We start from the raw sequence: 57,671 nt of genomic DNA, 5'->3' as shown, positions 1-57,671 counted from the left end.
AGCGGAACCGGCCGCTTTGAGTGCCGCAGCCGCAGCCGCGCCTACCGCCGGGTCGTACTCGATGCTGGTGAGGTTGGCGTCCCCGAGCCGGTGCGCGCCGAGGGCGGTCGAGTAGCCGGTGCCCGTGCCGATCTCCAACACTCGGTGCCCGGCCTCGGTGTCGAGCTGGTGCCACATGCGCAGCACCAGCGACGGCAGGGTGGACGACGATGACGGGGAGCCGGCCACGGCAGACTCGGTCACGTCGTCGGGCCGGATACGGCCGTCGAGTTGCGTGATCAGCGTTTGGTCGGAGTAGACCCCCTCCAGCCACCCGGGACCGCCCTCGCGAACAACGCGGTAGCCGGTCGGCACACTGCCCGCCACCGGAGCGAAGTAGGACCCCACGAACAACTCGCGGGGAACCCTTCTGACAGCGCTGATCCACTCGGGCTCCGTAAGGATGCCGGCCTCGGCGAGTCCGTCCGCCAGAGCGTTGCGGAGCCGAGCTGATGTGCTCACGTGTTGGGGCCTTTCTCCAACTGGTCGGCGATGGCGTGGGCGATCGCCGCGGTGGTCTCCGCCGGCTGCCATGCCCATTGGCCGTTCGGGTTGCACTCCAGGAAGTACCAGAGGAAGTCGGGACCATCCCCACGCGTGCGGGGAGCACTGGCTGGCCCAGCGCCGCCGCGCCGACGCACCGGGACCATCCCCGCGCGTGCGGGGAGCACCTGCCTGTGGCAGCCATCAACCGTACGGGTCAAGGACCATCCCCGTGCGTGCGGGGAGCACGCTAGATGACCAGGGCGTTTACCGCATGAGAGTGCCGGATTCCACCACTTTCGCCGAACCCGACGTACAGGATGAATCACCCACACCCACCCTCCGCACCTTCTACTCCGCCCGTAAGCCAACCGGCCCCGTCAGCCCATGCCTTGCCGCCAGGCCAAGCAGCAGCAGCGCTTTGGTCACGGCGAGCGTCCAGCAGATGAGGCGCGCGCTCCAGAGCCGCCATGACCGCGACGGCGGCGCGGGATCGTACCCCCGTACCCCCGTATCCCCGACGGACGGCCGGCCCTCCCCCGCCGCGGCCATTGTCACAGGCGCTTACTTTGATGCGCGCGAGACCGAGGCTGGCCGCAACCGGGCAGGCAGCGATCGTCGCGCCGGCCGGAGAGGAGCGCTCGGTCGTGGTGCCGCATTCATCCAGCCGGAGGAGCAGGGGTACTTCCACGGGCGAGCCCCGCCCTGCGGTCGGTCGCAGGGCGGGGCTCGCCCCAGGTGGCCAGGCCCGCGTCGGGGCCGGGATCACGCGGTCGCGGGGCCGGAGGTCAGCCGACCTTGAAGTACAGCGTGGTGGGGTAGAGGCTGACGCCCTCGTCCCGGTCGATCGCGGCGACCTGTAGCCGGCATTGGTTGTCGAAGCCGGTGGGCTGCCAGGAGAACGTGCCGGTCCTACCCTGGAGCGTCTGCTTCCCGGAAAGGCCGCAGCTGCCGACGAACTCCCACTGGTATCCGGTGATATCGCGGTCCTTGTCGGCCTCGGCGGGCTTCACGTCCACGACGATCTCGCCGGCGATCGGGCTGCCCTCCTTGACTATGGTGAGCTGCGGCGGGCTCGCGTGCGTCGGCCGGGCCGGTGCCGTCCGGTCGACCGGGATTGCCTCGGAGGGCGCGCCCTCCCGGCCCTGGAGGTCCAGCGCTATGACGTAGTAGTAGGAGCGGCCGGCCGGCGCGGTCGGGTCGACGGCACCCCCGGCTCCCCGCTGGACCAGGGCGACGACGGTCCAACCGCCGATCGGATCAGTGCTCCGGTAGAGGCGGTAGCCGCTGACGGCCTTCTCGCTGGTGCCCGTCGGAGGCTTGAAGTACACGGCGTTGCCGTCGTCGAAGGCCGCGCCCCCGGTGGTCACGGGCACCAGCACGGCGGCAGGGGCAGGCCGGGTGACGAGCGCGGTGACGGTCGGAGAGGCGTTCCCGTACACGTCCACGGCCTGCACGCGGTACACGTACTCGATACCGGACCCGGCGTCCGCGTCGTTGTAGGACGTGCCGAAGACGATGGTCGGAGGGCTGTCCTTATGTTCGCCGGCAGGCCCGTGGAACATCTCGTAGTGATCGGTTTCGGGAGAGCTGGACGGCTGCCAGAACAGGGAGTTGCCCGCGGTGCTGCCGACCCATGTGAGGTTGGTGACCGGCGCGGGCGGGGTGATGCGGGGTGCGCCCGTGGTACCCGCGGCCGACGGCTGGGACTCGTTGCCTGCCGCGTCGCGAGCGATAATTCTGTAGTACCACTGCTGCTTGACGTCGGCACTGTCGTCCAGGTACGAGATTGGGCCCCACAGGCCGTGGACGGCCTTGTAGCTGCCGTCCGGCGTGTCCGAACGCAGTATGCGGTAGTACTGCGCGTCGCTCACTGCCGCCCAGCTGACCTGCACGCCTCCACGGACCACGGTGGCGCTGACCGATGCCGGCGGGGCCGGGGGCGTCCGGTCCACGGTGACGACGCTCTTGGCGGTGCTGCCCGGCGACTCGTTGCCCGCCTTGTCCTACGCGCGGACCTGGTAGAAGTACGTCTCGCCGGTGGGCGACAGGGTGCCGCTGTACGACGTGGATGCCGTGGTGGCGAGGGGCTTGGCGGGGAAGGAGCCGTTCTGGCCGCGCCGGTAGACGCGGTACCCGGCGAGATCCATCTCCTTGTTCTTCGCCCAGGTGAGCTTCGTCTTGCCCGTGGCCTTGTCGTACGTCGCGGCGAGGCCGGTGGGGGCGAGGGGCTTGACCTTGTCGACGCTGCTCGACGTGCGCGGGGTGTAGGTGAACTTGGCCTTCGCCGTCCCGGTCCGGTTCACGTAGTCGATCCGCAGGGTGTGCTTGCCCTTGGGGACGGTGACGTTGACGGTCTTCTTCTGGGTCGCGGAGGTCTTCTTCCAGAGGTCGATCTTGCGGCTGCCGTCGAGGTAGACGCGGATGCCGCCGCGCGCCTCGGCGGCGAGAGCGAAGGGCCCGCCGGAGCCGAAGTCGCGGGTGACGGTCCAGCGGACACCGAAGTTGTCCTTGGGCAGGCCGCGGGCCGGCGCGCCGGTCCAGGTCTGGTTGACGGAGCCGGCGCAGTCCTTCTTCTTGGGCGCGCCCGATAACGCGGTGTTGGCGAAGAACTGGCGCGTGAAGAGCGGGGAGGCGCAGGCCGTCGCGGCATAGGCGGAGGCAGAGGCGGAGGCGGTGAGCAGGCCGCCCACCGTCGCGAGTACGGCGGCGGAGGCCACCACGGTGTTCCTTGCTGGTTTCATGCGGTCCTTCATGCCGGTTTTGATCAATTCATATGATTACCGTATTGATTTCTTACCAACACTGACAAGACGTGAGTTCGGCGCCGGCCTCGTCGGGGGTGACCAGCCCCGGGGGGCGTCCGGTCGGCCGGACGCGGACCGGACTCATCGGGCGAGCACTTGGTCGAGGTAATCCTGTACGGGCGGAAAGAGCCCGTAGGGGACGTACTCCGCGATCTCGGCGTGCGCGCACCAGGCCAGCTCCGCCAGTTCCTCGTCATCAGCGACATGTGCGGTCCCCGACACGACATCGCAGGCTGTGTACGACATCATGCGATGCGTCTTCGGGTGAATACGCTGTCCCAGAAGCCTGACCGCCGCGACAGTGAGTCCTGTCTCCTCAAGCGTTTCGCGAACAGCCGCGTCCTCCGGTGACTCCCCCGGCTCGATCGCCCCGGCCGGGAACTGCCAGGAGAGTTGCCCCTCCGCAACACGCCGTCGCACCATCAGGACACGGCCATTGTGGGCGATGATCGCGGCCGAGATGCCAGGGGGCTCGTCAGCGGGCTGGTCGGTCATGATGGGTCCTCCAATGCTGCGATCACCGGTGGTGAGATCGTGTCCGCGCTGGGGACGCGTGGCGCCACCGCGTCGCACGAGCCTACGCAGGCCGTACAAACCTCACATATCCGTACACTGAGGGGCCCATTCCTGACCGGTCGCGGGCGCGGCGATGAGTTTTCCCGGCCCGGGGAGTCTCACGACCGTTGTCGTCCCATCACAGGAGGAACGCGTGCCTCAGCTACTACGAGTCCAGAACTTCACCGTCTCAAGTGACGGAATCGGTGCCGGTGAGGACCAGAGCCTTGAGAGACCGTTCGGTCATGTCGATCCCGAGAGGCTGTTCGCTTGGGCCGGCGCCACGGCGAGCTGGCCCATGCGCACCGATCCCGGGGGGAGCCGGGGCCTGGACGACTACCTCACGCGGGACTTCGCACACAACATCGGCGCCGAGATCATGGGCCGCAACAAGTTCGGACCCCAGCGCGGGCCCTGGCACGACTACGAGTGGCAGGGCTGGTGGGGTGACGAACCTCCGTTCCACACGCCGGTGTTCGTCCTGACCCACCACAAGCGTCCTTCGATCACGCTTTCCGACACCACGTTCCACTTCGTCGACGGCGACCCTGCCACGGTCCTGGAGCAGGCCCGGGAGGCGGCGCAGGGCAAGGACGTCCGCCTCGGCGGCGGGGTGACCACGGTCCGCGAATTTCTCGACGCCGACCTCGTCGACACTCTGCATGTGGCGGTCTCGCCGGTGAAGCTCGGGTCCGGGCTACGGCTCTGGGACTCCCCCGACGAGCTGCGCGACCGGTTCCACCTGGATGTCGTGCCCAGCCCGAGCGGGGTGACGCACCACCTGTTCTGGCGCAAGTAACCCGCCCCCGGGCCTGTCCCGGTCGGCCGGGAGCAGAGGCGTAGGCGGCCTGCTCGGCGGACCGGGCCGGGACCATCCCCGTGGGCGCGGGGAGCGCCATACTGAGGATCGCCCTAATTCGTAGTGAAGGGGTTCCGGAAGCCGTAGCTGGGCTTCCGGGCTGTCTGGCGAGGAACGTCTGTACGGACCGGCGACGACCGCAACCGCTTCGCCGACGCCCGCGGTCTGAAGGCCTTGCCGGATCCGCACCGATCACCCGCGCCTGCGGCAAGAAACACTACGCCGGAAGCCGCATGGTCAAGAACAACCGACTCCACCACGTCGGCTACCTCTGGGCCTTCTCCTCACTGCGCTCATCACCCGGCGCGCAGGCCCGCTACCACCACCGGCGGGACATCGGCGACCGGCACGCGCAAGCGCAGCGGCACCTGTTCAATCGCCTGCTCAGGCAGCTGTTCCACTGCCTTCAGAGGCGAGTCCTCTTCGAGAAAGAACGTACCTCTGCCCCGGCTCAGGGAGCGGTCGTGGTCGCCCAGGTCCGGAACAGTGTGAGGGCCTCGGTGAGGTTTCCGGGGCCGTACGCGGCGTGGAAGGTCTTCTCGGCGATCCAGGTGTGAACCCAGTCCTGCGTGCTGCGGTTGACCTCCTGGAGGGTGTACTCGTTTCCTTCCAGGTCCGTCTCCTCCAGATCGATCTCGACGGTCCAGCCGGGGTTGTCGAGCGTGGCGATCTTCACACCCCGCTCGTGCTCCCAGTCTCCGTCGCATTGCTGCGTGTACCAGTTCTGCAGCCAGTCGAGAAGGGGCTCCCAATCGCTCATGGCAGGAGATGCTAGGCAAGTCGCGTGCCGGGTTCGAGCGTGACTGGTCCGTCCTGCGGGGGAGAAGCGATGGCGGAACCGGTACGAGTACGCAGACTGGCCGACCTGGAGGGGCAACGACTGCAGTCGTGCGCCGGGGCAGCAGCGGTACGGTGCGCTACCGCTGGGCGATGACGCTGCTGGCGTCGGCCGGCGGGAACCGGGTGCCGGTCCTCGCCCGGCTCGTAGCGGCCGGCGAGGACACCCCGTGGGGCGTCAACCGCCGCCACAAGGGCACCGCGCAATCCCTGGCCGCGCTGAAGTCGATCCGTGCTGACCGTCCCGACGGCGCCCCCATCTACGTGATCATGGACAACCTGCCCGCCCACAAGGGCGCCAACGGGTCTGGGCAAAGACGCACGGGTGGAGCTGTGCTTCACTCCGGCCAATGCCTCCCGGGCGAACTCGATCGAGGCCCACTTCGGGGCCTTACGACAGTTCACCCTGGCCAACTCCCACCACCCCAACCACACCGTCCAGACCCGCTCACTGCAGGCATACCTGCGCTGGCGCAACACACCAACACCCGCCACCCCGAAGTCCTCACAGCCCAGCGACGAGAACGCGCCCGAATACACAGCGAGAAGAGCATGCGCTGGGGAGGACGCCCCCTAGCCTTCGCAGCATGACCCGCAACCCGGTGAACCAATGAGGTCAGGGCACTAGTTGGGGGACTTCGTCGACCAGCGGCCCGGTGGCTCCGTGTCAGGCCTTGGCATCAGCCATGCCGCTGGTTACGACGATCGCGGCCACGTCGCCGGTCTTGGTGCGGCCCAGCCAGACGACACCGCCGAACTCTGCGGTGAACGTGACCAGATCAGCTTGTTGCGACTCGTCGGATACCCGCTCGCACCAGTCGGGCAGCTTTTCGGAGTCGCGCGGCACCGGCATGCCGTCCACATACGCGCGAAACGGCGCGGTCAAAGCCGTCCACGCGCCGGCGTCGGCGAAGCAGCCCACATTGGCGTCGGCTATAAAGCCGATCTGCGCGCCCGGCTGAAGCCGGTCGATATCTTCGTCGACGCCCAGGCCCATCTCCCACCCGATCACGGGGTCGTCCGTGATGCACAAGCGGGTCGCGGCGCACGCAACGCCGTCGAAGTGCTCCCCGAAGAATTCGTACGGCCCCGCCGTCCACGCGATCTCCACCCGGTAGGTGCCCGGGGGAATTCGCACGGCCAGCTCCCGTGGGGGCCTCGTCGGCAGTCCTCGCTCGTACTCCCAGGTTTCGTCGTCATGCCACGGCGCGTCCACGACAAGACGGCCGCTGGGTATGCGAATGGTGGTCAACTCTTCAATCCCCGTGACCACGACGGGCGTTGTCGGATCGTCGTACACCGTCCCCAGGTGCTCTCCGGGCGTAAACGCCGTCTCGAGGTACCAGGTGGCCTCCGGCCCAGCCGCCAGCCGAGCGTCCCCGATCCACTCCATGTCTCATCCCTCCGTCGCCACCCGGCCGGGCGGTCCACCGAGACGGTACGTGGGCCCAGTGACATCGGCAGCTCGCATATCGACCCACGGAACGCGACCACGACCAGGTCAGCTCGCCCTGGTGCCGCCACTGCGTCGGATGCCGCCTGGCAGGTCGCGGAGGTAGGCAGCCAGACCGCAGGTCAGCGCGGGTTGGCCCGGAGAATCAAGCCGCGCGAGGCTACCCGAGCAGAGGGTGGGGAGATCAAATGTCCCCGTCACTACTTGACGTCTTCGGATCCCGAGGTGTCTCTCGTCTCGTTCGGGGGACCATCCCCGCGGGCGCGGGGAGCACGTGTTCCTGAACATCCCCGGGAAGGGGGCGCTGGGACCTGAGCTTGATCCGCTTTGACGGACATTCGAGATCAAGCTCACAACCCACCACCTGGGCTGGGACATCACGCCATGCCACCCCCTTGCGCAGCACGTAGACGATGCCGGTCAGCGCCACCCGGTTGGACATCCGCAACCACCCAGGATGACGATGCCTGTGCGCCGCCCCAGGCGGCAGTAACGGCGCTATACGCACCCACAGTTCATTAAGTACAAGATCAGCTGACACCCCGCAGAGCCTGCCGACGAAGATCATCCAACGCGAACCGACACACCGATGCCATTTTGCAACGATCAGTAAGTGACCTGGGCGTTTCCGGGTGAGGGTGGTCGACTCCATCACTCCACCGATACCGATGAACAGGATGAATTACCTATTCTCCGCACCTCCGCGCCTCGCTGGGGCCGGCCAGTCGGCAGCCTATGGCTTGTCGGTCGGGGCAGGCGTGGCGCGGGGTCAGGTTGGTGTCCGCGCGCGGGGGCGCGGCGACGGCCAAGGTCCGGACGCCGGGGCGGAGAGTGGGCCGGAGCATCGGGGGCAGACCGCCGGGCGGTTGATCCGGACGCGTCGGGCTCCGGCCCGGACCCGGCACGGACACCGCGCAAGCCGCGCGACCTGTGCCCCCGAGCCGTCCCGACCGCGGTGACGCCGAGTGACCGTTCCGGATGCGGCCGTCCGCAGGCTCCCGCAGGATGGCAGAGGCACGCGTCCTCGGGAAACGTCTTGACCTCGGCCTTTCGGAGGGCGACCCACCATGGCGGCACCGGAGCAGCGCAGCAGCCGACGTGGGGTACGGGCCGGGGGACCAGGCGGCAGCGATCCTCGGGCTCGTATCCGGTGGACGGGATGGTCCTCGCGCCGTGCTCGATGAAGTCGGTCGCGGGCATATGGCTCGGCTCAGGCGCCGACGCCCTTCCAGCAGGGAGAGTCAACTATGGACGTCACGATCGTCGGCGCGGGCAACATGGCCCGCGGCATCGCCACCCGCGCCCTCGCGGGCGGCCACCGGGTCCGTCTCGTGGACAACAACCGGGCCAAGGCGGACGCCCTCGCCACCGACCTCGGCGAGGGCGCGAGCGGCGCGGACTTCGACGCGCTGGACGGCGCGGACGTCGTCGTACTCGCCCTGCCGTTCGAGGCGGCGAAGGCCGTGGCCCGTGAGCACGCGCAGGCCCTCGCGGACAAGGTCGTCGTGGACATCTGCAACCCCGTCGACTTCTCCACCTTCGACTCGCTCGTCACCCCGCCCGGCGTGGCCGCCGTCACTCTGGTCGCGGCCGAGGCGCCGCGGGCCCGCTTCGTCAAGGCGTTCAACACGACCTTCGCGAGCACGCTGGTGGAGGGCGAGGTGGCCGGGCAGCCCCTGGACGTGTTCCTCGCGGCGGACGACGACGCGGCGAAGGCGACCGTCACCGAACTCGTCAGGAGCGGCGGCCTGCACCCCGTCGACGCCGGACCGCTGCGCCGCGCCGTGGAGTTGGAGGCCTTCCAATTCCTGCACATGACGCTTCAGGACCGGCTCGGCCTGAAGTGGTCCAGCGCGATCAAGATCCTCCCCCAGTCCTGAGGCGTCCCCGGCCCCGCGCGTACGGGGAGCACGTACGACCGACCAGCGCGCCCTACGACCGACCGGCGCCGCGTACGACCGACAGGCGCGGCGTACAACCGACCAACGCCGCGTGCGGCCACCGGTCATTACGGGAGCCGACGGGCGCCCACGGCGTCCCGGTCGTTCTCGCTGAGCGTGTCACTCACCCGCTTGTTGCGTACCAACTCGCAGATCCTGTCGTACAGGTTCAGCGTGCTGCGCAGAGCAGCGGCGTACTCCTGTGCGAGAGCGCCGAGTTGCGCGCCGGACGCGGAGTCGACCTGACTGCGCAGCATCTTGCACGCGTTGAGCGCGTCGTTGTACCCGGCGAGAAGGCGCGAGGCGTCCTTCTTGCGCGTGGTGTTCAACAGGCGCTTTACGGTGCCACGGCCGTCGACGTCCTTCTCCAGTTGCTCGACGGCGTTCTTGAGCGGTGTGCGCTGCTGCTCGAACTTGTCGTTGGCCTGCCCCATCCGGGCCTTCATGACCTGCGGGTACCTGCTCGAACCGGCTTGTGGCACCTTCGCGTTGTACGGCACCTCGAAGTTGGAGGCGATGTCCAGCACCTCGTGAAGGGTGTGGGCCGCGAGATCCGCGGTGTGGTCGTAGTCGATGCGCCAGAAGCTGAAGATCCCGAGGGCCACGGCGTTCAGCTCTTCGGGCGTGGCGCCGGCCGTTCGTCCCAGGTGCAGCAGCCGCGCGGTCGTGTGCGACGCGCCGGCCCATACGGGAATGCGGTTGCTCCTGGCCATTTTCGTCGACGGCGCCTTCTCGTCGCGCACGGTCGTCTTGGAGCCGCGGTCCGTACTGCTCGCCTTGCGCGTACCGTCCGGGTTCATTTCCTGGGTGTTCTGGACATACGGGCTCCCGGGGCCGCCGTCCGGGGTGTCCGGGAAGACGCCGTTGCCCGCCGTCTCGGGGTCCTTGCGGCCGACGTTGCGGATCTTGAAGTAGTCGTAGACGTCGTGCAGGACGATCATCTTGTCCCTGACGCCGTAGTCCTCCGGGGTGTCGAGGACCTTCAGGAAGTCTCCCCCGAACCCGGTCGGGTGCTGTCCGTGCGGCTTGTCGAAGTGCCGCTGGTAGGGCCCGAAGTTCTCCGGGCCGCCCATCGCCGTACCCCTGCCCCTGGAGAGTTCGCGCATCATCCGGTCCAGGTCGATGCCGCCCCGGTTCGGGTCCGCGAACGTCGCGCCCCCGTCGCCGAGTCGGCCGATCCAGCCGCGTACCTTGCGGAGTACGGAGTCGAGGTCGGCCGCGAACTGCGGATCGCCCTGGAGCTGCTGCGCGTAGAGCTTCTCTTCCCGCCGGCCCTGCTTGTGCAGTACCCAGCCGACCAGCGCGCGGGCGAGGTCCAGGTGGTCGAGGTAGGAGCGGTTCTGCGCCTTGCGCCCGAACGTGGCGCTGCTCTTCGGCCCCGGCTGCCCCACCTCCAGGTCGGCGACCCATTTCCTGGCCTGCTTCGCGACCTCGTCCTTGTTGTCCTCGTACTCCTGGGACAGGGTCGTGTCACCGGACGTGCGGACGGCCTCCGCCACCTTCTCCACCAGTTCGTCGGCCGAACCCGTCGGCAGGCCCCTGGTCCTGGCGGGGTCGTCGGTGTACATCGTGGTGTTGACCTTGACCAAGCGCTGTACGGGGGCGGGTCCGTCCTGCACCGCCGTGGCGGCGCGGGAGGGGGTCGCCGGGGACGTGGCCGCCGTGGACGGGGCCCTCTGCACGCCTGCGAGCGCCCGGGTGGCGTTCGCCTCCGCCGCGCGTTCGAACCTGTCCGACGGGTCGCTGACCTTGAGGTCCCGCACCTCGTGGCTGCCCGCCACCGGTCCGGAACGCTGCTGGATGACGTGGGTGAGTTCGTGCGCCAGCGTGTGCGGGCCGCGGCCGCCGCGACCGAGCACGACGTGCTCGCCGGACGTGTAGGCGAGCGCCCCGATCCCGCGCGCCGAGCGGTGTGCCGCCGTGTCGTCGTGCACCCGTACGGCGCCGAAGTCCGCGCCCAGGCGGTCCTCCATCACCGTGCGCACGCCGTCCTCCAGCGGACGCCCCGGGCGGCGCAGGACGTCGTGGACGGCGCCGGCCACCGCGCCCTCCCGGTTGGCCACGCTCTCCTCCACGTCCGCAGACGCGGACGCGTCACGGGAACGGTCACGGTCACGTTCGCGCTGCACCATCCGTACGAACGCCGCGTTGCCCACGGTGCGTTGCAACTCCTGTGCGGCGGACGCCCGGCGGCCGGCCGACGGGCGCGGACCCGTCCGGCCGCGGTCGGCCCGTTCGCTTCCGCGCTTCTGCCAGTCGTGCATGTCTGGTCCTGTCCTTCCGCCCCGTCGGCGAGTCGCTCCCCCGCCGAGGCTGTGTCCCGCGGGCGGTGTCCAGCAAGGGGCGGAGGGGCAGAGTCGGGGCAGCGCGTCCGGGCAGTCGGCCGATGCCGGGTGCCCCGGTGGTCCAGAAGGTCGGGACAGTCCCGGTGGTCCCGCCCGGAGTGGCGCACGCGCGTGAGCCGGTGAACGCCCTTACGTATATGGGGAGTTGACCGCGTACCAAGTTTCGTTACGCCGCGCTACGAACGTCCCCCGCGACCGTGACGCGCGGCGCCCGCACCCCCGACCTGACGTGCGGTCACTTGCGGCCGCGAGGTTTGGGTATGCTGTGCGCGACACGTTCCGTAATCAACGGACCCGCAAGAGTGACCCCGGCGACGCGCCAACGCCCCGGGGTCCGGCACAAGGACTAGCACTCCCCATGCGCATTCATCGTAACCGCCAGACGCACGGCTTCACCGTCCTTCCCAACGCTCTGCTCCAGGACCGGCGGCTCTCGTACACCGCTCGCGGCTTGCTCACCGACCTCCTCTCACGGCCCGACGGCTGGTCCGAGGACGGTCGCAGCATGGCCGACAGGAGCCCGCAGGGGCGCCACGCCGTTGCCAAAGCCCTGCGTGAGCTGGCCTCTTTCGGTTACTACCGCGTCGACGTGATCCGGCTCGCCGACGGCACGTTCGTCAGCGAGAGCCACGTCTACGACACTCCGCAGACGGCTCCGGATCTCACCCGTCCGGGTTCCGGTAATTCGGCGAGCGGTGGACGTGGCGTCAAACCCGTAAAGAACCTGGGGAAAGTACCCACCCTCCCCGCGCAGCGCTCGCCAGCGACGGCGGGGACGTCCGGAGTGCCCGAGGTGTGTCGGCCGTCGGGAGTGTCGCGGGTCTTGGCGGCCCTGGGCGCTTTGACGGCGTTGGGGGCGCCGGTAGGGGCCGAACCGCCGCTGGCCGGGCCCCCGCCGGACGAGCCGCCGCCAGATGGGCCGCCGCCGGACGGGCCTCCCTCGGGCGGTGGGCTCGGTGAAGCGGTGGCCGTGCTGTTCCGGGTGCTACGGCCCGAGCCTCGCCTACGAGTCGGTACGGGCGAGGCGTTGGCCCTCGCGCCGCTGGTGAGTGGGTGGTTGGAGCGGGGGTACGGCCAACGCGACCTGGCCGAGGCGCTGCTCAGCGGGTTGCCGGCGCGCGTCCACAGCGCGCCCGCGCTTCTACGGGACCGCCTGACGCGAAAGTTGCCCCCGGCGCCTCCGCCCGACGGCTCGGCGATGCCACGTTGGAACGAGTGCGGTACGTGCGCCCGTCCGATCCCGGGCGAGGGTGTCTGCCGCGCGTGCGCGGGCCTGGTCGAGGACGTCGGCGACACGGTGGCGGCGGCGCGGGCGAGCGTCGCGGCCCGGGGCAGAGCGAAAGTCCGCGCGGCCCTCCGCCCCCAGGGGCCGCCTCCGGCGCTGGCGGGAGTCTGACCCCGCGGGTACGTCCGCCCGACCCCCGCGCCCGCGGGCCCATCCCCGCGATCGCGGGGAGCACTCTCGGTGGCGGCCATCGGCGGGGGGCTGGGCTGGGGGGACCATCCCCGCACGTGCGGGGAGCACACTAGATGACCAGGGCTTTCACCTGTTGAAGGTGCCAGAATTCATCACTTTCACGGAAGCCGACATGTAGAATAAATCGCCCATCCTCGCGTCGCCGCTCCTGCGCAGAGCCCAACTGGCGGCCGTCAGCCTACGGCGCGCGCCAGGGCGAGCGGCACTGAGTTCACGGAAAACGCCTCCCCTAGGCGCGCGGGGAGTGACGCCGTCGCTTGTCCGCGAAGCGTGAAGCCGACCGTACGAGTTGGGGGGAGACGGCCGACGGACGGGCTGCTCCTGGGCGTCGTTGACAATCCTCCCGTCGTCCCCCTCATAAACCCTCCGGCCTGCGCTGGAGCGTCCGCCAGCGCGGAGCGTCGTCGTCCGGGGCGTCCGGGGAGGCAAAGTGGAACGGCACTCCGAGGTGGTCGGCCAAGGCCCGGCCCGCCTCGGCTGCGGCGGTGGCTGGCGGTCGACCACCAGGGCCGTGATGGACGGTCGCCAGGTGCCCTTCCCCGGTCGGATGGTCAAGGACCGCGACCAGGAGCACAAACCAGTCGTGGACCGTGTCGCCGTCCCAAAAAGCCTCAACAGCGGCCACCCGGCCAGGGAACTCCGCGGCACGGATCGCGAGTGAGGGAATGTCGAGCGGATCAGGCGGGCTGTGCTGCACGCGGTCGCCCAGAGCCTCATAACGCGCGTGGACCACCTGTTCCGCCTCACGCAGACCCAACTCCAGCGGGCGCAGAGCCTCCCACACGGTCCTGACCGCCATCATCCGGCGGTCACGCAACACGTCCGCGTCGACCTCCTGACGAGTCTGCTCGTCCAAGTAGGCCCACCAACCGCCCACGCAGCCTCCCCCGCCGGGTCCCATGGCGTGTGTCATGCCGAACGTACGTCAATACGGTGCGGACGACCCAGCCGATCAGTTGGCGTGGGGCGCGTCGCGGCGGGCCCGAGGGCCGATCGCCGCGGCCTACGATCCGCGATTGCCGAAGCGGCGCCGCTTCGACGCCTTGCTCCAGCCCTGCGTGACCGCAGGAGTGGAAGGCGACGTGGGCCGGTCCGCAGGTCGGCGGATGAGGGTGAGGCCCTCGTAGTCGACGGGGTGCCACTTGTGATCGTGCGTACGGAAGGTGAAGCCCTGCTCGTTGTCGGTCGAGTAGGCGAGCAGCGCCCTGCCGTTGCCCGCGTACTGGCGGACTTCGTCCCAAAGGGCGTCACGGATACGGGCGGAAGGACCGCCGATGAAGACGCCCGGGGAGATCTCGAGCAGCCAACGCGTAAGGAAGCCGCGCAGGCCGACTGGGCAGTGTGTGAGGACGATGACGGTCACCAGATGACCTCGTCCGATCCCGGATCCGACTCAGGCCCCGACGCCGGCCCAGAACCCGAGCCCGTTCCAGGCCCCACCTCCGTACCCGCGTAGTTGCGTCCGCCTGCCACCTCACGCCCACCGTCGGACTGAAGCGTGACGCGGTCCACGTCCCCGTCCACGGCAGAAGCACTCACCTCGGACGCGCCCGCCGCCGTCAGCAGCAAGGTCTTAATGTCCCGTACACAACGGTCCAGGAGGCCCGTCCGGTTGACCCGGTCGCGCAATGCCCGCCGCGTACGGGAGCCGACCTCCTCCGGGCTCTCCGCCGCCACCTCGAAGGCGACGGGGATGCCGATCTCCGTCTTGTAGAGGTCGGCCACGTCCAGCGCGAAGGACAGTTCGTGGCCGGAGTGGACGAAGCCGAGCCCCGGCGAGCAGCCGAGCGCAGCGATGACGGTCTGGGCGATGCCGTACATGCACTGGGCGGCGGCCGTGATCCCCTGGTTGGGCGGGTCACCAGAGTCGAAGTCGCCGTGGATGTAACGGCGTCCGCGCCACGGAATGCCGACCCGGGCGGCTTCCTTTGCGTAGAAGTCCCGCATCCGCCGGCCCTCGCCGCCGAGCATCTGCTGCCGGGTCATCCGGGCCGGGTCTTCCGCCGGGAAGCGCATCGCGTACATCGCCCGGGCCACCTCGATCCGGGTGCGACGGTTGGCCCACGCGACCGCCTGAGCCTCGACCAGCGCGGAGGAACGGGTCAATGCCCGGCCGCCCGCGTAGAAACGCACGCCGTTCTCGCCGACCCACACCACGCCCGCGCCGCTCTCGCCGAGCAGGGCCATCGCCTGGTGGGTGATCCGGGTGCCGGGGCCGAGCAGCAGCATGCCGATGGCGGCCGAGGGGATGTGCGTGGTGCCTTCGGCGTCGTCGCTGGTGATGGCGTTGGCGTCACGGTTGATGACGCAGCGCTCCAGATAGACGAAGGACAGCCGGTCACCGACGCGGGTCAGTTCACGCGGCGAGGACTGTGGACGCCTGCCGACCGTGCTCACCGAACCCCCGCCGGTGTGACGGGGGCGAGCGTCATCAGCCCGCAACCGTACGCCTTGGCGCGGCCAATGCCGAGGGTGAGCGCACGGCGCAGAGCCTCCGGGTCGGTGACCCGCAGCCGCCCGTCGAAGGTGACGGAGGTCAGCATCACACGGTTGCGCCGCCCGCTGGCCTGCTCGGTCTTCGGAAAGGAGAGTGGTCGGGCGTCGCGCACGGTCAGCTCGTACTCGTCGCCTTGCGGAAGCAGCCTCCGGTCGGCGGGCTTCTCCAGGACGACGAAGCCCCGCCTTTCCTGCTGGGCCAGCAGCCAGTTCATCTGGTGGCGCGGGGTGATGTGCGCGGTCCGCTTGGTGGGCTCGTCCTCCTTGCGGCGAATGCTGTGTACGGGGTTGGCCGTGAGCCGGAACGCCCAGTCGTCACCGGTTCGCAGAGCGGCCAGGAGACCGGTGTAGTCATACGTCTGCCAGCTGCCGCTCGTGGGCCAACCCGCCTGCTCCACAAGGTGGGTGAGGTCGGGTCGGTCCGGCCCGGCGATATAGAGCAGCATGTCGGTCTTGGAGTTGCGATCGACGCGCCACAGGACGCGGCCTTCCCCGGTATCGGGCCGCGTCGGCTCGGCGAAGGAGCACATGACCGCCGCATGCAACGACTGCGGGGAGGCGAGAAGGCGGCGAGCGCCTTGCCGCGCCATGTTGAAACGGAATCGGGTGAGGAACATCAGGCACCGTCCAGCGGGGACAGCAGGGGCAGCTGGGTCGTCGGATCATGAGCGGGTGTGAGTTCGGCGTGGGCGTCGCTCCGACGGGTCCCGCCGCGTGCTCGTGGATTGGGTACGGAGACCGTGTCCGTGCGGTAGCCGCGCAGGGCGTACCGCCGATGCCGCGGATCAAAGCTGAGCGGTTGGTCGCGCACCATGTCGCCGGGGTCCTCGTCAGGTGTGGACTCCACGATCACGGTCAGCCGGGGGAAGGGCTCGCGGTCGAGTCGGCGTTGATACCACGCCGCCGCCATCCACGGCTCGTCCTCCAGTACATGACGGAGGTCGGCTTCGCGGCGCACTCCCAGGTCGACGGGTTCGGCAGGCGGGCAGGAGCGGCGCCCGAGGTAAGGCAGGAAGACGGGCGCCCTCACGGCGGCGTACAGGGCGTCGATCAACGCGTCCTCTCCTTCCACGGCTGCCACGAACACCGCGTCCGCCAGGTAGAAGCGCTCCGAGACCGGCATCGACTTGCCGGTGACAGCGTGATGGGCTGTCTGGAAGTCGCGGATGCGCGTGCCGGGCTGATCGACGCGTACGCCGAAGCGCAGGGCGGCGAGATCGGACAGATCGGCGTCCCGCTCACGTCCCTGGGCGGCGGCGAGCAGGCCGATGACCCCGCTCTTGGTGGGCGCTGTCTCCGTGGTGCGCCGGGCGAAGCGTGCGGAGACGCCCCACGATTGCAGGGGACCGGCCAGCCGCAGAGCCAGGACGCTCATCCACGCTGCTCCAGCCTGGCGGCCACGGCGGCGCCGACAGCGTCCGTCAACTCGGGCAGTGTCACGGCGGTCCCCAGGTCCGCCAGCGGCTCTGTGCCGGGACCGACCCGGACCACCCATGTGTGCGTGTCCTTCTCGACACCGTAAGCGTGCTCGACGTTCGGAACGTACGCGGCCAGGGCAGCGCATGCCTTGGCCAGGTGTCCGCCGTCCTCGTCCGCCCGGACCGGGGTCTCGAAGGCACCCACGAAATTGACGGGACGGGACGTGCGGAGCTTGACGACCACCGCGTCGGGCAGCGTCTGGTTGCCGAAGGTGTTGATCTTTCCGGTGGGGACGGAGGCGGCGAATCCCTTGATGAACGCCTCGACCGCGCGGCGTACCGGATCTGTGACGGGCTCGTCGTCGCGGAGTCCCTGGCCGAGATTACGGCTCAGCGCATCAATGTCCAGGGCCGCGTAGCGGTAGAGCGTGGCGGAGTTGAAGTCGACCGTGCCGATCATGCCGGCACCGGATTCCCCGTCGCCCTCGTTCCGGTCGTCCACGGCGGTGAAGTAGTCGGTCTCGTTCTCCACCGCGTGCACGCTGATGGCGTGGGCGACCTGCGCGGCGGCGTCCACGTTGATGTCGGAGGAGTCGGCGACCATCCGTCCGAACAGGGCGATGTCCACGGAGTGCCGAGTGACGGCGGCTTCACGGGCACGTGCCTTGTTGTCGCGGTTCTTGAAGAACGCCTTGATGTCGCCCGAGCCCTTGATGCCTTCGAGGGCCAGCACGGCGAGAGCGTCGAACTGGCGGGCGCTGAGAAACATCAGGTAGGAGGATTCCGGAGCGGGCGCGTCCGCCCCGCCCTTCGCGGCGTCGGCCGACTTGCGCTTCGGGGGCTCGATCTTGGCCCCGGTGGCGGCGTGGACCGCCTCCGCGGCCGCGGCCAAGGCCGTCTCCCGGGCCAGCGACGGCTCCAGGGCACTGATGCGCTCGGCCAGTGCCGCGGCCACCTTCTTTGTCCGCACCCCGAGTTCGGACGGGTCAAGCAGGCTTTCGAAGGCCTTGCGGGTGGCCCGCTTCCACGCCTGGCTGGAAACGCGGGCGCGGCGCACGCCACCGTAGACAGCTGTCTTCGGTGCGCCGGTGTCGTCACGGTTGAGGTTGCTCGGGGGAACAGTGTGCAGGATGTGCACATCCACGATGGTGCGGCTCACTGAGCGTCCTTGTCGCTGTCCGGAGCGGTGTCCGGGGTGGTCGGAGTCTTGGAAGTGGCCGGGGCGGGCGGGCGGTAGGCGTGGAAGGCACGTCCCCACGCTCGGTGCACAGCCGCAGGACCGGCCGGCTGCTGCCACTGGTAGAGCTGGTCGGCGAGCAGTCCGTAGTCCAGCGGAATATCCGCCTGACGCAGCAGCAGCACCAGGTCGCGCAGCCGCTGGGCGAGCACCGGGAGGGAAGAGGCGGTGGCGGTGCGGACGAAGCGCCGGAGAATCCGGTCGTCGAACGCTCCGCTGTCCGGCATCAAGCGCCTTACAGCAACGCCCAGTTCGGGTCCGCCGGTGATGTGCATGGCCGCGGACCGGTGCGACTGCTGGTGGAGGGCCCACAGGGTCACGGCGATATGCAGGGCTTGCTCGGCCTGTTCCATCCGCCGCTCGCCCCAGTCGGGCGCCTCGGCGTACAGGGTGTCCGTGCCGGTCATGCCCCACAGGTCGGGAAGCTCGCCGGCCGGTCTCCCCGCGCCGCGCCGCAGTCGGGCCAGAGCGGCGACGGCGTCCGGCCGGTCGTCCCTGTAGCCATGCTGAATGCGGCCCACATGGGCGCGTACGGTGCTGCCGACCAACGTCAGCACGCGTCCCCGGGTTCGCGTCGGTTCGGTGGTTGAGGGGGTGTCCTGACCGGCCGGATCGCCGATCGCGGTTGTGGTCATACGGGTGCTCTCTCGTCGTTGTCAGGGCTCGCCACGCCGGCTCCGGTACGGCGTTTGGGCAACGCCTGATTGATACGGGACCGGAAACGCAGGTCGGCCAGGGTGTCGTCGAGCCACCGGGGGCCCTGCGGCGTCTCCACGTTCCGTCCTGTCCAGCCCGCCCGTCCCGAGGCGTCGAGCAGGCCGCGGGCCAGTCGGCTGAGCACGCGGTGAACCGTGTGCTGCCAGTCTGCACGGGCCTGCTCCGGGTCGCCGGTGTCGCCGAGCCTGCTCAACCACTGCCGGTAGGGCCCGTCCAGCTCGCCGAATCCGAGGTCGCGAGCCGCTTCGCGGGGCGCGTCCGGCAGAGCGCCGCAAGCCTGTGCCAGTTCGGCCGCGAGGCTACCCAGAGCGTTGACGGACTTCTCCGTGTCGGCGACGGCGCCGACAGCTTCCTTCCCGTAGCGGAAGTCGTGTTCATGGAGCAGGACGACGGCCATGGCGACACCGTCATCCACCATTTCGTCGATGACGGACTGCTGAGTGCCGTAGTGGGCACCGACGGTGCGGACCCGGATCAGGCTGCGCCGAGGCAGCAGTTCCTCGGTGGCCAGACGGGCGACCCATTTCACGATGCCGGGCCGAATGGCCGACGGGGGGCCGGTACGCCGGGCGGCGCCGGGCTCGCCCTCGGAATGCAGCAGACTCTCCAGTCCGCGCCAGGCGGCACGGGCCGGCTGGTGCTCCTGCGGCATGTACACCTGCGCCTGGCCGGTCTTCTTCTCCTGGGCGGTGCTGCGCCGCCAGCCGGTCATGGGCTCAAGGTGCTGCATGTTCCGCTGGGCGAGCGGATCGCCGTACCCCAGCACAACGCCGTGTACGTCATCACCGTCGTGGACCAGGCGCAGCCGCCTCGACTGCCAGGTGTAAAGGTCACGGGGGCCGGCCGGACGCCTCTTGAGTTCCACTTCGTCGGACGCTGCCGGGCCGCGCTGCTCCTGGCGCCAGGCGGGGCGGTCGAGTTCGCGCTCCCACTGGATGCCTGTCGTGTCGGCGGCGACCAGGTTGAGCAGCAGTGTCTCGCGCAGGTTCCGCCCTTCCGCGTACACCCCGCCCAGATTCCCGGCCCAGGCGACACCTTGCGGATATCCCTTTCCACCCTTGACCCTCGGGTCGCCCACGGCACCGGACTTGATACCGGAGGTGTCGAACGCCTGGGCGTGCACGACCCATCGGGCGGCCTCGGCGAAACCGATGCGTCCAGCCTCGGGCATGCGCATGGTGAAGAAGGGATCGCCGTTGGGTACATCGGCGACGATCCTATTGAGGGACGCTGCCTCGTCCTTCTCCGTCCGCAGACCGCTCACCTGGAAGAAGGGCGCTTTTTCGTCGAGCAGGTCGAAGCGCCCCCGGTGGCGCTCCAGGTACGCGGACACCACAGCCATGGAGTCGGGATCGGACCAGAGATCCTCCCAGTCGTCCAGATCCTCCGGCCCTTCCACCGCGTCGTGGAGGATCGCCAGCAGCAGCCGCAACAGCGCAAACTCCTGCGTGGGTACATCCCCCACCAGCCGTCGTACGCCCGCCGCCTGGGCGAACACCTGGTGCAACGACAACTCCGCGGTCGTACCGTCGCTTCGCACGACGGGCAGCCAGGGGCGGGAGACGAGATCGAAGGACGGCACGCCGCTCACCAGCCTCACATCACGTGCACCGGCCGGTGTGACGGTCAGACCGTCGGTGCTGCTGTAGTGGAGTTCGTAGCCTGCCAGTTGGGTACGACAGTCCTCGTCCAGCGCGAGAATCAGTTCACCGGCCAGCCAGGGACAGTCCTTCTCCTGCCAGGCGGGAAAGCACAGTTCCTCAAGCTCCTGAATAACCCGATCCACCATCCAGGGCTTGGAGAAGTGGTACGGCAGCCGGAGGGCACTGGCGGCGACCGCCCGGGCCGCGCGCGACGGTGGGACCGCGTCTGTGGGCAGCGGGAGACCGCCGAGGCCCTTCTCCAACCAGGGCACGGTAGTGAACGACCCGTCCGAATGCCGCTGCACGACGAGAACCTCCAGGCTCTCCTCGCTGTCGCGTACCTGGGCCCGGCCGGTCGGTGTGTCGTCCGCCTCCCCCGTACCCGCGTCTATCCAGCCGACGAGCGACCGGCCCGGTCGACGTATCTTGTCGAGCCGGAAAACAGCCGCCCGGGCCCGCTGGTCGCCGAAGCGCACTTCCTGGTCGCGGTGTGCCTCGGCCATGGCGTCGGCCCACTCGGCAGGACCTTCCGGCGCGGCTCCGTAGGCCCGCTGCACGAGCCGTTCGATGTCGGCGGGCAGGCTGACCGGGTGGCCGTCGAGGTGGGGGCGCAGCACCGCCAGCGCGCGCAGCAGCGTGTAGCGCCCGTACACCGCCGCCGAGCCGCGGACCGGCTCGGGAGGCACCGTGTTCCAGTCCACGCCTGTGACGAAGCAGCGGGGAATACGTACCTTGCGCGGCCGGTCGTGCTGCTCCGGACCGCCACGATGGTGCCGGTGCAGCCTGCCCATGCGCTGGAGTACGAGGTCGACGGGGGCCAGATCGGTGACCAGCAGGTCGAAGTCGATGTCGAGTGACTGCTCGGCGACCTGACTGGCCACGACGATGTGCGGTCCGTTCGGCCGGGAGCCGCCCGGACCGAACCGAGCCAGCAACTCGTCGTCCTTGCACGCCCGATCGGCGTCAAGGAAGCGTGAGTGCGCCACCGTGACGCTCTCCGCCCCGAAGCGCTCACGCAGGCGTTCGGCCGTCTGCAGAACCCGGTCCACGGTGTTGCGGACAACGAGGGCGCAGCCCCCTTCGGACAGGCAGTCGGCCAAGCGGTCGGTCAGCACGCTCAGTTCGTCGTCCAGCGGCTCGATCCGGACGTCCGTGTGCCGCTCGGACGCCGCCGGTGGCCGAGCCGTCATCGGTTCCGTGCCGGGGGCGACGGTGGTCACCAGGGGATACCCGGACCCGCCCAGTACCGCGGCGGTGCCCTCCGACTCACCGGCGTACGCCTCTATCAGCGCGCGGCGACGATCGGCCGGCAGCGTCGCCGACAGCATCACCACCGGCACGCGGTAGCCGCCCAGCCAGGACAACACCCGTTCGAGGTAGACGCTCATATAGGCGTCGTAGGCGTGGATCTCGTCGATCACGACCACCTTGCCCGCAAGCGCGAGGTGCCGCAGAGCGAGGTGGCGGCTTTTCAGCCCGGCGAACAGCAGTTGGTCGACCGTGCCCACCGCAAAGGAGGCGAGCATTCCCTTCTTCCGCCCGCGCAGCCATTGGTGGGCCACAAGCTCCGCCGAATCCTTACGAGTGTTCTTCCGGGAGGGCGCCGACACCCCTGTCTCGCCGTCGAGGTCCACCGCCGCGATCGTCCGGGCGCCCAACTGCGAGAGATACGCGTACTGGTCATTCAGGGCCGCCTTCGCATGGGCGAGGAAGACCGAGTGCTGCTCCGAACCCGGCATACCGCGCAGCCACGAGATCACCCGGGAGAACATCGCGTTTCCGGTGGCGCGGGTCGGCAGCGCGACGAAACATCCTCCCGCGCCGCTGCGCGCGGCGAAGATCTCGGCCACCGCGAGAGCCGCCTCGGTCTTCCCCTCACCCATGGGTGCTTCGATCACCATCAGGCCGGGGGCCGCCATCTCCCGCGCCATGCGCACCGCTGCTTCCTGTACCGGCCTGATCCCCGCCCCCGGAGGCAGCGCGAAGCGGCTCGCAAACAACTCGGCCGCCGTCCCTATCGGTTCCTCGGGCGCCCAGGGTGCTGGCAGGTCGATGCCGCGCCACGCCGCAGCCAACCGCTCGGCTCCGGTCCGCCCAGCGGCCCCCGGGTAATAGGGGAACAACTCGGCACTGCTGGCGATCCAGTCGGCGACAATGACCAGCGCCGTGAGCATGACCTGAGCCGGCTGGGACAGTTTGACCTGGCGCCAGTCCGCGAGTCGCTGCTGCACCCCGTACACACGGGCACAGGCGTCCAGCAGTTCGGTCTGGACCTGCCGCCAGCACTCCTCGTCGGCGCCTCGCGCTCGCAACAACTCCGGGTGCAGATCGAGGTCGTGGATCTGCTCATGCCCCGGCGGCACTCCGTGATGACCACCAGCGATGACGGCGAACTGGGCAGCTGACCTCCCGGTCCATCCATACCGCCGCTCCAGCCACTCCTGGATCAGCAACTGCCCGGCCAACCCGTGCGGAGCCATCCGGCGGTCGTCGCCGTACTGCTGGCGCTGCTCCATGTGAAGCCCCGCTTCCCGCATGGCGTTGGCCAACAAGTCGACCTGGCATGCGAACGCAGGAGTGGCCTTACCAATGTCGTGGGTAGCGGAGAGCCATATCACGAGAAGCCGTGCGTCGCTCTCACCGGCTGGCAGCCCTTCGGCCACCAACGACTTGACGCTGCGCGGCACCCATCGATCCCATAGCAGTTCCGCGACTCCGGCGCTGTCTTCCATGTGCTGCCACAGGGGAAGCCAGCCGTCCGTCTTACGGTCGTGCTTCGCCCACACCGTACGCGTCGCGCCCGTCAATTCCCTCCCCAGGGAGAGGCGTTCGGCATGTGCTGCGGTCATGCCGTCATTCAACAACAGCGCCCCCTCGTCGAGGTGTTTATCACACAGAAAGCCGGTATTGATCATAGATAGCTTGTCTTGATCGAAATTGATCGCGCAATGCGCGGCTGTGCGCGGCCGTGGTGGCGATGCGGTCGGTAGGGCACCGCGTTCGCGCGCGGAGTGATCGGCGCCAGCCGATCGATGCCGGGCCGGCCCGGCCCTTCCCCGAGAGGGTCGGGACCGCACCGGCTCAGCTTTGCGCGGCTCGCTATCGTGCCAGCCCGCATCGACGGCGACGCGTCCGACGACCGGGGTTCCAGCCCCCGACGAGGATGAGAACGACGATGGTCACGACGAGGCCGCGCGCGCCCACGTCGACGACGGCCTGCGATCCGGCCCCGGCGGCCAAGGCGGCCGCCAACAAGCCCGTCACCTGGCGGTCACGCTGCCGACCCGCCACCGAAGGCCTCCACCTCTGTACCATCAATATGCCTCCTTCGTCACCTGAGGGAGCGATGGCCGGGCCCCTCCGATCGCGAGTCGGGGGCCCGGCCGTTTTGCTCAACGTCCTTGTCTTCACAGGGCGTTGGGCGGTCCGCGCCGATACTGCCGCAGCGTAGCGGAGGGCAAGAGCTACGGCAAATTACTGGTTTGAGGAGTTGGTTCTGGTCTGGTGACATTACCTAGTTAGAAAAATGAGCGGACATTCACGATGGCTGCCCTGCTCGTTGGAAAGGTCCCCGCATGCGCGAGGAGCACGCGTAGCGTCCCTCATCTGATGACATGACCTAGGGACCATCCCCGCGCGTGCGGGGAGCACACCACTTGAACTTTGTTACACCGTGCAGCATAGGAGACCATCCCCGCGCGTGCGGGGAGCACAGGCCGCGCTGGACACCGCCGGGCACGGTGGCGGGACCATCCCCGCGCGTGCGGGGAGCACCGTGCAGCCGGACGGGGGCGCCGCGTGAGGACGGGACCATCCCCGCGCGTGCGGGGAGCACATCATCGGTAACGCGCAGACCCGGGCCCTGTGGGGACCATCCCCGCGCGTGCGGGGAGCACTGGCTTCCGTACGTCGCCCGCGTTGAACCGAAGGGACCATCCCCGCGCGTGCGGGGAGCACATCCGCACGTCCAACGCCGCGCCGCTGAGCAGGGGACCATCCCCGCGCGTGCGGGGAGCACCCTAGATGACCTGCGGGTTTGCTACTTGGGTGGGGCCGATTCCATCACTTTCATCGAGACCGTCATATGGGATATATCGGCCACATTCAATGCCTTGCGACGGTCGAATGGGCCGCCGCTTCTGGCTCGCCGATCGGCACTACGCGGTCCTCGTACTCAGCGGCTCCGGCGGCCACGAGCACGACAGACGGGTCAAGCAAGTGGTCACCACGCGCCAGCGTAGGAGCGGGCGCCGAAAGCGAGTCCTTCGAAGGGCTTGGACAGCAGGAACTCCTCGAACCCGTCGGCGGCCAGCCGGACCCACCGGCTCAGCATTTCCGGCAGCTCCTCGATCGCGGTGTCGGCGAGTTCCGCGTCGAAATGCCGGGCCTGGTCCTCCGGCAGGGACTCCCGGATCTCACGGATGGTTCGCAGGGGATGGACCTCGGACGCGGACGAGTGCGGAACGCCACCAGGTGCAGTGGTCATGTTCATCTCCTTCGCCGCATACGGACTACTGCCTTGTACCAGGCTAAGGCCACACGCAGAGTGCCCGCCTCGCCCGGGCGCGAGGCGATGGCGCGGCGCCCCCGTGACGGGGATACCTCGCGTCGAGAAGTTAGGTTAGGGTGCCCTAAGTACGAGCCGCCGAGCGGTCCGCACCTCACCCCCGGCCCGCGAGCGCAGCGCACCTGCGGAACAGGACGTCAGCCATGATTCTGGAACTGGTCGCCACCCCGGCGAAGACCGAAGCGCGAACCGAAGCGCGGACCGCCGCCGCGCAGGCAACCGCGCGGACCGACGCCGAGTTCGCCGAGATCGTCGCCGCCCTCACCCGCCGCGGCTTCCTCGGCGGCGTCGCGGGCGCCGGCGCGCTCCTCGGCCTCGCGGCCTGCGGCAACGACGCCCACGACAACGGTTCGGCCCCCGCCGCATCCTCCGCGCCGCGCAGCCTGACGGGCGCGTACGGCACCGTACGCGCGCCGGGGAAGCCGCGCCGGGTCGTCGCCCTGAGCAAGGCGGCGCTGAGCACGCTGCTCGACGTCGGTCTGACGCCCGTCGGCACCGACAACGGCGAGGCGGAGGTCGCCCTGACGCAGTACCGCACCGTGGTGAAGGGGTTGCCGACCGTCGGCGAGTACGGGGCCTTCGACGTCGAGAAGATCGCCGCGCTCCGGCCCGACCTGGTGATCGCCTTCGACACGTACGTCGACGCCGCCCTCTACCGCAAGCTCAGCGCCATCGCCCCGACTTACGCGCTCCGGACGGCCCAGGGCGTCATCCCCTGGCAGCAGGCCACCGCCGCGTTCGCCGACGCCGTCGACCGCAACGACCGTCTCAACTCGCTCAAGAGCACGTACGACGCCAGGCTCGCCGCCGTAAGGGCCCAGTACGCGGCCGAGTTGACCGGTCACCGCTGGGAGGTCGTACAGGCCGCCGCGGCCGGGACCTTCTACCGCTACCTGCCCAGCAGCGATCCGTCCGCCATTCTCGGTGAGTTGGGCGCGAAGCTCGGCAACGCCGGTGCGAAGGGCGCCAATTACTGGGGCCACGACCTGTCCTACGAGACCATCGACCAGCAACTCGGCGCCGCCGACGTCATCCTGTCCGTCGCCGTCGGCAGCGAGCCACTGCTCGCGCAGCCCCTGTGGAAGAAGCTGCCCGCCGCCCGCGCGGGTCACGTCTACACCACCGACCTGCTGTTCCCCTCCTCCTACAGCGGCGCGCTCGGCCTGCTCGACTTCATCGCCGACGCCTGTCAGAAGATTCGCGCCTCGCGCTGAACGTTCGTGCCCGGCGGTGCCCTCCGGGCGGGCGTCCGTACGCCCTGCTCGCGAGGGTGCCGGGGGTACGCGCGCGGCCGGCGTCGGGTCAGCCGCGCCGCAGCATCATGACGACGGCCACGATGATGATGACGACCACTACGGTGCCGATACCTATGTACATCGCACGCTCCATTTCCGAGTGAACGGTTGTCCGCTCCCGCGACCCGCGGAGCCGGGAGGCTCTGCGGTCGGGGTGCCCGTTACGTCTGCGGGTGCTCTCGGGGGGCGTTCCCACGCGGGAATCGGGCGAGGTGGAGTGCGGGCGCCACGAACGGGTATTCGGTTCGTGGCGTTCGACGTTCCCGCTCGCGCGGGCCGACGGTCGTCCGGTACGTCGCTGCGAGTCAGCGTCCTGGCCGCAGTTGGGACGTACGTTTCGGTGGGCGCAGAGCCAGTTGCGACGCCCACCGCGCCAACGTACGTGTAGGGCAGCAACGTTGCGCTGCGCGCCCGGCGCCCGGTTCGAGGAGCGGCCGACGCCGCCCCCATCCCCGGGATGCGGGGAGCACGCCGCCCTGGACAAGCTCGTCAAGGACAAGCCAGGACCACCCCCGCAGGGCGGGGAGTACGTTCCAAGACATTCTGTCGTCCAAGATCGGCATGGGACCAACCCCGCGTGCGCGGGGAGCACCGGCGGTGCCGTTGACGACTACCGGTGCCATCGGGACCAACCCCGCGTGCGCGGGGAGCACGACTTCCGGCACGGCCGGGCGCTGTTGACCACGGGACCAACCCCGCGTGCGCGGGGAGCACACTAAGTGACCAGGGGGTTTGCCGGGCGGGCGGGCCTGATTCTATGACTTTGGCGGTCACCGGCACCCCCAGGGCTGCTGCTCCGGCCACGCCGCCCGGCCCGCCCCCAACGCCCGCCTCGGCCCTCGGGGTGAGTTCAACGTACGCGCGACCCCGTACCCCCGCCCCCGCCCGCGCGGGCCAAGCGGTCCGCGAGGGTGAGCAGATCCGGCAGCCGGAGGACCCGGCCCCGCGCACCGGGCAGGGGTACGTGGAGTGGGTCCGTCCAGCGCGCGGGGATCGCGCCGACCCCGTACACCGCCCCGGCCAACGCCCCCGTGACCGCGCCGACCGTGTCCGTGTCACCGCCGAGGTTCACGGCGGCCCGCACGGCGTCCTCATACGAGGAAGTGGTCCGCACCGCCCAGACCGCGGAGCCGAGGCAGGGCCGGACCGCGCCGTTGAACTCCGTGGCCGACTCGGGGTGCCAGTCGGGGGCCAGTACGGTCGCGTACCGCTGCCGGTGGTCGGGATCGGCCGCGGCCAGGGTGTCCAGAACGGCCGCGACCGGGTCGCCGCCGTCCAGCGCGACCCGCAGCAACTCGTGGAAGATCGCCGTGCCCTCCCACGCCGCCGGGTCGCCGTGCGTGAGGGCGGCCAGCCGGCGCCCGGCCGCCATCGTGGCCGCCCGGCCGTGCCCGGCGAAGTACACGCCCGAGGTCGCCGCCCGCATCAGCGCGCCGTTGCCCGCCGCCCGGAGATTCGTACGGAAGTGGGCCTCGGCAGCCCGGTCCCAGGGAAGGCCGTTGGTCAGTACGTCCTCGGTCTGCAACCCGATGTCCTTGGGATCGTCCGCCGCCCACCGCTGGAAGCGCGCGAACACGTCCGGCAGGTCGAGACCGCCGCGTTCCAGCAGCGATTCACCGACGTGCACGGCCATTTGCGTATCGTCCGTGGCCTCGCCCGGATCCCAGCCGCCGCCCCCGCACATGTCAGCGGCGGGCGTGTCGCCGGGCCGGGCCCGCCAAGGGAAACGGGCCGAGAAGGAGCCCGGCGGGCCGAATTCGAAGGGGGCGCCCAGTGCGTCGGCCGCCGCCGAGCCGACCACCGCGCCCGAGGCGCGCGCTACGCGATCCATATCAACGGTCCAGGGACTCCTGACGAGTTGAGACGGAAGGCCCGGCGGCCGCGGCGTGGTTGGCGTCGCCGCGGCCGTCGTGGGGTCACATTCCGGTGCGCGTCCGCCGACGGCGGACGACGAGGAGGACGGCCGTGCCGGTGAGGAGCGCCGCGGCCGACAGTGCGGCCGCCGGCACCGTGCTGCTGGAGCCGGTGGCGGCAAGGGAACCGTCGCCCGAGGTCGTGCCCCCGGCCGTGGCCGTACCCCCGGTGACGCCCCCGGAACCCGAGGTCGAGCCGGTCGAGCCCCCGGCCGTGGACGTACCGCCGCCGGTCGTCGAGCCACCGGAACCGGCGGACCCGGCCGAGCCGCCCGAACCCGAGCCGCCCGAACTCGAACCGCCCGAACCCGAACCCGAACCACCGGACCCGCCCGTGGCCTCCACGAGGATGGGCGCAGAGTCGTTGGACGGGACGTTGTCACGGTTGGGGTAGTCGGCGCGGCCCGAGGCCGTCACCGTGCCCTTAGCGCCCGCGACGACCTTGTCGATACGCACCGCGAAGCCGAAGGACTCGTGGTCACCCGTGTAGAAGGTCTCGTCGAGAACGCAGGTGTACGTTCTGCCGGCCGGGTCGCACACCTTCACTTCCCCCACACGGGGGACACCGACGACCGTGAGGCCGGCCGGGATGGTGATCTTCACGGTCCCGGTCTTGTCGCCGGGGTAGTCCATCAACTGCATGGTGCCCGGGCCGTTGTTGTGGACGCTGACGGAGAAGCTGACGGTCTGGCCGACCGCGCCCTTGATCGTCGCCCCGGTCGCCTCGTAATCGGCGTGCTGGGTGGTGGAGATCTCGACGAATCCGCCGCCGGAGGCGAACGGACCGGCCGTGGTCGACTTCAGGCCGAGCGCCGGGCCGGTGCCGGGTATCTGGTAGTGACCCAGGTCGAGGCCCGGCTGAGTGGGGCCGTCGAGCGCCCAGGCGAAGTACTGGATCCGCCCGTACATCAGTATGGTGTCGGCCTTGTAGGACAGCGGCTCGGCGAACTCGTAGCTCTGGCCGGGCGCGACGGTGACGTCCGGGAAGAGACAGTAGAAGTCACCCCTCTGCTGCGGGGTGTCAGGGCCTATGTAGTGGCAGTTGTCGTACTTACGGGGCAGCAGCATGCTGTCGGTGCCGCTCAGCACGACGCCGACGCCGTGGGCGGGCAGGTCGCCGGTGTTCTTGAACCCCGGGGTGAGCGCGAAGTGGCCCAGCGGTGCGACTCCCTTGATGGCCGGTTGGGTGCGGCTCAGCAGCTTCGGGCCGCCCACGACGAGCGTGCTGGTGGCCGTGACCGTGGGCGCGTTGTCCGCGGTGACGGTGAAGGTGACCTTCCCGCTGCTGCCGACCTTCGCGCCGGGGGCCTGCCGGACACTGAACGGGAACACCTCGTTGCCGCCCGTGAACGAGTACTCCTTGCAGGTGATGACCGTGCCCTTGGCCTTGCAGCCGATCTCCGGCTTGATCTGGACCTTGCCGGTGAGCGACCCGACATCGGCGGTGAGCACCACGTTCTTGGCCCTGACCACGTGCTGCGCGTCGTCCAGAGCCATCAGTTCCACCACGTACAGCGTGTAGTCCGAGGTGGCCGGCACCGTGACGAAGAACTGGGCCGGCACCGACACACTGAGATCAGCCGTGGCGTCCGCGGCCCCTGCCGCTCCGGCACCGCCGAGCAGCGTCCAGGCGGCCAGGCATCCCGCGGCCCCCCACGTGAACAATCGTCTTCGAGTCATCATGCCTGTGAGACCAACCGAACCCGGCCAAGGTTGTGGTGCTCCCGCCAAGGGTCAGGTGGTAAACCAGCCAGATCGGCGCACTTCCGGTCACCGGTCGGCCGAAAGTGAGCGCGCCGCAACTCCCGTCGGCGGTAAGGCAGTTCAGCGCGTCAACTCCCCCAGCGGGCCGGCGGCCCAGCGCGTCAACTCCCCTCAGCGGGCCGGCGGTCCAGCGCGCCGGCTCCCCTCAGCGGGCCAGCAGTTCCAGCGCGTCCTCCCAGCGGAAACCGGCCCTCTCCGGCGCCCGATCGGGCCCCCGCACCTCGTCCGCGGCGAAGGGGAACCGCACGCCCATCGCCCGCAGCCGCGCCAGGCTGTCCGCGTACGCGGGGTGCGCGGCCATCGCCCGGTTCACGGCGGGCAGTACGGCGATCGGGACGCCGAGCCCGTACGCCTCGCACAGGATGCCCAGCGCGAGCGTGTCCGCGATGCCCGCCGCCCACTTGTTGATCGTGTTGAACGTCGCCGGGGCCACCGCGATGGCGTCCGGCGGCGGCAGCGGCCGTACGTCCCCGGGCTTCCGCCAGGCCGAGCGGATCGGGTAGCCGGTCCGCGCCTCGACCGCGGCCTGGTCGATGAAGCCGAGCGCGAGCGGGGTGGCCACCACGCCGACGTCCCAACCCCGTCCCTGGGCCGCCGTGATCAGCCGGTCGACCTCACCCGCCACCCCGGCCGCGCACACCACGACGTACAGAAACGGCCTCTTCGGCTCACCACTCACGCGGGCACCCCCCACTCACGGGCGAAAGTCATACGGTCACGGCAGCGTACGACGCCGGTCCCGCCCGCCGCCCGCACCTTCGAGCCGCCTCGCGTGAGCCCCCTCGCGTAAGCCCCTTCGCGTAAGCCGCCCCGCGCACGACGCGTCAGCGCACCCGAAGCGTCAGCTCGACAGCACGCTCATCAGATGACGCACGGTCCTGGGGAGGTCCGGCTTCAGCCGGGTGGTGTCCGCCAAAGGAGGCCGCTGCGGTGAGCCGTCGGCGTGGGCCGGGGGGTCATCGGTGCGCTCCCAGGAGAAACCCGAGTCGACGGTGAGGTAGACGACCGCGCCGCCGTGCAGTACGGCGAGGCTCTGGTGGGTCTTGCCGCTGGTGGCGTAGGCCAGGTCGCCGAGGCCGGGGTAGGGCTTGGTCACGGCGTCGGCGGAGGGCCTGATGAAGTAGCCGGAGATCTCCTGCAACGTGGGCGAGGCGTCCGGGGCGTCATAGGTGTCCTCGAACTCGACCCGGGGGTCGGTCTTCTTGTGCAGGTCGACGGTGACCGTGATGACGTACCAGGTGAACCAGCCGTCCCCATGGGAACTGGTGGAGGTCATCGTGCAGTAGGCGTGGTCGAGGGCCGGGCCCTCCCGAACGGTCGCGGGCTCCGACCCGAAGGTTCCGCCGGCCAGCGCGTCGGTGAGCGGTGCGAGGTTCACGGAGGTGCAGGGGGTCCCGCCGAGGTGGTATCCGTGCAGGTCGGGGGCCGGGGTACGGCCGTAGCCCGTGCCGTTGAGCACGGTCGCCCAGAGCGCGGAGGCGGCGACGACACCGCCGAGCGCCCACATCCACCGGCGACGCCGTTCGGTGCCGGGGGTCGGCGGCGGACGGTCGGCCCCGCTCAGGTACTCCGGGGACGGGGACGGGGGCGGAGGCGGGCGGTCGACCCCGCTCAGCAGGTCCCCGGGCAGGCTCGGCCCGGGTTCCTCCCACATCTCCGGCTCGGTTATCACATCAGCCCCCTCACCCCTGATGCCGACACTCTACGGGCGGGGGCGGGCGGCAGAAACGGTCTGACCACACGAAATACTGCCGGGCGGCAACCCGGCGGCACACCACGTACGGCGGCACGGCCGGCGCCCTCACCGAGCGCGCGGAACAGGGGCCTTCCGCCGGTCGTTGTGCAGGACAAGCCGACAGAAGGAGGCGACGGGATGCCCGACGTGAAGAAGGTCCAGGACGCCGCAGAGGTGGCGCGGCAGGCCCGGTTCGGCACGCTGCCGGAGCGGATCCGTCCCGAGGACACGGTGGTCGAGGTCCCCGCGGAGGTCCCCGACCCCACCAGGGACACATACGACCCGAACGAGTGGCTGACCCGTAACGCGCTGTAGCGCCCGACTTCCCGGGGGCGGTGGGCCCGCGCCCGGTTCGGACGCGGCCGTCGGCAACCCCCGTGGGGCTACGCGCGGCGCTCGGCCGTGCGGACCATGCCGTACGTGACCAGGCCGTAGATCAGGTGGGGCACGGCGTCGGAGACCCAGTCGGCCGTGGACCAGGTGCGGGGATCGCTGATCCGCAGACGGGCCATCGGCAGATCCGTCGCCGCCATGGCCAGGGCGCCGACGAGCGCACCGCCCGCCCACAGCGGCATCCGTACGCCGGCCGCGCGCATCACGGCGACCGCCGTGCCCACGCCCGTTCCCACGGCGATGCCGGACAGCGCGCCGAGCCCGGTCAGCCGGCTCTCCCGTGTCTCGCCCTCGCCGGGGACGTCGAGTCCCGCCTTGGCGGCGAGGGTGTCGACCGTGTCCTCGGGCGCGCTGCTGGACGGTCTGCCGCGTACGGCCATGTCCGCGTAGGTGACGGCGTTCAGGGCGGTCGTCCCGGCGGCTCCGGCGAGCGCGCCGCGTACCAGGGTTCGCATCATGGCGAGCGGGTGCCCGGTATGTCCGTCCCAAAACACCCGCGACGCGCCCCAAAGCACCCGCGACGCGCCCCGAACCCCCCGTGACGCGCCCCCGTGATGCCCTCACCCGGTCACGGGGTCGGTTCTGACCGGGGAGCGGGGAGCGTGGCGAGTTCCGCCGGGGTGAAGGGCGGGTCGGGCATCGGGGTGAAGCGGGCCGGGGCGAGGGCGGTGGCCAGGACGTCCGGGCGGACCAGGGCGTTCTGCGACGAGGACAGGCTCATCACGTCGAAGAGCGCGCGCCCGACCGTCGTCCTGCGGGTCGCGGTGAACATCAGCCGGTCGGTGTAGCGGCTCATGACGGCGGCGGCCGCCCCCGGACGCTCGCCCTCCGCCCCCGGGAAGCGCAGATCCTGGCTGCTGGCCAGCGCCCACGCGGGGGTCACGGCCCGGGCCGCGGCGGTCTGCACCCGCCGGGCCAGCCCCGCGCCGGGCCGCCGCAGCGTCTCGCGGCGCAGCACCAGGGCGTGCTGCGCGGCGACCGACATCCCGTGGCCGTACAGCGGGTTGTACGTGGCCAGCGCGTCGCCGACGACCACCAGACCCTCGGGCCAGGCGGGCATCTTCTCGTACAGCCGGCGCTGGTTGACGGTGCTGTGCGAGACGACGACGTCGCCGAGGGGTTCGGCGCGCGCGATGAGTTCGCCGATGACCGGGTGGCGCAGGCTGCGGGCGAAGGTCTCGAAGGAGTCGGCGTCCGCGGTGGGACGGCCGCCTCGGGTGCCGGAGAGCGTCACGATCCACCGGCCGCCCTCGATGGGCAGCAGCGTCCCGTTCAGCCCGGGGACCGGCAGGCGGGGGTCGGCCTGGATGTTGACGGCGGGGAACGTCTCGGTGCCGGCCGGGGCGCGGAAGAGCCTGGTGGCGTACCCGAGCCCGGCGTCGACCACCTGGGTGCGTACCGGCGGCAGCCCGAGGTCCGCCAGCCACTGCGGGGTGGCGGAGGCCCGGCCGCCGGCGTCGACCACGAGATCGGCGTCCAGCACCTGGTCGCCTTGCTGCGTACGGACGGCGACGCCGGAGACACGCGCCGAGGTGCCGCGCAGCCCGAGGACCGTGGCGCCGGGGAGGGTACGGACGGACGGGTGGGCGGTCGCGAGGTCGCGTACGGCCCAGTCGATCAGGTCGCGGCTGCACGCGAGGAAGAACTGGTGCTCGGGGAAGCGGGTGAGCCAGCCGCCGGAGGTCATCATCACCAGGTCGGCGGGTACGGCGATCCGGCGGGCGCCCGCGCCGAGCAGACGCTCGGTGACGCCGGGCAGCATCTGCTCGACGGCCCGGGCGCCGCCCGACCAGAGCAGGTGGGCGTGGCGGGCCTGCGGTACGCCCTGCCTCGGCTCCGGGCCGCCGGGTAACTCGTGCCGCTCCACGACCGTCACCTCGGCCATGGTCGTGGACAGGGCCGCGGCGGCGAGCATGCCGGTCAGGCTGCCGCCGATGACGACGGCCCGGCCGCCGGTACGGCCGCCGGCTCCGCCGCCGGACGGATGACGTCCGCTGTTCGATGGCATGGGACCTCCCGGGTGTCGGTGGACGGGCACCGACGCACGGCCGGCCCGGGCTCACGGTCGCACCGGGGCAGCGGCGGCGGCAAGGACGCCCATCGCCCGTACGGGCGGTTTGCCGTGCTCGCGGGGTGGTCGCCCACAGGCGCGCTTCACTCGATCGAGGCAACCCGCGCGCCGGGCCGACGGGACGTCCCCGGCGGCGGGCGGGCCGCGGAAACGGCTCCGCCCCGCGCCACGAATGGCGGATTCTTGGGGTCCTCGCAACACCTGATGGTCTACGTGGTCGTCAGTAGATCACGCAGGCGCTCGGCTGGGGTTTTCCAGCCGAGCGTTTTGCGTGGCCGGCCGTTGAGTTGCTGGGCGACGTGTTCAAGGTCTTCGGGGTTGTGCACGGACAGGTCGGTACTCTTGGGGAAGTACTGCCGTAGCAGGCCGTTGGTGTTCTCGTTCGATCCGCGCTGCCAGGGTGAGTGCGGGTCGCAGAAGTAGACCGGCACTCCCGTGGCCACGGTGAACTGCTTGTGCGCGGCCATCTCGCAGCCCTGGTCCCAGGTCAGTGAGCCTCGCAGGTGCCCGGGCAGGGTCTGGATCAAGGGCACCAGCACGTCGCGGACCTCCTCGGCGGTATGCCCGCCGGGCAGATGCCCGAGCATGACGTAGCGAGTGGAGCGCTCGACCAAAGTGACGATCGCGCTCTCGCTGCGGGGGCCGACGATCAGATCGCCCTCCCAGTGGCCGGGCACCGCCCGGTCCTCGACCTCGGCAGGACGCTCGGAGATCATCACCATCTCGTCGACGAACCGGCGCGTGCGCCGGTCCGGGCTGCGGTGCGGCTTGCGGCGAGTGCGCCCGGTGCGCAGCGCTGCCGCGACCTCGCGGCGCAGCCCGCCACGGGCCTGGACGTAGATCGCCTGATAGATCGTTTCCGGGCTCACGCGCATGCTCTCGTCGTCGGGGAACTCGATGACCAGAGCGTGACAGATCTGCTCGGGCGACCACTGTTCCTGCAGCTTGTCCGCGACGGACCGGCGGAGCGGGCCGTCCTGGGCGAGCTTGGAGTCCTTGGGGCGCGACCGGCTCCTCGCCCATGCCCGCTGGGCCCGGTGCGGCCGGTAGAAGCCATCGACCGACCGGGCGTCGATCTCGCGCTTGACCGTGGATGCCGGCCGGCCCAGTGCCCGTCCGATCGCGCGCAGCGACCGGCCTTCACGGTGCAGATCGGCGATCAGCTCCCGCTCGGTCACCGTGAGGAATCTGGGGTGCAGCTCGGCCTCGACCGTTGCGAGGGACGACTCCGAAGCGGTGGCGGCGATGCTGGTCACACCGGTCTTGTAGTCGATGCGGCGCCCGTCAGGGTGCAGGCGCGAGTGGCCGATCTGCCGGATACCGCGGTCCCAGTCCTCAGCGGTGCGCTCATGGACGCCGGCCTGCGCGGCTGCATCACGGCGCCGGACTCCCGCAGCACGCAGCCGCTCGTACTCCGCCCGACCGGGGTGGCCGGGCCTGCGAGGCCTGCCGAGACCACGGATTCCGGCCTGGCGTGCCCACCCGAACGCCGTGCTGCGGTTCATTCCCACTGCACGAGCCGCAGCGGTGATGCTGCCGTTCTCCCTGTCCAGCGCCTCGAAGAACACCGCCTTCAGCACCTCGAAATCCACGATCCCCGCAACTCCCTGAACTCCAGGGTGTTGCGGGGATCAATAGAACCCGCCGAAATGGCACGGGGCGGAACCTTCGCGGTCCACCGACGACAACAGCCGAATACAGCCGGATCAGCCGGATCAGGCGGACCACCCGGCCGGACGGCCCGTCAGGTCGTACGGCCCGTCAGGTCGACGGACCGCCCGGCCGCTCAGGCGTAGTAGCCGAAGAGATCGGCGATCACGTCCACCGAACCCTTGCTGACATGGAAGTCGACCTTGCCGTTGACCACCGGCACGGTGACCAGATTGGCGACGGTCTGCCCCTTGGCCCAGTTGAGGCTGGACGAGCTGGGCCGCTTCTTGCTGTCCGGCCAGACGGTGAGATACGCGGCGGCCGTGCTGTGCGTGACCGTCACATTGAGCACGACCGCCTTGGCGTGGGCCAGGACGTTGCCGTCGTTGAGGTTCAGCGCCAGCGTGCCGGACGACTTCAGGACGGCGGTCTTCGACGCGCCGATCCCCGACCGGGTGTCGAGCACCCGGTGCGGTCCCGCGGCGTGGAAGCTCGCGCCCGTGGTGCCGGCCGAGTAGTAGCCGAAGACATCCGCCACGAAGTGCGCCTTGCCCGAACTCCCGTTGTACAGGTTCACCTTGCCGTTGCTGCCGACCGGCACCACGACGAGGTTCGGGACGGTCTGGCCCTTGACCCAGTTGAGGTTCGACGAGCTGGGCCGGGTCGTACCGCCGGGGTAGGCGGTCAGATGGCCGGACGCGGTCGGTCCGGTGACCGTGACGTTGAGCACGACCGCCTTCGCGCCCTTGGCCGGGACCCCGCCGACGCCCGCGACCTTCAGCGCGACCGTGGCCTTGGCCTTGATCGGGGTCTTGGTGGAGACCCCGGTCTTGGACCGGGTGTCCAGCACCCGGGCCGGGCCCGCCGGGTGGTAGGTGGCGCCGCCGGCCGCCGTGGAGAAGTAGCCGAAGACGTCGGCGACCAGGTGCACCGTGCCCGAACTGGAGCTGTACAGCTTCACCGTGCCGTCGGCGCCGACCGGCACCACGGCGAGGTCCGCGACGGTCCGCCCCTTGGCCCAGTTCACATTGGCCGAGGTGGGCCGGGTCGTGCCACCGGGGTAGGCGACCAGATACCCGGACGCGGTCGGGGAGACCGCGGTGGTGTTGAGCACGACCGCGGTGACGCCCGAGGCCGGGATCGACGCGAGCTTGTTGCCCGCGATCCGCAGGGTGACCGTGGCCTTGGCCTTGACCGGGGTCTTGGTGGAGACGCCGACCTTGGACCGGGTGTCCAGCAGACGGGTCGGCTTCACCGAGGTGAAGGTGCCCGCCGCCGACTGCGGTACCGCCTTGCACAGCGCCGGGATGACGCTGCGCGCGTGCGGGGTGCCGAGGCCGGTGGTGAGGTCGTACCCGGCGCCCGCCGGATAGGAGCCGTACGGCTGGGCCCCGGTCTCCGGCAGGTAGTTCTCGCCCTCGGTGATGTCACGGAAGGCGGTCGCGGGCAGCTTGTACAGCGCCGGGTTGACGAAGCCCACCGGGCCGCCCGCCGCGCAGGACAGATCGAGGTCGGCCTGGGCGATCAGGGCCGCCCAGGTCGGCGACGCGCCGCTGGTGCCGCCGAAGACGGCCCAGTACTGGCCGCCGTCCGATGCCTGGCCGTTGGCGATCAGATAGCCGGTGTCCGGGTCGGCGAGCGCCGCCACGTCCGGGACCTGGCGGCACTTGGTGTCCGGGGCCGCCTGGCAGGCGTCGTTGTAGCCGGAACCGTCCACGCCCGCCTGGTAGCCGTGGAGGGCGTCGAGCGCGAAGTGGTGGGAGACACCGCCGCCGGTGGCGCCGCCCTCGCTGTTCCAGGTGCTCTCGCTCGTGCCGTGGGCGCCGGGCATGGTGGTTCCGCCGACGCCGAGCACGTACGGCTGGCCCGCCGGGTCGTCGACGGACAGCGCGGTGGTGTTCGGGTTGTCGTTGATCCCGTCGCCGTCGTCGTCCCAGGCGTCGGCCAGGCAGTCGGTGGAGCCGTCGTCACCGGCCGCGGCCGTGACCGTCTGGCCCTGGGCCGCCGCCTGCTGGAAGATCAGGTTCTCGGCGTCCATGAACGTGTCGTCGGTGTCGAGTTCGCAGCTGCCCCAGCTGGTGGAGATCACCTGGACCCGGTTGTCGTTCACCATCTTGGCGTAGACGTCGAGCACGTTCTTCGAGGTGGCGACCGGGTTGCCCTTGGCGTCCACGACGTCCGGGCCCTGGTAGACCAGCAGGGACGCCTGCGGGACGAGACCGATCAGGTCCTCGATGTCGAGCGCGGACTCCGAGCCGAAGCCGGTGCGGTAGTCCGGCTTCACCTTCGGGCCGCCGTCCACCTTGACCGCGCTGACCGACACCTTGGTGCCGTAGCAGGACTGGTAGGCGGCGATGTCCTTGGTGCTGTAGTCCTCCAGCTCGAAGATGCCGACGCTCACACCGGTACCGACGTTCGGCTGGTCGGCCATGCCGTACGCGGTCGCGAGGGTCCGCGCGCTCCAGTACTCCTTGGTGTCGGCCTTGGGGGGGTAAGTGGACATCAGCGACTTGACACCGCTGCACAGGGCCGGCGTCTTACTCGTCGCCCGAGGCGCGACCGTACCGCCGGAGGCGCCGGCGCTGTCGGCCCGCAGCGACCTCGGCTTCGAGTGCACGGTGAAGTGCGGGCGCACCTCGGCCAGCGTGGTCAGACCGGTGACGCCGCGGATGGCGTGGGCGACGTCGCCCTGGACGGCGGGCGCGGTGGTGTTGGCCACCCCGTGCCGGCCGTCGGAGGTCCGGTAGCCGGTGAAGCCGGTACGGAAAGCCTTCCCCGCGGCGCCGACCGTGGTGTGCACCGGCAGGGTCAGACCGTCGGCCTCCAGCGGCCCGGTGCTCAGGCCCTGGGCCTTGAGGGCGGTGCGCACCCGGTCCACCTCGGCGGCGCTCGCGCCGAAGGCCGGGCCGAACTCGCCCGTGCCGAGGTAGTGGTGGTAGAGCGGGGAGCCGGGCGTGGACACATCGGCGATGAACTTCTTCAGCCCGGCCGGGTCGCGCGGCGAGAGCACCACGCCCAGGTCGATCGGGGTGTCACCGGCCGGGGCGGCGGTACGCACCGCGCCGCGCGGCAGGTGCGGCGCCGCGCCGACGCGCTGCGGCGCGGGGGCGGGCGCGCTGTCGGCCAGGGCCGCGGGCGCGGTCACGGCGACCATCGCCAGGGTGGTGACGGCCACCGCGCCGCCGAGCAGCGGCCGGCGGTGGCGGGTACGGGAGGCGCCGGCCCCCCGCGGCGTGCGGGATGTCGTATCGCGGGCAGATATGCCCATGCACAGTCTCCTTCGAGGTCCGCGTCAACTGGCCGCGCGGGCGCGGCGGTACCCCGGAGGGCGCCGCCCGTGACGAAGCACGGCGGCGCGGAAGTGTTGGTCCCCCCAGGCGCGGACAAGCGGTCCGCGCCGGATTGTGCAGCCCCCCGGCGGTATCACCCGGGGAGGACGCGGAGTCCTCCCCACCGTGAACTGCCAGCATTGTTTTGTATCAGCTGTGCCGGCCGCTACGGCGGTCAAGTGTGCGATATTTACCCGTTCTTGGTACGGGAGCGCGCCGCCGGGCGGAGATCCGCCCACCGCAGGCCCGGCCCGGCACCGGCTGATTCCGGCTGAAACCAGCCGATTCCCACTGATACGACGTCAGAACGGCCACCCGTTGGCCCAGGTGGGTTGCGAACCGGCACAAGCGCGTTGAAATCCCTGTCTGCCGGTTAAAGGTCCGACTAAGGACATCGTCACACTGTTCCCACCGTCCCCACGTGGCGTGCACACTACAGCCCGACGCCCGCCAAGGGCGTGCACGGCGCACGGCAACGCACCTCTCCCTACGGACCTTCACGTTGGAGTCGTCATTACCGACATACACAATCCCCGTGCCCTGCGGGCCCGCGTAGTCGTGGTCGCGGCGGCCTCGTTGGCCCTGGTGTCCGGCTCGCTGATGCTCGCGGGACCCTCCCAGGCCACCGCCCCCGCCCCGGCCGGCAAGACCATCACGGGCAGCCACCCGTCGTGGGCCACCGCGTCCGCCGACGCCGGTACGGTCTCGGCCGGCACCGAGATCACCGGCACCGTCTATCTGGCGGGACAGGACCCCGCGGGCCTGACCGCGTACGCGACGGCCGTCTCGGACCCCGACAGCGCGAGCTACGGCGAGTTCCTCGCCCCGGACGCGTTCGAGGCCCGCTTCGGCGCCACCGACGCGCAGATCGCGGCCGTACGGAAGTGGGCGACCGACGCGGGGCTCACCGTCGTGGGCGTCACCCAGCACGCGATCACGGTCAAGGGCACCAACTCCGCGCTCACCAAGGCGTTCGGCACCGGCATCCACCAGTACCGCGTCTCCGGCAAGCTGCGGCACGCCCCCGCCCGTGACGTCGTGGTCCCGGCCGCGGTCTCCTCGGCGATCAGCGGGGTGACCGGGCTCAGCTCGCACGGCACCAATGTGGTGCGGCCGGACTCGGTCAAGACCGGCGGCGCCCGGGCGGACGGCGGCAAGGGGCCGGACTCCGGTCTGCCGACGACGGCCACCTGCTCGGACTACTGGGGCGAGAAGATCGCCAAGGGCGCTCCGGCGGGCTACACCAACTCCGCGGTGCCGTTCGACCAGTGCTCGTTCTACCCCTCGCAGCTGCGCAAGGCGTACGGCATCACCGCCTCCGGGCTGACCGGCAAGGGCGCGACCGTGGCCATCGTGGACGCGTACGGCAGCCCCACCATGCTGGCGGACGCCGACCAGTACGCGGTCAACCACGGCGACAAGCCGTTCAAGCCGGGGCAGTACAGCGAGATCGTGCACCCCGGCCAGTGGTCGGACGAGGACCTGTGCGGCGGCCCCGAGGGCTGGGCGTCCGAAGAGGCGCTGGACGTCGAGATGGCGCACGGACTCGCGCCCGACGCCAAGGTCGTCTACGTCGGCGCGGACTCCTGCAACGACGACGACCTGCTGAGCGCGATCAGCACCATCGTGGACCACCACCTCGCCGATGTCGTCTCCAACTCGTGGGGCGAGATCATGCACACCACGGACGACGCGGACGTCAGCGCGTCGGAGATCGCCGCGTACGAGCAGGTCTTCAAGCAGGCCGCGGTCGAGGGCGTCAGCGTCAACTTCTCCTCGGGCGACTGCGGCGACAGCAGCCCGTCGGCCGCCTCGACCGGCGCCAACTGCCAGCCGGACACCACCCGGGCGCAGGCCGACTGGCCGGACTCCGACCCGTGGGTGACCTCGGTCGGCGGCACCGCGCTCGGCCTGTCGAGCAAGAGCGGCGGGTACGGCTTCGAGACCGACATGGGCACGCAGCGCTCCGCCCTGTCCGCGGACGGCACGAGCTGGACCCCGTTGCCGGGCCACTTCTACTTCGGCGGTGGCGGCGGCACCAGCGAGGACTTCGCGCAGCCGTCCTACCAGCGCGGGGTCGTACCCAGCACGCTGTCGCACACGCTGATGACCGGCGCCAGGAGCAGGACCGCGCAGCGCGTCACGCCGGACGTCGCGATGAACGGCGACCTGTACACCTCGGTGCTCGTCGGGCTGACCGACGGCGGGGAGTACGGCGAGGCGGGCTACGGCGGCACCAGCGTCTCGTCCCCGGAGTTCGCGGCGGTGCAGGCCGACGCGATCCAGGCCCGGCACCGGGCGCTGGGCTTCGCCAACCCGACGATCTACGCCCGCTCGGGCCTGTTCCACGACGTGGTGGACGAGCAGGCGCGGCGCAGCAACGTCCCGCTGAGCAACGTGGCCGACTTCGGTGTCATCAACGGCACCCTGGCGGTCCGGCTGGTGGCCTTCGGCCAGGACACGTCGCTCAACGCGGTCCGCGGCTTCGACAACGCCACGGGCGTCGGCTCCCCGACCCTCTCCTACCTGCTCTCCTTCGGCTTCGGCCGGTAACCCGCCCGACAACGACCAAGCGGGGCCCGGCGGATCAACCGCCGGGCCCCGCTCACGCGCCGGCGAAGGTCAGCCGATGGCGTAGGCGTTGAGGACCGTGGTCGTCGCCGTGTCACTGTGGGAGTCGGTGACCTTGGAGCGGAGCGAGACCCTACCGGACTTCGGGTTGTGGACCGCGGTGGACCAGGCGCCGCCGGAGTGCTTGACCTTGGCGGTGTGCCAGGTCTTGCCGGCGTCCGTGGAGTACCACGCCTGCACCTTCTTCACTGAGTCGGAGAGCCGGTGCACCAGATGGTCCTGCGGCTTGTTGCGCTGCATACCGAGGGCCACGGTGGTGGTCGAGCCGGGCTTGGCCCGGTTGTACGAGGAGAGGCCGGCCGGGGTGAAGCGGGTCAGATACGCCCTGATCTGGTCGGACTTCTTGGCGTCGGCGTAGAAGTGCAGGCTCAGCGTCGACTTGGTGGACAGCGAGCCGGCTGGCAGCTTCTGCCCGGGGCTGGGGTGACGTGTCGCCGAGACGGCGAGCGTGTACCAGCCGGCGGACTTGAGCACGGGGATCATGGTCGTGGCGTAGCCGGCCGCCGTCTTGGTGTAGAGGGTCTTGCCCGCCTTGGTGAGCTTGTAGGTCGCCTTGTAGTCCGTGCCGTAGGTCAGGCTGGGGTCCACGAACATCGGTGTCGTGTTGAGGTACAGCCGGCCCGAGCCCGAGGTGTACGGCAGTTCGCCGCCCGGCCCCCACACCGCGCGGTTGACGGTCACGCCGTAGCTCTTGCCCGCCTTGTACGTGTGCCAGTCGTTGTAGGCGAAGTCCTGGGAGCTCTCCAGAACCTCCCACTTGCCCGGCGGCACGTGCGCGGTGAAGGAGTAGGGGAGCGACCTGTCGGTGGACACATTCAGGACGCCCCACCCGCAGGGGTTGCCCTGGTCTCCGTCCAGTTCGATCCTGACTTCGCCCGTCACAGGGCCGCTGCGCGCGGTGACCTTGACCGTGGCCAGCGCGGACTGGCGGAACGTGGTGGAGACCCCGCTCGGCAGGCCCTTCTTGTGGGTGCCCATGACCAGATACTGGTCGCCGTCGCCCCTGTCGGTACCCCAGGTCGATCCGTAGGCCAGCCCCAGGGTGGAAAGGGACGAGGGGATCACGTACATGCTCCCCGGATCCGCCCAGGCCAGGATCGACGGGCCGTCGGTGACGCACACCTCCGCGCGGAGCCACTGGGCGTCACCGCTCGGCGGCTTGGGGCTGAGCGACGCCTTCACGGGCCGGCCCTTGCGGGCGTCGATGGTCAGCTTGGCCGCGCCGGAGACCGTCACCCGCGCGCCCCCGAGGGTGTCCGTGCTGTCGCGGGTGTTCCAGATGTCGGTGATCACGTCATAGGTGCCCTTGGGCAGCGACTTGGCCTTCCCGCTGGTCAGGTAGTACCGGTTGAACGTCTTGGTGTTGTACGCCTGGACAGCGGTGGTCACCTTCGTGCCGTCACGGCCCAGCGTGGTGACGGTCAGTGAGTTGGACGCGGCCGCCGCGGACGGCGCGTTGACCAGCAGTACCGGCGTGAGGACCGCCGCTGCCCCGAGAAGTGCCGGAATACGTCGCACATCAACCCCCCAGTCAAACGAAAAAGCGAACAACCGTAGCACGGAGGCGAAGGCTCCGCCGATCCCAACGGCCGCCACAACGACGGGCGTTGCGCAGCCCTCACACGAACCCGGCCGGACGGCGCACGGGACGGCCGGCGCGCAAAGTGGTACACCCGGCCGCACCGGGGAGGCGCTGCCGCGACAGGCCCCCGGCCCCACAATTGGTCTACACCAAATTTCGGCGAGCTTGGGCTCCGGCCTTGACGACGCATATTGGTCCAGTCCAATGTCTGACTGAGTGACATGTCCATGTGTCGCTTCTGATCGCGCACCCACCGGAACCCCACCTTTGCCGGAGGATCAGCCATGCCCGAAAGCACCACCACCGCAAGACCGTTGACCACGAAAGCCAGGGCGAGCCGGGCCCGGCGCGGCGGCGCGCTGACCGTGGCCGCCGCCCTCGTCGCGGGGGGTGTCGCCCTCGCCGTCGGACCCGGCAGCGCCTCCGCCGCCGCCGTGGAACTGCTGGCCAACCCGGGATTCGAGACCGGCACCCTGAGCGGCTGGAGCTGCGCCGCCGGTTCGGTCGTCAACACCCCCGCCCACAGCGGTTCGTACGCGCTGGCCGGAGCCGTCTCCGCCGGGGACACCGCGCAGTGCCAGCAGACCGTGACCGTGCAGCCGAACACGGCGTACTCCCTGACCGGCTGGGTCCAGGGCAGCTATGTCTACCTCGGGGCCACCGGCACCGGGGTCAACGCCAGTACATGGACGCCGGCCGCCACCAACTGGACGCAGCTGTCCACGTCGTTCACGACAGGTGCGGGCACCACGTCCGTGACGGTCTTCACCCACGGGTGGTACGCCCAGGGCACTTACCACGCGGACGACCTGAGCCTCACCGGCCCGGGCGGCGGTACGACCACCCCGCCCACCACGCCTCCCACCACTCCGCCGACAACGCCTCCGACCACGCCGCCCACCACCCCGCCGACGACTCCCCCCACCACGCCCCCGACCACGCCTCCCACGACACCGCCGACCACCCCGCCCACCACTCCCCCCGGCGGCCCGACCGGCGACGGCAAGGTCAGCACCCCCACCGGGCTGACGGCGGGCAAGGTCACGCACAACGCCATCGTGCTCAACTGGAACAAGTCCACGGACAGTTCGGAGAACGGCGACGTCCCGGCGTACAAGGTCTACGCGGGCGGCCAGATCGTGGCGACCTCGATGGGCACCACCGTCGCCGTCACCTCGCTGCTCCCGGCCACCACCTATACCTTCACCGTGCAGGGCTACGACATCTCGGGCCACTCCTCCGGCCAGTCCACCGCCGTGACCGCCACCACCGCGCAGGCGCCCGCCACTTCGTCGTACGCCTCCGCGTACTTCGACCAGTGGGGGATCTACGAGAACGCGTACTTCCCCAAGCAGATCGGCACCAGCGGCGCCGCGGCGAAGCTCGACGTGATCTCGTACGCCTTCGAGAACATCGACCCCAGCTCGCACAAGTGCTTCGAGGCGATCAAGGCGTCCGACGCGTCCAACGAGGACGACCCCAACGCCGGTGACGGCGCGGGCGACGCGTACGCCGACTACCAGGCCGACTACGCCTCGGGGGACAGCGTCGACGGCACGAGCGACGAGTGGGAGCAGCCGCTCAAGGGCAACTTCAACCAGCTGCGCCAGCTCAAGGCCAAGTACCCCAACCTGCGGCTGACCGTGTCGCTCGGCGGCTGGACCTACTCCAAGTTCTTCTCGGACGCGGCCGCCACCGACGCCTCCCGCAAGGCGCTGGTCTCCTCCTGCGTCGACATGTTCCTCAAGGGCAACCTGCCGACCAATGTGCTGGGTGACGCGGCCGGCGGGGTCGCCTCCGCGGCCGGGCTCTTCGACGGCATCGACATCGACTGGGAGTACCCCGGCTCGCCCGGCGGTCACACCGGCAACCACTACTCGGCCGCCGACAAGGCCAACTTCACGCTGCTGCTCAAGGAGTTCCGCACCCAGCTCGACGCGTACGGCGCCACGGTGGGCAAGCACTTCCTGCTCACCGCCGCGCTGCCCAGCGGCCAGGACAAGATCGCGTACCTGGAGACCGACAAGATCGGCGCCTACCTGGACTACGCGGACGTCATGACCTATGACATGCACGGCTCGTGGGACGCCACCGGGCCCACCAACCACCAGGACCCGCTGCACGACAGCCCCGCCGACCCGACCACGCCGATCACCCCGGGCAACGCCAAGTACAACGTCGACACCGCGGTCGCCGCCTACACCACGGGCCTGCCCGCGTACGGAATCCCCGGCGGCTTCCCGGCCAAGAAGCTGGTGCTGGGCGTCCCCTTCTACTGGCGCGGCTGGACCGGAGTGCCGGCCGGCTCCGACTACGGCCTCTACCAGTCCGCCACCGGGCCCACCGCCGCCAAGTCTCTCAGCCAGGAAGCGGGGTTGGCCGCCTGGAAGGAGCTGACCCCGACGGCCGCGAACACCCACTGGGACCCAGTGACCGAGAGCGCCTGGATCTACGACGGCACCAACTTCTGGACCGGTGACAACCCGCAGGCCATCCAGGCCCGCGGCGCCTACGCCAAGTCCAAGGGCCTGGCCGGGATGTTCGCCTTCTCCCTGGAGAACGACGACTCCTCCGCCACCCTGCTGCACGCGATGACCGACAGCCTGGGCTGACCCGGTCCCGTACCACCGCACCACCGGAACACATCAGGACCACCGGATCCGCCGGTACCGCGGCCCGGCCGGGGTGACCTTGCACCCCCGGCCGGGCCGACGCACGCGGGCCGGTCCACCCACCGGCCCGCGGCTCAGCTCATGAGGAACTGCTCATTGCCCGAAGCTCAGTTCACGAAGATCGTGGTGCCGCCGCCCGTCGTGTCGACGACCGGGCTGTACTGGGCCGTCAGATAGGCCACGGGCGAACTGCCGCAGGCCGGCAGCGATCCGCTCGCCAGCTTGAACGGCTGGTTGGCGAACGTCCACGGCGCCGGGCCGGGTCCGGCGTTGCCGTTCACCACACCGGCCGCCACGAAGACACAGGTGACGGTCGGTCCCGTGGTCGCCAGCGTGACGGTGATCTGCAACGGGTTGGGCGAGGGCACGATCTGCAGCGGGAAGCCCGCGTAGTCGGCCACGTCCAGGGCCACGGGCAGATTGCCGACACTGACGCCGATGACGCTGGTCACGGTCGGCGAGTTGTCGTAGCAGGAGGAGATGATGAACGGGTTGAGCAGCTTGATCTCCGCCGTCCCCTGAGCGGGCGGGTTGGACCCGAGCACGCCCTGCCACACCGACTGCTTGCAGAACAGACCGGCCGAACCGCCGGGCGCGGTGGTGAAGTTCAGCGTGCTGCCCGGGGTGAGCGAGGACGCCAGCAGATCGCCGGGGTTGGCGGCCGGGCCGCCGGCCGAGATCTGGGTGAGCACGGGGACGGCGGCCGCCGCGGCGGCGCCCGAGCTGGCAGTTGCGGAACCGACCGTGGCGAAGAGCACCGCGACCACGATCGAGAGGAATAAGCCTATTTTGCGCATATGACGGGTTCCTTCTCTTCTAGGAGGTTCACCGTTTTTGGTGGTTCCGGCAGCACAGTGTGCGGTCCCTTTACCCGTTCATGACAGATGTGTGCACGTATTGGGAAATTTTCGCTGTCCGCGTCCGCTGTGCGTGACCGGCTGTTCGCAGTCCGTGCGCGGCCGTACGTTCTCGGCCTTAGGTGCCCAGGCGTCTCCGGTGTCCCAGCCGTACCGGAGGTCGCGGGAGTCCCAGCCGCCCGCCGCGCCTTACGACAGGGGCAGGCGCTGCTCGACCCAGATGATCTTGCCCGCCTTCGTGTAGCGGGTCCCCCAGCGCTCGGCGAGCTGCGCGACGAGGAACAGACCGCGGCCGCCCTCGTCCGTGGTGGCCGCGTAGCGCAGATGCGGCGAGGTGCTGCTGGCGTCGGCGACCTCGCAGATCAGGGTGCGGTCGCGCATCAGCCGTACGGCGATCGGTCCGCTGGTGTAGCGGATCGCGTTGGTGATCAGCTCGCTGAGGATCAGCTCCGTGGTGAAGGTCAGCTCGTCGAGCCCCCACTCCTCCAGCCGCTCACTGGCCTCGTTCCGCACCACGGCGACGGCGGCGGGGTCGGAGGGTACGTCCCAGCCGGCCATCCGGTCCTCGGGCAGCGCGCGGGTACGGGCCACCAGCAGGGCGATGTCGTCCCGGGGATCGGCGGGCATCACCTCCCGGAGCACCACGTCGCAGGTCTGCTCGGGCATGAGGTCGGGACCGGCCAGGGCGGAGCTGAGCAGGTCCAGCCCCACGTCGATGTCCCGCTCGCGGTCCTCGACCAGCCCGTCCGTGTAGAGCACCAGCCGGCTGCCCTCGGGCAGTTGCCGCTCCACCGCCTCGAAGGGCAGGCCGCCGAGGCCCAGCGGCGGGCCGGCCGGTACGTCGAGGAATTCCACCGTGCCGTCGGGCCGTACCAGCGCGGGCGGCAGATGACCGGCCCTGGCCATCTCGCAACAGCGGGAGACGGGGTCGTAGATCGCGTACAGGCAGGTCGCGCCGGTCACGGGGGCGCCGCCGCCGAGCGGGGCCTCGTCCTTGTCTATCCGGCCGACCAGGTCGTCCAGGTGCGCGAGGAGTTCGTCGGGCGGCAGATCGAGCATGGAGAAGTTGAAGACCGCCGTCCGCAGCCGGCCCATGGTGGCGGCGGCGTGCATCCCGTGTCCGACGATGTCGCCGACCACCAGCGCGACCCGGGCGCCGGGCAGCGGGATGACGTCGAACCAGTCGCCGCCGACGCCCATCTGCGCGGGGAGATAGCGGTAGGCGACGTCGAGCGCGTCCTGTTCCGGCAGGCCGTGCGGCAGCAGGCTCTGCTGGAGGTTCACCGCCATCGCCTGGTTGCCGGTGATGGCCGAGTCGATCTGCTCCTGGGTGGTGTACTTCGTGTCGAAGAGGCCGGTGTTGCGGCCGACCCGCAGCACCGCCACCCGGTCCGCGACCGCGCGTACCTCCTCCATCTCGTGGCTGACCAGGAGCACGCCGATACCCTGGTCGCGCAGGCGCTGGACGAGTTCCAGGACCAGGGCGGCCTGCCGGGGGCCGAGGGCGGCGGTGGGCTCGTCGAGGACGATCAGCCGGGGCTCGCCGATCAGCGCCCGCGCGATGGCGACGCCCTGCCGCTGGGCGCCGGAGAGCGAGGCGACGGGGGCGCGCAGGCTGGGAATCGGTACGGACAGCGAGTCGAGCAGCGCGCGGGCCTGGCGCTCCATCCTGACGTCGTTGACCATGCCGAAGGTGCGGATCTCGCGGCCGAGGAAGAGGTTCTCGACCGTGTCGAGGTTGTCGCAGAGCGACAGGTCCTGGTGAATGGTGGCGATGCCCAGTTTCTGGGCGTCGAGCGGTTTGCGCAGATCGACCGGCAGGCCCTGCCACTCGACGACACCGCTGTCCGGCGGGGAGACACCGGCGATCACCTTGACCAGGGTGGACTTGCCGGCGCCGTTGCTGCCGACCAGGCCGACCACTTGACCCTCGTTGATCTCCAGGTGGACCTCGCTCAGCGCCTGCACGGCGCCGAACCGCTTGGAGATCCCACGCACGGCCAGCAGGGGACCGCCTCTCATGGAAACCATCTCCTCCCCCGGCCGGCCCAGCCTCGTGTCGAGTCTGCCGGGCGGACCGCGTCACCGCATCGTAGAGGGGAGTGGCGCGGCAGGTGGCGAAACGGATCGGCGCGTCACGGGAGTGGCCCGCAGTGTCGCGTGAGGCGCGCCGGCGGGCTGCCGGCGGGGCGACGGGGCCCTTCCGGGGGCGGGGGTCGGCCCGGCGGTGGGCGGCGGGCCGAAGGCGGTGGCGGGATACGGCCGGTCCGAAGGGGTGCGGACCCGGCCGTTTCGCGCGGGCGCATTCCGGAAACCCGCCTCAAGAACCCCAAACGGCCCGTTGAGCACGGGGGGCTCACGGCGCGTGACGACAGGAGGAACACCGTGCGTATCGGAATCATCGGAGCGGGGCACATCGGCTCCACCCTGGCCCGCCACTTCGCCGGGATCGGCCACGACGTGGCGATCGCCAATTCCCGCGGACCCGAGACGCTCAAGGGGCTGGTGTCACAGCTCAGCGGCTCGGTCCGGGCGGTCACCGCCGAGGAGGCGGCCCGGTTCGGCGAGGTGGTGGTCGTCACGATCCCGTACGGGCGGTTCCACGAGCTGCCGGCGGCCGAGCTGCGGGACAAGATCGTCGTCGACACCTGCAACTACTACGCGGAGCGGGACGGCCACGACGCCGAGCTGGACGCGGACGCGACGACGTCGAGCGAGAAGGTGCAGAAGTACACCGGGGCGGATGTCGTGAAGGCGTTCAACGCCATTTACTGGCAGAACCTGCGTGACCACGGGCGGCCCAAGGGGGACCCGGACCGGCTGGCGATACCGATCTCCGGTGGTGACGAGGAGGCGAAGGCGGTGGTCGCGGGGCTGATCCGGGACATCGGCTTCGATCCGGTGGACGCGGGGCGGCTGGGGCAGGGTGGGCGCAAGCATCAGCCCGGGAGCCGGGTGTACACGGTGGAGCTGTCGGCGCCGGAGCTCACCGCGCTCCTCCAGGTCGCCTGAGCCCCCTCCCAACCCCCGGGTGCCCCCGTACCCCCAGGTACGGGGGCACCCACCCCTCTGCCCCGCCGCGGCGGGACGCGCCACGCCGCAGACCACCGGTGCCAGCCCGCCCAAGGCGGACACCCGACGGCGCCAGCGTTCCATCGCCGCCGCAACGGCGGGACGCGAAACGGCCCGGACCGGCACGTCCGGCACCGCCGAAAACCGCCGTCCCGCGTCCCACCGCGGCGGCGGAAAGGGGGGTGCACGCCGACACCCCCTTCACCCCCGAGACCGGCCGCGCGGCGGCGCCAGCCCCGTTGCCCGCAGGGCAACACCCATCACCGCCGCGACGGCGGGACGCGAAACGGCGCGGACCGGCGGTGCCACAACCGCCCGAGGCGGGCGCCCGGCGGCGCCAGACCCCGTTGCCCGCAGGGCAACACCCATCACCGCCGCGACGGCGGGGACGACACGCAGCGCAGACCGGCGGTGCCACACCGCCCGGACCGGCACGTCCGGCACCGCCGAAAACCGCCGTCTCACATCCCACCGCGGCGGCGGGAAAAGGGGTGCACGCCCGCAGGGCGGCCCATTGCCGCCGCAACGGCGGGACGACACGCGGCGCGGACCGGCGGTGCCACACCGCCCGAGACGGGCGCCCGGCGGCGCCAGACCCCGTTGCCCGCAGGGCAACGCCTATCTCCGCCGCGACGGTGGGACGCGAAACGGCCCGGACCGGCGGTGCCGTACCGACCGGACCGGCACGTCCGGCACGTCCGGCACCGCCGAAAACCGCCATCCCGCATCCCACCGCGGCGGCGGAAAGGGGGTGCACGCCGACACCCCCCTCACCCCCGAGGCGGGCCGCCCGGCGGCGGGGTCGACGTGTGAGTGCGGGCCGCAGGCCGGACGTGGTGGTGCCGGGTGGCCCAAAGGCCACCCGGCACCGTCCCCCACAGCGGATGCGTCAGCGCGCACGCCGCCTCATCAGGCCCATGGCCATGGTGGCCAGCCCAAGCAGGCACGCCACACCACCGACGATCGCGTTGTTCGTGATCGTCTTGTGCGTGTTGAAGTGCCCGGATATCACCCACGGCGCGATGATCGTCCACACGCCAATGGCGATGGCGACCCAGCCGAGCCCATGGGTCCGCTCCAGGACAGAGCCGAATCCCATGGCCAGTACGGCCAGCGCGATACCGGTGATCAGGTTGCTCACCCGAAGAGGTGCGAGGGACTGGAAGCCCACCACCCAGGGCGAGATCGCCAGGTACAGACCGGTCAGCAGGCAAAGGCCCTCAACCAGACCGGCCACCGGCGACGCGGACACCGCCGCGTACCGATCGCGCATAGCCACGAGGTCGGGATGGCGGTCGATGCGGGTCGTCGAGTGAGTGGCCATCAAGGCCACCTCCTTCTCGTAGGAACGTTCCCCGAACGCCCTACGGGTCTCCAGCGACAGCGCATCGAACCGTAACTCGTACCAAATCGTGACATAAGCCACACGTTGTCACGTACCGCGTCTGCCCGGTCACGCAACAAGACGAAGCCGGACCGCCTCCGCCTCCGCTCAGCCCTGGTACGGGTTCTGCGGCTGACCCTGCCCCTGCCCAGGGCCCTGCCCCTGGCCGTACGGCTGCTGCGGAACGCCCTGCTGCTGCGGGACCGCGCCCTGGGCCAGGAGCTGGTCGGCCTGCTCCTTGGTCAGCTTGTGCTGCTCCCCACAGAACGTGCACTGCGTCGAGAACTTCGTGCTCACCGGGAAGAGCGGCACGAAGAACAGCGTGAACTTCACGACGCGCTTCTTCAACGTGTGCGCGGCGGGGTTGCCGCAGCGTCCGCAGACCAGCGTGATCATGGCCAGCTGATACAGATAGCCCCGGGTTCCGAAGATGATCACTTGAGTTCCCCTTTGTGTCCTGATTCCCGCCCCTGCGAGACCCTCGCCTGTCGCCAGAGTCTCCCGCACCCCCTTGAGCGCCCCGGCCCGGGCACACCCCACACGGCGGGCCGGGTGGTGGGCGGCCGCGCCGGAGGCGGTCAGCCCAGGTCGAGAAGTTCCTCGTAGAAACCGCCGAAGCCGTGTTCCTCGTCGACGAGGTGGATCTCCAGAATCCAGTGGAACAGCCGGCCCGCCTGGTCCGTACGCCGGAGCAACGTGTCGTTCTCCGGCGTGACGTACACCTTGACGTCGGCCGCGTCGATCTTCTCGTGCGGGAACTCGCCCACAGGATGGCCGGCGTGCCAGCCGCCCAACTGCCAACCGGCCTCCTCAGCCAGCCGCTTGACCTCGGCGTGCAGCCGCCTCCCGGTGATCTCCGGGTCGGCCTCGAAGACCCGCCGCCCGGCCGCGAAGACCTTCGGCAGGTCGTCGCGCAGCCGGTGCTTGACGGGGTCGTCGCCGAGGACGAACGTCCGCCCGAAGTCGGCCTCCCACTCCTCGAAGAGCGGGCCGAAGTCGGCGAAGACGATGTCGTCCGCGCCGATCAGCCGGTCCGGCGGGTTCTCCCGGTACGGCATCAGGGTGTTCGGGCCCGAACGCACGATCCGCTTGTGCCAGTAGCGCGTGGTGCCGAAGAGTTCGTCGGCCAGGTCGCGGACACGGTCGCTGACCGCGCGCTCGCTCTCCCCCGGCGCGATCAGGCCGCGGCGCTCGACCTCGGCGAACAGTTCGGCCGCCTTCGCCTGGGCCTCCAGGAGCCGCGCCACGCGGGTGGGTTCGTCGGTCATGCGGCCGACCGTATGCGCGCGGACCGCGCCCCGGCAACGTCCAGTCCCGTCGGCGCACGGCGACACCCCCGCCGTGCGACCCGCCCGCTCACCCCTCGGCCGCCGCCACGAGCGCCGCGAACCGGCCCAGCACCAGGTCCCGGTGCGCTGCCAGCGCCGCCAGTTCGGCCGGGGCGTCCGCCAGGATGCCGGGCGCCGTCGCGGCCTCCTCGGGGAAGGCCGTCACGAAGGCCCCGACCGCCTCGGCGTCGACCTCCAGATGGAACTGCAACCCCCAGGCACGTTCACCCGCCCGGAACGCCTGCACCGGGTACCGCTCGCAGGAGGCCAACAGCGCGGTCCCCTCGGGCAGTCGCATCGTGTCGCCGTGCCAGTGCAGCACCCGCAACTCCTCCGGCAGCCCCGCGAAGAGCGGGTCCTTCTCCGCCGCCGGGCCCAGCCGTACCGGACCCCAGCCCACCTGGAGTCCCGAACCCGCCACGGCCGCACCGCCCGCCGCCACCGCCAGCAACTGCGCGCCCAGACAGATCCCCAGCACCGGCACCCCGGTGGCGAGCGCCGCGCGCAGCAGCGCCAACTCCGCGTGCCTGGTGGGGAATCCGTCGTCGCTGTGGGCGGACATCGGGCCGCCCATCACCACCAGCGCCGTCACACCGTCCAGGTCAGGGGGCAGCGGATCACCGGCCCCCACCCGGCACACCTCGACCCGCAGCCCGGCCGCCTCCAGCGCGGTCCGCACACCGTACGGGCCTTCCTGTGCCACGTGCTGCACCACCAGGACCGCCATCTGCCCACTCCTGTCCGTCGGTTGAAACGCCCGCGTCGGCTGTACGCGTGCCGCGCACACATTCTCCGCACGCATCCCTAGCCAGGACCGGGCCCCGGTATGCCGTCCGCGGGGCCCGGAACGCCGGCTTCCGCCACCACAGCCGGAAGCCCCCATGACGATCTTCAAAAAATTCTCATAGCAATTTCACAGCTCGTACAACCAAACCGCCGAAAACCTCCTCTTCTCTTAGGAGTCGACCGACTCCCCTTCCTTCGGCCCGAGGTCGGCGACAGCCGCCGGGCCCCTCAGACATAGGGAACACATGCGCACACGTGCCACTGCGGCCGCCGCGATCCTCTCCGGCGCGCTGGCCCTCACGGCGTTGGCGGTTCCGGCAGCGCAGGCGACCGGAACGGGCGCCGCACTCACCCCCGCGCGGGCCCACGCCCTGGTCCACCAGTTCGCGTCCGGGCAGATCGCCACGACCGGAAGGTCCACGCTCTCCGCTCACACCCCCATGGCCCAGCCCTACGCGCTGGACTTCAAGTTCTCCGCCTTGAAGATCAACGGCGGCAAGCCGATCGTGGTCGGCCCGACCGCGAAGGTCACCGTGCCGGTCACCTACACGGTGACGTACGGCAGTGACGTCGACATCACGGCGGACGACTTCTTCTTCGACGTCGACCTCTACAAGGGCTCGGCCGACGACCCGGACAACAACCTGTTCGCCGACAACGAGCCGGTCTGCAAGGTCACCTCCTCGACGACGACCGACACGGACGTCATCACCGTCGCCGGCTGCACCACCAAGATCGTCATCCGGCCGAAGGTCGAACTCGACTCCTCCGACGCGGGCAAGGGCTGGAAGGCCGAGGGCGTCGCGGTGGCCTTCAACGGCGAGGACCCGTCGAGCAAGGACTTCGACCCGTCCAAGATCGGGCTGGCCAACCAGAGCGGTCTGGCGTCGACCTCACTTCAGCGCGCGTCGATCCTGACGGTCAACGCCAAGCCCGAGCCGGTGAAGAAGGGCAAGACGCTCACGATCGTCGGCAAGCTCACCCGCGCCAACTGGGAGACCAACAAGAACGCGGGCTACACCAAGCAGCCGGTCCAGCTCCAGTTCCGCAAGAAGAACACCACGAAGTACGTCACCGTCAAGACGGTGAAGTCCGGCAGTGGCGGCAACCTCAAGACCACGACGAAGGCCAAGGTGTCCGGCTACTGGCGTTACAGCTTCGCCGGTAACTCCACCACCCCGGCGGTCAACGCCCCGGGCGACTACGTCGCCGTGAAGTAACCCTCCCCTCAGGGCCGGTGGCCGCGGACCTTCCCGTCCGCGACCACCGGCCCTGCCGTTGTCTCGCGTCCGCGGCCGGCCGGCAGCCGGCCGGGCGACCCACGGCCGGGACGGTTCCCACCGCCGTCAGTACAGCTGCCGCCCGGTGCGCCGCCGGTTGCGTACGGTCCAGCTGCTCGCGCCCGGGTCCGGTGTGCCGTGTCGGCGCTGCGCGAGGACGGCGGCGGTGACCACCAGGGCGACGGCCAAGAGACACAGCGCGTCGGCGACGATCTCGCCCGCCGGGTGGAGCAGTACGGGCAGGACGCGAGGAAGGCCGCGGTCGCGCGGCGAGCATCGGCGGGTGCAGGGCGGGCGCGTAACGGGAGAAGTCTCCAAGGCTCGGCGCCGAGGCGGAACCCCGGCGCTCGGCGCCGGAACCCTGTACCCGAGGCGGAGCCTCAGCGGCGCTTCTCGCCGTAGCGGCGCTGGAAGCGCTCGACGCGGCCCGCGGTGTCCAGGACGCGCGACTTGCCCGTGTAGAAGGGGTGACTCACCGAGGAGATCTCGACGTCGATCACCGGGTAGGTGCGGCCGTCCTCCCACTCGACGGTCTTCTCGCTGGTGGCGGTCGACCGGGTGAGGAAGGCGTAGTCCGCGGCCCGGTCCCGGAAGACGACCTGGTGGTACGTGGGGTGGATACCTGGCTTCATGCTCAGCGCTCCTCTCGGAAGGCGACGTGGCGACCGGCGACCGGGTCGTACTTGCGCAACGTCACCCGGTCGGGGTCGTTCCGCCGGTTCTTGCGGGTGACGTAGGTGTATCCGGTGCCGGCGGTGGACCTGAGCTTGATCACGGGACGTACTTCATTACGTGCCATGAGGCCACCATACTGCAATGGTTTTCGTTTTCAAAACACTCCGGACAGTCCCCGCTGCTTCCGCCTACCCACCCGGGGCGGAACAATGGGGGCAGCTCAGGGCCGTCCCGGACGGCCATTGGTACGCGGGGGGACTTACGTATGGACCAGGTCATATCGCTCACGCCGGGCGGCAACGCGGCGCTCACCGCGCCCGTCGCCCGGGCCACCGTGATCGCGACGGGAACGCCCGTGGACGTGTCCGCGGTGCTGCTGACCGCCGCCGGCAAGGTACGCGGCGACAGCGACCTCGTCTTCTACAACCACCCCGCGCAGGACGGCGTGACCGTGGACGGCCCGGCCGTCGGCGTGGACTTCGCCCGGGTCCCGGCCGAGATCCGCACGGTGGCGGTCGTGGCGAGCGTCGACGCGGACCGGCCCGGCGCCGTCTTCGACGGCGGCGGCACCCCGCGGGTGGAGGTCGCCGCGGGCGACAAGCGGCTCTCCTTCGTCCCGCCGCCGCTGCGGCTGGGCGAGAGCGTCGTCGTCCTCGCGGAGTTCTACCGGCGGGGCGACGAGTGGAAGGTACGGGCGGTCGGACAGGGGTACGCCGACGGGCTTGCCGGGCTGGCCCAGGACTTCGGGGTGATCGTGGACGACCCCGGCCCGGCGGCCCCGCAAGCCGCCGCGGCGCCGCCGGTAGCGCCCCCGCCGCCCCTGGCACCCGCACCCCCGCCCCCTTCGGCCTACGCGCCCGTACCGCCGCCGCCCCCGCTGTCGACACCGCTGTCGGCCTACGGACCGCCGCCTCCCCCGTCCGCGCCTTCCTGGCCAGCGGCTCCCCCGGCACCCGGCGGCCCGGTGGCTCCCCCGCCGCCGCCCGGCGCGCCCTCGTGGCCGCTGCCCCCGCCGCCGACCGCGCCCGCCTGGCAGGGGCCTCCCGCCCAGGGCGCCCCCGTACCGCCGCCGCCCGTGCCCGGGGCCGCGCCCGCCATCAGCCTGGAGAAGGTCCAGCGCTCGGCGCCCGCCCTGGTCGACCTCTACAAGCAGGCGGGCATCTCGCTGGAGAAGAAGGGCATCACCGGCCAGCGGGCCGCCGTCTACCTGGTGATGGACCACTCCGCGAGCATGCGGTCGTACTACCGCAAGGGCACCATGCAGCACCTGGCGGAACAGGTGCTGGGCCTGTCCGCCAACCTCGACGACGACGGAATCGTCCCGCTGGTCTTCTTCTCCAACGGGGTGAATCTGATCTCCGACATCGGCCTGGCCAACCACTCCGGCCGGGTCGAGGCGCTTCAGCGCAAGCTGCCGTGGGGCGGCACGTCGTACACCCCCGCCATGCAGGCGGTCGTCCGGCACTACCAGGCCAGCGGCGCCACCGACCCGGCGTTCGTCGTCTTCCAGACCGACGGCGAGCCCTTCGACCGGAAGCAGACCGAGCAGCTGCTCCAGCAGACCAGCGCCCTGCCGATCTTCTGGCAGTTCGTCGGCTTCGGCCACCCCCGCGGGCTGAGCTTCCTCCAGGGCCTGGACACGCTGTCCGGGCGGCACATCGACAACGCGGGCTTCTTCGCGGCGGGCCGCGACCCCCGCGACCGCAGCGACGCCGAGCTGTACGACTGTCTGATGGGCGAGTTCCCCACCTGGCTGCGGGCTGCCCGCGCGGCGGGCGTCATCAGATGAGCCCCCGCCCGAGCCGACGCCCGCCGCACTGAGCGCCGCGGGCCGACGGCTCAGGCGGGGGTGGGAGCTGGAGGAGTACGGCCGCCGCGTCCACGGCGGCGGTCGGCGACGCCGGGTCGACCTCCCCGGGCCGCCGAGCGCCCGCACACTTTCGGGTGAGAACGCTCCCCGGCGGTAGTGGGCGGCGACATCCCGGCCGCCGTCCGCCCGGTGCGTCCCCGTGGCGCGCGAGCCTCCGAGCGCCTCGGCACGCACGCCGGGCAGCGCGGCGAGGCGGGCTGTGACGTGGGCGGGACGTGGGCGGGGAACGCTTCGCCGGCGAGTGCCGGCATCCCCGCGAGCGCGGTGGCGGGCGCGGCCCGGACGCCGACCCGGATGCCAAGGAGACGCACAGATACGGATGCGACGGTTGCCGCCACAGCTTTGTCGGCCATACTGCTCTGCGTGGAGCAGCGCATAGGTCCAATCGTCCCGCCGATTCACGCTGCCGGGTTCGATCCGGCATACGTCCCCGGCATCACGCCCCCGCGCCCTGCCGACGCGGAGGTCTCAGTCCCGGCCCAGGCGGCGGCTTCGCCAGGCCCCGAGGACG

The 57,671-nt window shown here is 70.6% G+C and carries 45 protein-coding genes, 2 pseudogenes and 1 CRISPR repeat array (2 of these 48 only partly in view); of the genes and pseudogenes, 11 read left to right on the top strand and 36 right to left on the bottom strand.

What is annotated here, in order from left to right; translation table 11 throughout:
- The 5 genes and pseudogenes from tgmC to OHA30_RS18245 form a co-directional block, all read right to left on the bottom strand.
- Positions 1–501, bottom strand: partial view of an ATP-grasp peptide maturase system methyltransferase gene (gene tgmC / locus OHA30_RS18260; RefSeq protein WP_328914921.1) — the 5' portion only. It extends 642 nt beyond the left edge of the window; the window shows 501 of its 1,143 coding nt (coding positions 1–501); the start codon lies at positions 499–501; its stop codon lies off the left edge, out of view.
- Positions 498–611, bottom strand: a pseudogene (locus tag OHA30_RS34030) (ATP-grasp ribosomal peptide maturase); the annotation flags it as partial. The gene tgmC and the pseudogene OHA30_RS34030, both read right to left, overlap by 4 nt.
- Before the next feature lie 699 nt (positions 612–1,310).
- Complete coding sequence (locus OHA30_RS18255; RefSeq protein ID WP_328914920.1) at positions 1,311–2,477, bottom strand: hypothetical protein; 1,167 nt, start codon at positions 2,475–2,477, stop codon at positions 1,311–1,313.
- A gap of 51 nt (positions 2,478–2,528) precedes the next feature.
- Positions 2,529–3,266: a PA14 domain-containing protein gene (locus OHA30_RS18250; protein WP_328914919.1), complete on the bottom strand. Its 738-nt coding sequence runs from the start codon at positions 3,264–3,266 to the stop codon at positions 2,529–2,531.
- 144 nt (positions 3,267–3,410) lie between these two features.
- Positions 3,411–3,824 (bottom strand): NUDIX hydrolase, encoded by a 414-nt coding sequence (locus OHA30_RS18245; RefSeq protein ID WP_328914918.1) that lies wholly within the window; start codon positions 3,822–3,824, stop codon positions 3,411–3,413.
- 214 nt (positions 3,825–4,038) lie between these two features.
- On the opposite strand from OHA30_RS18245, the gene OHA30_RS18240 reads away from it, so the two are divergent.
- Positions 4,039–4,683, top strand: coding sequence for a dihydrofolate reductase family protein (locus OHA30_RS18240; protein ID WP_328914917.1), 645 nt, complete (start codon positions 4,039–4,041; stop codon positions 4,681–4,683).
- Between the two features lie 189 nt (positions 4,684–4,872).
- Positions 4,873–5,192: pseudogene (locus tag OHA30_RS18235) on the top strand (transposase); the annotation flags it as partial.
- A gap of 2 nt (positions 5,193–5,194) precedes the next feature.
- On the opposite strand, the gene OHA30_RS18230 reads toward OHA30_RS18235, so the two are convergent.
- The 3 genes from OHA30_RS18230 to OHA30_RS34025 form a co-directional block, all read right to left on the bottom strand.
- Positions 5,195–5,503, bottom strand: a complete 309-nt coding sequence (locus tag OHA30_RS18230; protein WP_328914916.1) for an immunity 53 family protein — start codon at positions 5,501–5,503, stop codon at positions 5,195–5,197.
- A 744-nt stretch (positions 5,504–6,247) separates the two neighbouring features.
- Positions 6,248–6,973, bottom strand: coding sequence for a DUF4241 domain-containing protein (locus OHA30_RS18220; protein ID WP_328914915.1), 726 nt, complete (start codon positions 6,971–6,973; stop codon positions 6,248–6,250).
- Between the two features lie 244 nt (positions 6,974–7,217).
- Entirely contained in the window at positions 7,218–7,601 is a 384-nt protein-coding gene (locus tag OHA30_RS34025; RefSeq protein ID WP_443045102.1) for a transposase, read from the bottom strand.
- Between the two features lie 679 nt (positions 7,602–8,280).
- On the opposite strand from OHA30_RS34025, the gene OHA30_RS18215 reads away from it, so the two are divergent.
- On the top strand, positions 8,281–8,913 hold the full coding sequence (locus OHA30_RS18215; RefSeq protein WP_328914914.1) for an NADPH-dependent F420 reductase: 633 nt from the start codon (positions 8,281–8,283) through the stop codon (positions 8,911–8,913).
- A gap of 128 nt (positions 8,914–9,041) precedes the next feature.
- On the opposite strand, the gene OHA30_RS18210 is transcribed toward OHA30_RS18215, so the two are convergent.
- The 10 genes from OHA30_RS18210 to OHA30_RS18165 all read right to left on the bottom strand — a co-directional run bounded on the left by OHA30_RS18210 (position 9,042) and on the right by OHA30_RS18165 (position 24,792).
- On the bottom strand, positions 9,042–11,237 hold the full coding sequence (locus OHA30_RS18210) for an eCIS core domain-containing protein (protein WP_328914913.1): 2,196 nt from the start codon (positions 11,235–11,237) through the stop codon (positions 9,042–9,044).
- A 1,913-nt stretch (positions 11,238–13,150) separates the two neighbouring features.
- Positions 13,151–13,672 (bottom strand): hypothetical protein, encoded by a 522-nt coding sequence (locus tag OHA30_RS18205; protein ID WP_328914912.1) that lies wholly within the window; start codon positions 13,670–13,672, stop codon positions 13,151–13,153.
- A gap of 126 nt (positions 13,673–13,798) precedes the next feature.
- Positions 13,799–14,158, bottom strand: coding sequence for a type I-E CRISPR-associated endoribonuclease Cas2e (cas2e, locus tag OHA30_RS18200; protein ID WP_328914911.1), 360 nt, complete (start codon positions 14,156–14,158; stop codon positions 13,799–13,801).
- Positions 14,155–15,192: a type I-E CRISPR-associated endonuclease Cas1e gene (gene cas1e, locus OHA30_RS18195; RefSeq protein ID WP_328914910.1), complete on the bottom strand. Its 1,038-nt coding sequence runs from the start codon at positions 15,190–15,192 to the stop codon at positions 14,155–14,157. The genes cas2e and cas1e overlap by 4 nt, the downstream gene beginning before the upstream one ends.
- On the bottom strand, positions 15,189–15,908 hold the full coding sequence (cas6e, locus tag OHA30_RS18190; protein WP_328914909.1) for a type I-E CRISPR-associated protein Cas6/Cse3/CasE: 720 nt from the start codon (positions 15,906–15,908) through the stop codon (positions 15,189–15,191). The genes cas1e and cas6e overlap by 4 nt, the downstream gene beginning before the upstream one ends.
- Positions 15,908–16,666 carry a type I-E CRISPR-associated protein Cas5/CasD gene (gene cas5e, locus OHA30_RS18185; protein ID WP_328914908.1) on the bottom strand — a complete coding sequence of 253 codons (759 nt, stop codon included), beginning with the start codon at positions 16,664–16,666 and terminating at the stop codon, positions 15,908–15,910. The genes cas6e and cas5e overlap by 1 nt, the downstream gene beginning before the upstream one ends.
- Entirely contained in the window at positions 16,663–17,868 is a 1,206-nt protein-coding gene (gene cas7e / locus OHA30_RS18180; protein WP_328914907.1) for a type I-E CRISPR-associated protein Cas7/Cse4/CasC, read from the bottom strand. The genes cas5e and cas7e overlap by 4 nt, the downstream gene beginning before the upstream one ends.
- The gene (casB, locus tag OHA30_RS18175) at positions 17,865–18,581 is read right to left on the bottom strand and encodes a type I-E CRISPR-associated protein Cse2/CasB (RefSeq protein WP_328914906.1); all 717 of its coding nucleotides are present in this window, start codon (positions 18,579–18,581) and stop codon (positions 17,865–17,867) included. The genes cas7e and casB overlap by 4 nt, the downstream gene beginning before the upstream one ends.
- Positions 18,578–23,155 carry a type I-E CRISPR-associated protein Cse1/CasA gene (gene casA, locus OHA30_RS18170; protein WP_328917900.1) on the bottom strand — a complete coding sequence of 1,526 codons (4,578 nt, stop codon included), beginning with the start codon at positions 23,153–23,155 and terminating at the stop codon, positions 18,578–18,580. Before casA ends, casB begins: the two co-directional genes overlap by 4 nt.
- Before the next feature lie 773 nt (positions 23,156–23,928).
- Positions 23,929–24,324: a CRISPR direct-repeat array (repeat unit 29 nt; unit sequence GGGACCATCCCCGCGCGTGCGGGGAGCAC).
- A 204-nt stretch (positions 24,325–24,528) separates the two neighbouring features.
- Positions 24,529–24,792, bottom strand: coding sequence for a hypothetical protein (locus OHA30_RS18165; RefSeq protein ID WP_328914905.1), 264 nt, complete (start codon positions 24,790–24,792; stop codon positions 24,529–24,531).
- Positions 24,793–25,016: 224 nt separating this feature from the next.
- Between OHA30_RS18165 and OHA30_RS18160 the strand changes: the two genes are divergently transcribed.
- Entirely contained in the window at positions 25,017–26,087 is a 1,071-nt protein-coding gene (locus OHA30_RS18160) for an ABC transporter substrate-binding protein (RefSeq protein WP_328914904.1), read from the top strand.
- A gap of 931 nt (positions 26,088–27,018) precedes the next feature.
- Here the strand turns inward: OHA30_RS18160 and OHA30_RS18155 are convergent.
- From OHA30_RS18155 to OHA30_RS18140, 4 genes are all read right to left on the bottom strand, one after another.
- A complete protein-coding gene (locus OHA30_RS18155; protein ID WP_328914903.1) occupies positions 27,019–27,999 on the bottom strand; it encodes an ADP-ribosylglycohydrolase family protein in 981 nt (326 codons plus the stop codon).
- Positions 28,000–28,084: 85 nt separating this feature from the next.
- The gene (locus tag OHA30_RS18150; protein ID WP_328914902.1) at positions 28,085–29,764 is read right to left on the bottom strand and encodes an LPXTG cell wall anchor domain-containing protein; all 1,680 of its coding nucleotides are present in this window, start codon (positions 29,762–29,764) and stop codon (positions 28,085–28,087) included.
- A 226-nt stretch (positions 29,765–29,990) separates the two neighbouring features.
- Positions 29,991–30,524, bottom strand: a complete 534-nt coding sequence (locus OHA30_RS18145) for a flavoprotein (RefSeq protein WP_328914901.1) — start codon at positions 30,522–30,524, stop codon at positions 29,991–29,993.
- A gap of 162 nt (positions 30,525–30,686) precedes the next feature.
- A complete protein-coding gene (locus OHA30_RS18140; protein WP_328914900.1) occupies positions 30,687–31,517 on the bottom strand; it encodes a hypothetical protein in 831 nt (276 codons plus the stop codon).
- A gap of 201 nt (positions 31,518–31,718) precedes the next feature.
- Between OHA30_RS18140 and OHA30_RS18135 the strand changes: the two genes are divergently transcribed.
- Positions 31,719–31,895, top strand: a complete 177-nt coding sequence (locus tag OHA30_RS18135; protein ID WP_328914899.1) for a hypothetical protein — start codon at positions 31,719–31,721, stop codon at positions 31,893–31,895.
- 68 nt (positions 31,896–31,963) lie between these two features.
- On the opposite strand, the gene OHA30_RS18130 is transcribed toward OHA30_RS18135, so the two are convergent.
- From OHA30_RS18130 to OHA30_RS18115, 4 genes are all read right to left on the bottom strand, one after another.
- On the bottom strand, positions 31,964–32,431 hold the full coding sequence (locus tag OHA30_RS18130) for a hypothetical protein (protein WP_328914898.1): 468 nt from the start codon (positions 32,429–32,431) through the stop codon (positions 31,964–31,966).
- A gap of 110 nt (positions 32,432–32,541) precedes the next feature.
- Positions 32,542–33,981 carry an FAD-dependent oxidoreductase gene (locus tag OHA30_RS18125; RefSeq protein WP_328914897.1) on the bottom strand — a complete coding sequence of 480 codons (1,440 nt, stop codon included), beginning with the start codon at positions 33,979–33,981 and terminating at the stop codon, positions 32,542–32,544.
- A gap of 272 nt (positions 33,982–34,253) precedes the next feature.
- Entirely contained in the window at positions 34,254–35,636 is a 1,383-nt protein-coding gene (locus OHA30_RS18120) for an IS30 family transposase (protein ID WP_443045099.1), read from the bottom strand.
- 194 nt (positions 35,637–35,830) lie between these two features.
- Positions 35,831–38,962 carry a S53 family peptidase gene (locus OHA30_RS18115; RefSeq protein WP_328914896.1) on the bottom strand — a complete coding sequence of 1,044 codons (3,132 nt, stop codon included), beginning with the start codon at positions 38,960–38,962 and terminating at the stop codon, positions 35,831–35,833.
- A 646-nt stretch (positions 38,963–39,608) separates the two neighbouring features.
- On the opposite strand from OHA30_RS18115, the gene OHA30_RS18110 reads away from it, so the two are divergent.
- On the top strand, positions 39,609–41,576 hold the full coding sequence (locus tag OHA30_RS18110; RefSeq protein WP_328914895.1) for a S53 family peptidase: 1,968 nt from the start codon (positions 39,609–39,611) through the stop codon (positions 41,574–41,576).
- 69 nt (positions 41,577–41,645) lie between these two features.
- Here the strand turns inward: OHA30_RS18110 and OHA30_RS18105 are convergent, their stop codons facing one another.
- Positions 41,646–43,172, bottom strand: coding sequence for a hypothetical protein (locus tag OHA30_RS18105; RefSeq protein WP_328914894.1), 1,527 nt, complete (start codon positions 43,170–43,172; stop codon positions 41,646–41,648).
- Positions 43,173–43,520: 348 nt separating this feature from the next.
- Between OHA30_RS18105 and OHA30_RS18100 the strand changes: the two genes are divergently transcribed.
- On the top strand, positions 43,521–45,848 hold the full coding sequence (locus OHA30_RS18100; RefSeq protein ID WP_328914893.1) for a glycosyl hydrolase family 18 protein: 2,328 nt from the start codon (positions 43,521–43,523) through the stop codon (positions 45,846–45,848).
- Positions 45,849–46,015: 167 nt separating this feature from the next.
- Here the strand turns inward: OHA30_RS18100 and OHA30_RS18095 are convergent, their stop codons facing one another.
- Both OHA30_RS18095 and OHA30_RS34020 read right to left on the bottom strand, forming a co-directional pair.
- Positions 46,016–46,705: a hypothetical protein gene (locus OHA30_RS18095; RefSeq protein ID WP_328914892.1), complete on the bottom strand. Its 690-nt coding sequence runs from the start codon at positions 46,703–46,705 to the stop codon at positions 46,016–46,018.
- A 249-nt stretch (positions 46,706–46,954) separates the two neighbouring features.
- Entirely contained in the window at positions 46,955–48,787 is a 1,833-nt protein-coding gene (locus OHA30_RS34020; protein WP_443045097.1) for a SpoIIE family protein phosphatase, read from the bottom strand.
- 363 nt (positions 48,788–49,150) lie between these two features.
- Here OHA30_RS34020 and OHA30_RS34015 point away from each other — a divergent pair, with 363 nt between their 5' ends.
- Complete coding sequence (locus OHA30_RS34015; RefSeq protein WP_405785557.1) at positions 49,151–49,777, top strand: NADPH-dependent F420 reductase; 627 nt, start codon at positions 49,151–49,153, stop codon at positions 49,775–49,777.
- A 949-nt stretch (positions 49,778–50,726) separates the two neighbouring features.
- On the opposite strand, the gene OHA30_RS18075 is transcribed toward OHA30_RS34015, so the two are convergent.
- The 4 genes from OHA30_RS18075 to OHA30_RS18060 all read right to left on the bottom strand — a co-directional run bounded on the left by OHA30_RS18075 (position 50,727) and on the right by OHA30_RS18060 (position 53,276).
- A complete protein-coding gene (locus OHA30_RS18075; RefSeq protein WP_328914890.1) occupies positions 50,727–51,263 on the bottom strand; it encodes an SPW repeat protein in 537 nt (178 codons plus the stop codon).
- 66 nt (positions 51,264–51,329) lie between these two features.
- On the bottom strand, positions 51,330–51,659 hold the full coding sequence (locus tag OHA30_RS18070; protein ID WP_328914889.1) for a zinc-ribbon domain-containing protein: 330 nt from the start codon (positions 51,657–51,659) through the stop codon (positions 51,330–51,332).
- Between the two features lie 140 nt (positions 51,660–51,799).
- The gene (locus OHA30_RS18065) at positions 51,800–52,489 is read right to left on the bottom strand and encodes a M24 family metallopeptidase (RefSeq protein WP_328914888.1); all 690 of its coding nucleotides are present in this window, start codon (positions 52,487–52,489) and stop codon (positions 51,800–51,802) included.
- Between the two features lie 88 nt (positions 52,490–52,577).
- A complete protein-coding gene (locus tag OHA30_RS18060) occupies positions 52,578–53,276 on the bottom strand; it encodes a type 1 glutamine amidotransferase (RefSeq protein ID WP_328914887.1) in 699 nt (232 codons plus the stop codon).
- Positions 53,277–53,580: 304 nt separating this feature from the next.
- Here OHA30_RS18060 and OHA30_RS18055 point away from each other — a divergent pair, with 304 nt between their 5' ends.
- Positions 53,581–54,555 (top strand): hypothetical protein, encoded by a 975-nt coding sequence (locus OHA30_RS18055; RefSeq protein ID WP_328914886.1) that lies wholly within the window; start codon positions 53,581–53,583, stop codon positions 54,553–54,555.
- 126 nt (positions 54,556–54,681) lie between these two features.
- Here the strand turns inward: OHA30_RS18055 and OHA30_RS18050 are convergent, their stop codons facing one another.
- The 3 genes from OHA30_RS18050 to rpmG form a co-directional block, all read right to left on the bottom strand.
- The gene (locus OHA30_RS18050; protein WP_328914885.1) at positions 54,682–54,933 is read right to left on the bottom strand and encodes a hypothetical protein; all 252 of its coding nucleotides are present in this window, start codon (positions 54,931–54,933) and stop codon (positions 54,682–54,684) included.
- A gap of 62 nt (positions 54,934–54,995) precedes the next feature.
- Positions 54,996–55,247 (bottom strand): type B 50S ribosomal protein L31, encoded by a 252-nt coding sequence (locus OHA30_RS18045; RefSeq protein WP_328914884.1) that lies wholly within the window; start codon positions 55,245–55,247, stop codon positions 54,996–54,998.
- Between the two features lie 2 nt (positions 55,248–55,249).
- Positions 55,250–55,414 (bottom strand): 50S ribosomal protein L33, encoded by a 165-nt coding sequence (gene rpmG, locus OHA30_RS18040; protein WP_328914883.1) that lies wholly within the window; start codon positions 55,412–55,414, stop codon positions 55,250–55,252.
- 141 nt (positions 55,415–55,555) lie between these two features.
- On the opposite strand from rpmG, the gene OHA30_RS18035 reads away from it, so the two are divergent.
- Positions 55,556–57,079, top strand: a complete 1,524-nt coding sequence (locus tag OHA30_RS18035) for a VWA domain-containing protein (RefSeq protein ID WP_328914882.1) — start codon at positions 55,556–55,558, stop codon at positions 57,077–57,079.
- 444 nt (positions 57,080–57,523) lie between these two features.
- Positions 57,524–57,671, top strand: partial view of a hypothetical protein gene (locus OHA30_RS18025; RefSeq protein ID WP_328914881.1) — the beginning only. It continues 551 nt past the right edge of the window; only the first 148 of its 699 coding nucleotides appear in the window; its start codon is at positions 57,524–57,526; the stop codon falls past the right edge of the window.

The sequence above is a fragment of the Streptomyces sp. NBC_00223 genome, assembly GCF_036199905.1.
In the GTDB taxonomy this organism is placed as follows: Bacteria; Actinomycetota; Actinomycetes; order Streptomycetales; family Streptomycetaceae; genus Actinacidiphila.
The sequence above is the reverse complement of the archived record's forward strand: the minus strand, read 5'-3'. Positions and strand labels throughout refer to the sequence as shown.

What these genes read in the sequence shown, in the direction of transcription:
- OHA30_RS18250 (WP_328914919.1), bottom strand. Translation starts at nt 3,266, where the DNA reads ATGAAACCAGCAAGGAACACCGTGGTGGCCTCCGCCGCCGTACTCGCG.
- OHA30_RS18245 (WP_328914918.1), bottom strand. Translation starts at nt 3,824, where the DNA reads ATGACCGACCAGCCCGCTGACGAGCCCCCTGGCATCTCGGCCGCGATC.
- OHA30_RS18230 (WP_328914916.1), bottom strand. Translation starts at nt 5,503, where the DNA reads ATGAGCGATTGGGAGCCCCTTCTCGACTGGCTGCAGAACTGGTACACG.
- OHA30_RS18220 (WP_328914915.1), bottom strand. Translation starts at nt 6,973, where the DNA reads ATGGAGTGGATCGGGGACGCTCGGCTGGCGGCTGGGCCGGAGGCCACC.
- OHA30_RS34025 (WP_443045102.1), bottom strand. Translation starts at nt 7,601, where the DNA reads ATGATCTTCGTCGGCAGGCTCTGCGGGGTGTCAGCTGATCTTGTACTT.
- OHA30_RS18215 (WP_328914914.1), top strand. Translation starts at nt 8,281, where the DNA reads ATGGACGTCACGATCGTCGGCGCGGGCAACATGGCCCGCGGCATCGCC.
- OHA30_RS18210 (WP_328914913.1), bottom strand. Translation starts at nt 11,237, where the DNA reads ATGCACGACTGGCAGAAGCGCGGAAGCGAACGGGCCGACCGCGGCCGG.
- cas6e (WP_328914909.1), bottom strand. Translation starts at nt 15,908, where the DNA reads ATGTTCCTCACCCGATTCCGTTTCAACATGGCGCGGCAAGGCGCTCGC.
- cas5e (WP_328914908.1), bottom strand. Translation starts at nt 16,666, where the DNA reads ATGAGCGTCCTGGCTCTGCGGCTGGCCGGTCCCCTGCAATCGTGGGGC.
- casB (WP_328914906.1), bottom strand. Translation starts at nt 18,581, where the DNA reads ATGACCACAACCGCGATCGGCGATCCGGCCGGTCAGGACACCCCCTCA.
- casA (WP_328917900.1), bottom strand. Translation starts at nt 23,155, where the DNA reads ATGACCGCAGCACATGCCGAACGCCTCTCCCTGGGGAGGGAATTGACG.
- OHA30_RS18165 (WP_328914905.1), bottom strand. Translation starts at nt 24,792, where the DNA reads ATGACCACTGCACCTGGTGGCGTTCCGCACTCGTCCGCGTCCGAGGTC.
- OHA30_RS18160 (WP_328914904.1), top strand. Translation starts at nt 25,017, where the DNA reads ATGATTCTGGAACTGGTCGCCACCCCGGCGAAGACCGAAGCGCGAACC.
- OHA30_RS18155 (WP_328914903.1), bottom strand. Translation starts at nt 27,999, where the DNA reads ATGGATCGCGTAGCGCGCGCCTCGGGCGCGGTGGTCGGCTCGGCGGCG.
- OHA30_RS18150 (WP_328914902.1), bottom strand. Translation starts at nt 29,764, where the DNA reads ATGATGACTCGAAGACGATTGTTCACGTGGGGGGCCGCGGGATGCCTG.
- OHA30_RS18135 (WP_328914899.1), top strand. Translation starts at nt 31,719, where the DNA reads ATGCCCGACGTGAAGAAGGTCCAGGACGCCGCAGAGGTGGCGCGGCAG.
- OHA30_RS18130 (WP_328914898.1), bottom strand. Translation starts at nt 32,431, where the DNA reads ATGATGCGAACCCTGGTACGCGGCGCGCTCGCCGGAGCCGCCGGGACG.
- OHA30_RS18125 (WP_328914897.1), bottom strand. Translation starts at nt 33,981, where the DNA reads ATGCCATCGAACAGCGGACGTCATCCGTCCGGCGGCGGAGCCGGCGGC.
- OHA30_RS18115 (WP_328914896.1), bottom strand. Translation starts at nt 38,962, where the DNA reads ATGGGCATATCTGCCCGCGATACGACATCCCGCACGCCGCGGGGGGCC.
- OHA30_RS18100 (WP_328914893.1), top strand. Translation starts at nt 43,521, where the DNA reads ATGCCCGAAAGCACCACCACCGCAAGACCGTTGACCACGAAAGCCAGG.
- OHA30_RS18095 (WP_328914892.1), bottom strand. Translation starts at nt 46,705, where the DNA reads ATGCGCAAAATAGGCTTATTCCTCTCGATCGTGGTCGCGGTGCTCTTC.
- OHA30_RS34020 (WP_443045097.1), bottom strand. Translation starts at nt 48,787, where the DNA reads ATGAGAGGCGGTCCCCTGCTGGCCGTGCGTGGGATCTCCAAGCGGTTC.
- OHA30_RS18065 (WP_328914888.1), bottom strand. Translation starts at nt 52,489, where the DNA reads ATGACCGACGAACCCACCCGCGTGGCGCGGCTCCTGGAGGCCCAGGCG.
- OHA30_RS18060 (WP_328914887.1), bottom strand. Translation starts at nt 53,276, where the DNA reads ATGGCGGTCCTGGTGGTGCAGCACGTGGCACAGGAAGGCCCGTACGGT.
- OHA30_RS18055 (WP_328914886.1), top strand. Translation starts at nt 53,581, where the DNA reads ATGCGCACACGTGCCACTGCGGCCGCCGCGATCCTCTCCGGCGCGCTG.
- OHA30_RS18045 (WP_328914884.1), bottom strand. Translation starts at nt 55,247, where the DNA reads ATGAAGCCAGGTATCCACCCCACGTACCACCAGGTCGTCTTCCGGGAC.
- rpmG (WP_328914883.1), bottom strand. Translation starts at nt 55,414, where the DNA reads ATGGCACGTAATGAAGTACGTCCCGTGATCAAGCTCAGGTCCACCGCC.
- OHA30_RS18035 (WP_328914882.1), top strand. Translation starts at nt 55,556, where the DNA reads ATGGACCAGGTCATATCGCTCACGCCGGGCGGCAACGCGGCGCTCACC.